Source organism: Enterococcus sp. NBRC 3427, assembly GCF_007996925.1.
Classification (GTDB): domain Bacteria; phylum Bacillota; class Bacilli; order Lactobacillales; family Enterococcaceae; genus Enterococcus_B; species Enterococcus_B lactis.
Genome location: NZ_BJLL01000014.1, coordinates 1 through 50,895 on the forward strand (window position 1 = coordinate 1; position 50,895 = coordinate 50,895).

General features: G+C 39.4%; 41 protein-coding genes and 1 pseudogene. 9 read left to right on the plus strand and 33 right to left on the minus strand.

What is annotated here, in order from left to right; translation table 11 throughout:
- Positions 1-32 precede the first annotated feature (32 nt).
- The 3 genes from ESP02_RS04975 to ESP02_RS04985 all read right to left on the minus strand — a co-directional run bounded on the left by ESP02_RS04975 (position 33) and on the right by ESP02_RS04985 (position 3,104).
- Positions 33-2,105, minus strand: coding sequence for a DNA topoisomerase III (locus ESP02_RS04975; RefSeq protein ID WP_073994822.1), 2,073 nt, complete (start codon positions 2,103-2,105; stop codon positions 33-35).
- Positions 2,038-2,415, minus strand: a complete 378-nt coding sequence (locus ESP02_RS04980; protein WP_002312065.1) for a DUF1033 family protein — start codon at positions 2,413-2,415, stop codon at positions 2,038-2,040. The genes ESP02_RS04975 and ESP02_RS04980 overlap by 68 nt, the downstream gene beginning before the upstream one ends.
- A 128-nt stretch (positions 2,416-2,543) precedes the next feature.
- Complete coding sequence (locus ESP02_RS04985) at positions 2,544-3,104, minus strand: TetR/AcrR family transcriptional regulator (protein WP_002325115.1); 561 nt, start codon at positions 3,102-3,104, stop codon at positions 2,544-2,546.
- A gap of 149 nt (positions 3,105-3,253) precedes the next feature.
- Between ESP02_RS04985 and ESP02_RS04990 the strand changes: the two genes are divergently transcribed.
- Positions 3,254-4,546 carry a multidrug efflux MFS transporter gene (locus ESP02_RS04990; protein ID WP_002329559.1) on the plus strand — a complete coding sequence of 431 codons (1,293 nt, stop codon included), beginning with the start codon at positions 3,254-3,256 and terminating at the stop codon, positions 4,544-4,546.
- Between the two features lie 59 nt (positions 4,547-4,605).
- Here ESP02_RS04990 and ESP02_RS04995 read toward each other — a convergent pair whose 3' ends face one another.
- The 4 genes from ESP02_RS04995 to ESP02_RS05010 form a co-directional block, all read right to left on the minus strand.
- Positions 4,606-5,724: an aminotransferase gene (locus ESP02_RS04995; protein ID WP_038398449.1), complete on the minus strand. Its 1,119-nt coding sequence runs from the start codon at positions 5,722-5,724 to the stop codon at positions 4,606-4,608.
- A gap of 13 nt (positions 5,725-5,737) precedes the next feature.
- Positions 5,738-7,159, minus strand: coding sequence for an arginine-ornithine antiporter (arcD, locus tag ESP02_RS05000; protein ID WP_025478547.1), 1,422 nt, complete (start codon positions 7,157-7,159; stop codon positions 5,738-5,740).
- Positions 7,160-7,403: 244 nt separating this feature from the next.
- On the minus strand, positions 7,404-8,525 hold the full coding sequence (mnmA, locus tag ESP02_RS05005) for a tRNA 2-thiouridine(34) synthase MnmA (RefSeq protein WP_002313365.1): 1,122 nt from the start codon (positions 8,523-8,525) through the stop codon (positions 7,404-7,406).
- A 206-nt stretch (positions 8,526-8,731) separates the two neighbouring features.
- Positions 8,732-9,349, minus strand: a complete 618-nt coding sequence (locus ESP02_RS05010; protein WP_002374996.1) for a hypothetical protein — start codon at positions 9,347-9,349, stop codon at positions 8,732-8,734.
- A gap of 1,867 nt (positions 9,350-11,216) precedes the next feature.
- Between ESP02_RS05010 and ESP02_RS13440 the strand changes: the two genes are divergently transcribed.
- Both ESP02_RS13440 and ESP02_RS13445 read left to right on the plus strand, forming a co-directional pair.
- A complete protein-coding gene (locus ESP02_RS13440; RefSeq protein ID WP_002374991.1) occupies positions 11,217-12,464 on the plus strand; it encodes a YiiX/YebB-like N1pC/P60 family cysteine hydrolase in 1,248 nt (415 codons plus the stop codon).
- 37 nt (positions 12,465-12,501) lie between these two features.
- Positions 12,502-12,927: a hypothetical protein gene (locus ESP02_RS13445; protein ID WP_002374989.1), complete on the plus strand. Its 426-nt coding sequence runs from the start codon at positions 12,502-12,504 to the stop codon at positions 12,925-12,927.
- A 269-nt stretch (positions 12,928-13,196) separates the two neighbouring features.
- Here ESP02_RS13445 and ESP02_RS05040 read toward each other — a convergent pair whose 3' ends face one another.
- Both ESP02_RS05040 and ESP02_RS05045 read right to left on the minus strand, forming a co-directional pair.
- The gene (locus ESP02_RS05040; protein ID WP_002329566.1) at positions 13,197-13,784 is read right to left on the minus strand and encodes a metallophosphoesterase family protein; all 588 of its coding nucleotides are present in this window, start codon (positions 13,782-13,784) and stop codon (positions 13,197-13,199) included.
- Between the two features lie 130 nt (positions 13,785-13,914).
- On the minus strand, positions 13,915-15,192 hold the full coding sequence (locus ESP02_RS05045; protein ID WP_038398448.1) for an MFS transporter: 1,278 nt from the start codon (positions 15,190-15,192) through the stop codon (positions 13,915-13,917).
- A 190-nt stretch (positions 15,193-15,382) separates the two neighbouring features.
- Between ESP02_RS05045 and ESP02_RS05050 the strand changes: the two genes are divergently transcribed.
- Positions 15,383-16,165 carry a hypothetical protein gene (locus ESP02_RS05050; protein WP_002374983.1) on the plus strand — a complete coding sequence of 261 codons (783 nt, stop codon included), beginning with the start codon at positions 15,383-15,385 and terminating at the stop codon, positions 16,163-16,165.
- 108 nt (positions 16,166-16,273) lie between these two features.
- Here the strand turns inward: ESP02_RS05050 and ESP02_RS05055 are convergent, their stop codons facing one another.
- The 4 genes from ESP02_RS05055 to ESP02_RS05070 form a co-directional block, all read right to left on the minus strand.
- The gene (locus ESP02_RS05055) at positions 16,274-16,618 is read right to left on the minus strand and encodes a DUF1831 domain-containing protein (protein WP_002286736.1); all 345 of its coding nucleotides are present in this window, start codon (positions 16,616-16,618) and stop codon (positions 16,274-16,276) included.
- 136 nt (positions 16,619-16,754) lie between these two features.
- Positions 16,755-17,900, minus strand: a complete 1,146-nt coding sequence (locus ESP02_RS05060) for a cysteine desulfurase family protein (protein ID WP_002344559.1) — start codon at positions 17,898-17,900, stop codon at positions 16,755-16,757.
- Between the two features lie 170 nt (positions 17,901-18,070).
- Positions 18,071-19,045 (minus strand): ribose-phosphate diphosphokinase, encoded by a 975-nt coding sequence (locus ESP02_RS05065; protein ID WP_002286741.1) that lies wholly within the window; start codon positions 19,043-19,045, stop codon positions 18,071-18,073.
- A gap of 79 nt (positions 19,046-19,124) precedes the next feature.
- Positions 19,125-20,000, minus strand: a complete 876-nt coding sequence (locus tag ESP02_RS05070; protein ID WP_038398446.1) for a dihydrolipoamide dehydrogenase — start codon at positions 19,998-20,000, stop codon at positions 19,125-19,127.
- A 131-nt stretch (positions 20,001-20,131) separates the two neighbouring features.
- Between ESP02_RS05070 and ESP02_RS05075 the strand changes: the two genes are divergently transcribed.
- The gene (locus ESP02_RS05075; protein ID WP_038398445.1) at positions 20,132-22,039 is read left to right on the plus strand and encodes a M13 family metallopeptidase; all 1,908 of its coding nucleotides are present in this window, start codon (positions 20,132-20,134) and stop codon (positions 22,037-22,039) included.
- A gap of 175 nt (positions 22,040-22,214) precedes the next feature.
- Here ESP02_RS05075 and ESP02_RS05080 read toward each other — a convergent pair whose 3' ends face one another.
- From ESP02_RS05080 to ESP02_RS05100, 5 genes are all read right to left on the minus strand, one after another.
- Positions 22,215-25,484: an LPXTG cell wall anchor domain-containing protein gene (locus ESP02_RS05080; RefSeq protein WP_080283892.1), complete on the minus strand. Its 3,270-nt coding sequence runs from the start codon at positions 25,482-25,484 to the stop codon at positions 22,215-22,217.
- Positions 25,485-25,749: 265 nt separating this feature from the next.
- Positions 25,750-26,295, minus strand: a complete 546-nt coding sequence (locus ESP02_RS05085) for a cysteine hydrolase family protein (RefSeq protein WP_002312047.1) — start codon at positions 26,293-26,295, stop codon at positions 25,750-25,752.
- 11 nt (positions 26,296-26,306) lie between these two features.
- Complete coding sequence (locus ESP02_RS05090; RefSeq protein ID WP_002374975.1) at positions 26,307-26,999, minus strand: 5'-methylthioadenosine/adenosylhomocysteine nucleosidase; 693 nt, start codon at positions 26,997-26,999, stop codon at positions 26,307-26,309.
- 18 nt (positions 27,000-27,017) lie between these two features.
- Positions 27,018-27,302 (minus strand): cell wall synthase accessory phosphoprotein MacP, encoded by a 285-nt coding sequence (macP, locus tag ESP02_RS05095; protein ID WP_002286760.1) that lies wholly within the window; start codon positions 27,300-27,302, stop codon positions 27,018-27,020.
- Positions 27,303-27,314: 12 nt separating this feature from the next.
- A complete protein-coding gene (locus ESP02_RS05100; RefSeq protein WP_025478541.1) occupies positions 27,315-27,878 on the minus strand; it encodes an NUDIX hydrolase in 564 nt (187 codons plus the stop codon).
- Between the two features lie 227 nt (positions 27,879-28,105).
- On the opposite strand from ESP02_RS05100, the gene ESP02_RS05105 reads away from it, so the two are divergent.
- Together ESP02_RS05105 and ESP02_RS05115 are read left to right on the plus strand one after the other, a co-directional pair.
- Positions 28,106-28,768, plus strand: coding sequence for a 5-bromo-4-chloroindolyl phosphate hydrolysis family protein (locus ESP02_RS05105; RefSeq protein ID WP_038398443.1), 663 nt, complete (start codon positions 28,106-28,108; stop codon positions 28,766-28,768).
- Positions 28,769-28,890: 122 nt separating this feature from the next.
- Entirely contained in the window at positions 28,891-30,087 is a 1,197-nt protein-coding gene (locus ESP02_RS05115) for a toxic anion resistance protein (RefSeq protein ID WP_002374970.1), read from the plus strand.
- Between the two features lie 99 nt (positions 30,088-30,186).
- On the opposite strand, the gene ESP02_RS05120 is transcribed toward ESP02_RS05115, so the two are convergent.
- The 13 genes and pseudogenes from ESP02_RS05120 to ESP02_RS05180 all read right to left on the minus strand — a co-directional run bounded on the left by ESP02_RS05120 (position 30,187) and on the right by ESP02_RS05180 (position 47,531).
- The gene (locus ESP02_RS05120; protein ID WP_002374969.1) at positions 30,187-31,563 is read right to left on the minus strand and encodes an amino acid permease; all 1,377 of its coding nucleotides are present in this window, start codon (positions 31,561-31,563) and stop codon (positions 30,187-30,189) included.
- 36 nt (positions 31,564-31,599) lie between these two features.
- Entirely contained in the window at positions 31,600-32,466 is an 867-nt protein-coding gene (locus ESP02_RS05125; protein WP_002291228.1) for a GRP family sugar transporter, read from the minus strand.
- An 88-nt stretch (positions 32,467-32,554) separates the two neighbouring features.
- Positions 32,555-33,580 carry a two-component system sensor histidine kinase SapS gene (sapS, locus tag ESP02_RS05130; RefSeq protein ID WP_002374966.1) on the minus strand — a complete coding sequence of 342 codons (1,026 nt, stop codon included), beginning with the start codon at positions 33,578-33,580 and terminating at the stop codon, positions 32,555-32,557.
- A 17-nt stretch (positions 33,581-33,597) separates the two neighbouring features.
- Complete coding sequence (gene sapR / locus ESP02_RS05135) at positions 33,598-34,272, minus strand: two-component system response regulator SapR (RefSeq protein WP_002291233.1); 675 nt, start codon at positions 34,270-34,272, stop codon at positions 33,598-33,600.
- Between the two features lie 183 nt (positions 34,273-34,455).
- The gene (locus tag ESP02_RS05140; protein ID WP_002374957.1) at positions 34,456-35,349 is read right to left on the minus strand and encodes a class C sortase; all 894 of its coding nucleotides are present in this window, start codon (positions 35,347-35,349) and stop codon (positions 34,456-34,458) included.
- Between the two features lie 74 nt (positions 35,350-35,423).
- Positions 35,424-37,142 (minus strand): SpaH/EbpB family LPXTG-anchored major pilin, encoded by a 1,719-nt coding sequence (locus tag ESP02_RS05145; RefSeq protein ID WP_002374955.1) that lies wholly within the window; start codon positions 37,140-37,142, stop codon positions 35,424-35,426.
- A pseudogene (locus tag ESP02_RS05150) lies at positions 37,135-38,451 on the minus strand (pilin N-terminal domain-containing protein). Before ESP02_RS05150 ends, ESP02_RS05145 begins: the two are co-directional and overlap by 8 nt.
- On the minus strand, positions 38,451-42,956 hold the full coding sequence (locus ESP02_RS05155; protein WP_025478540.1) for a SpaA isopeptide-forming pilin-related protein: 4,506 nt from the start codon (positions 42,954-42,956) through the stop codon (positions 38,451-38,453). The pseudogene ESP02_RS05150 and the gene ESP02_RS05155 overlap by 1 nt, the downstream one beginning before the upstream one ends.
- Positions 42,957-43,256: 300 nt before the next feature.
- Entirely contained in the window at positions 43,257-43,775 is a 519-nt protein-coding gene (locus ESP02_RS05160; RefSeq protein ID WP_002374947.1) for a phosphatase PAP2 family protein, read from the minus strand.
- A gap of 1 nt (position 43,776) precedes the next feature.
- A complete protein-coding gene (locus tag ESP02_RS05165) occupies positions 43,777-44,397 on the minus strand; it encodes a YesL family protein (RefSeq protein ID WP_002374945.1) in 621 nt (206 codons plus the stop codon).
- Entirely contained in the window at positions 44,394-45,248 is an 855-nt protein-coding gene (locus ESP02_RS05170; RefSeq protein WP_002308183.1) for a carbohydrate ABC transporter permease, read from the minus strand. The genes ESP02_RS05165 and ESP02_RS05170 overlap by 4 nt, the downstream gene beginning before the upstream one ends.
- On the minus strand, positions 45,245-46,156 hold the full coding sequence (locus ESP02_RS05175; protein WP_002291248.1) for a carbohydrate ABC transporter permease: 912 nt from the start codon (positions 46,154-46,156) through the stop codon (positions 45,245-45,247). The genes ESP02_RS05170 and ESP02_RS05175 overlap by 4 nt, the downstream gene beginning before the upstream one ends.
- A gap of 40 nt (positions 46,157-46,196) precedes the next feature.
- On the minus strand, positions 46,197-47,531 hold the full coding sequence (locus ESP02_RS05180) for an ABC transporter substrate-binding protein (protein ID WP_002374943.1): 1,335 nt from the start codon (positions 47,529-47,531) through the stop codon (positions 46,197-46,199).
- A gap of 207 nt (positions 47,532-47,738) precedes the next feature.
- Between ESP02_RS05180 and ESP02_RS05185 the strand changes: the two genes are divergently transcribed.
- Positions 47,739-48,569, plus strand: a complete 831-nt coding sequence (locus tag ESP02_RS05185; RefSeq protein WP_002286789.1) for a manganese catalase family protein — start codon at positions 47,739-47,741, stop codon at positions 48,567-48,569.
- A gap of 61 nt (positions 48,570-48,630) precedes the next feature.
- Here ESP02_RS05185 and ESP02_RS05190 read toward each other — a convergent pair whose 3' ends face one another.
- Positions 48,631-49,314 (minus strand): helix-turn-helix transcriptional regulator, encoded by a 684-nt coding sequence (locus ESP02_RS05190; RefSeq protein ID WP_025478539.1) that lies wholly within the window; start codon positions 49,312-49,314, stop codon positions 48,631-48,633.
- Between the two features lie 145 nt (positions 49,315-49,459).
- On the opposite strand from ESP02_RS05190, the gene ESP02_RS05195 reads away from it, so the two are divergent.
- Positions 49,460-49,990: a flavin reductase gene (locus ESP02_RS05195; protein WP_229216140.1), complete on the plus strand. Its 531-nt coding sequence runs from the start codon at positions 49,460-49,462 to the stop codon at positions 49,988-49,990.
- Between the two features lie 207 nt (positions 49,991-50,197).
- On the opposite strand, the gene ESP02_RS05200 is transcribed toward ESP02_RS05195, so the two are convergent.
- A complete protein-coding gene (locus ESP02_RS05200; RefSeq protein ID WP_010731963.1) occupies positions 50,198-50,773 on the minus strand; it encodes an SOS response-associated peptidase in 576 nt (191 codons plus the stop codon).
- Positions 50,774-50,895 lie beyond the last annotated feature (122 nt).

Consider the following 50,895-nt stretch of genomic DNA (forward strand, 5'->3'; position numbering starts at 1 on the left):
CCCACTTCTGTCACAACCTCTTCCACATCTTCTTACTTTTTCATTGCCGCTTTTAGTGCTGCTGCTAATGGGCTTTCTTCTGGTTCTTCTGCCTGTGCATATTTTTTCAGCAAGCGACGTTCTTCATGTTTGGTCATTTTCTTCTTCTGCTCTTTTTTATCAAGCATTTTTTCTGTCGTTCCGTCGTATTTACAACGGAAATAAGCACCATTTTTGCCTTCGATGATTTCCATTTTCCGGTGACATTGTGGGCAGCGATGGTTGGAGACTTTTGGATCTTTTCTTCTGCGGTAGCTGCAATCTGAATTGGTGCAGACATAAATTTTGCCGTCTCGTGTGTTTTTCTCACGCAGATTGGCCCCACATTCTGGACATTTCTTTTGGGTGATCGAGAAATCTTGATATTCTTGTTTGCTTGATTTGATTTCATTCACCAAGCGTTTTGTTTCTTTTTCGATCCCATTCAAGAAGGTTCCTGCTTGTTTCTTTCCTGCAGCAATAGCTTCAAGGTCTTTTTCCCAGCTTTCTGTCAGATCCGGTGTCACTAAAGATGGGTTGACTAATACTAATAATTGTTTACCTTTAGGGGATACTTGCAGTCCTTGAGGGGTACGTTCCATCAGCTCTGATTTGATCAGTTTCTCAATGATCTCTGCACGAGTAGCCGGGGTTCCCAGACTGTATTTTTCCATTTGTCCAAGCAAGCTTGCTTCTGTCAACGGTTTAGGCGGTGCAGACAATTCTTTTTTGATGGTGAAATCAGGATTGATCCGCATTCCTTTTTCCCATTTGACTGTTTCCGTTTCAGATTCCGTTTCGCCTTTCCACCCTGCTTGGACGACACGATTTTGTCGGAAAATGAATTGTTCTTTACCAAATTCAACCGTGACTTTTGTCTGACTGACTTTGTGTGGTTGAGCAAACAAGCCTAAGAAACGAGAGACGATCATCTGATAGATTTTTTGCTCTTCATTACTTAGTTTTTCATAACGTGCTCGGTTTTCAGTTGGCAAAAGCGCATGGTGATCGGTCACTTTATTGTCTTGGAATACTTTTGTCTGTTGGACGATGGCTCCGTTTTTCAAATACTGCTTGACCTCAGGAGCAAAGTCGCTGACTGCTTGCAGTCGTTCTTTCATCGTACTTTTCATGTCGTTTGTCAGATATTTGCTGTCTGTACGCGGATAAGTAACGATTTTATGGGTCTCATATAAACTTTGTACAAGACTTAATGTTTTCTTTGCAGAATAGCCATAGCGTTGATTGGCTTCTCTTTGGATCTCTGTTAAATCATAAGGTAGCGGCGCAGATTCCGTTTTTAATTTTTCTTGGATATCTGTGACAGTTCCTTTGCTTGTACTGATCAATTGAACAAGTTTTTGTGCTTCTTCTTGTGTTTTTAAAGCAAATTGATTTTTTTGAACCATTTTGGCTTGTTCTTTTCCAGCGTGCAACGTGATCGTAAAATACGTTTGTGGACGGAACTGTTCGATTTTCTTTTCTTGATCTCTCACTAATGCTAGTGTCGGTGTCTGCACACGGCCTGCTGATAAATTGTCCGCATACTTCACAGTTAAGGCTCTGGTCACATTCAATCCTACCAACCAGTCCGCTTTTGCCCGGGCAAGAGCAGATTCATACAATGCATCATATTCTTTTGCAGGTCTTAGTTGCTTGAATCCTGTTTTGATTGCTTTATCTGTTTGAGAAGAGATCCATAACCGCTTCACTGGTTTATTGAAATGCACATACTCTAAGATCCAGCGAGCAACAAGTTCTCCTTCCCTTCCGGCATCTGTCGCAATGACTGCTTCTGAGACATCTTTTCGTTGAGCCAGCTGCTTGATTGCTTTTAATTGATGTCCTGTTTTAGGAAGTGGTTTGATTCCTAGTTTTTTAGGGATCATCGGCAACGTGTCCATTTGCCAGCTCTGCCATTCCTTATTCAGATCTTCCGGCATTTTCAATCCTAATAAATGACCAAGGGCCCAAGTAACGATCACCTTGGGTCCTTCATAATAATTTTTGTGCTTTTGATTAGCACCAAGCACCTTGCTTAGGTCTTTCGCAACGCTTGGTTTTTCCGCTAGAATTAGTTGTTTCATAAAATTCCTTTCTGCTTTCTACTGTGATGGGCTGATGATTTTTCAACAACGCAAGTCCCTTGTATTGCTGTAAATCATCGTCACACTCTTCACACCAGCGCTCATCTCCGTCATTCCAAAAGGCGCTGAGAAAGTTGCTTTTTGCATTGATATATTCATAATTTTGATGGATCGCGATCCATTGTTTTTCGTACGCTTGTCGTGCTTCTTCAAAAGACTCGAATGTTTCTTCTGCTTCAATATCTTCTTCCCAGTCTTCAAAGAACCACCAAGGCTCATTGTCCCCGAACATGGTAATTACTTGATACATACTCGTGCTCCTTCTTTCAGCTTTTCTAGACTCATCTTAGTCACTTTTCAAGAAAGTTGCAAGAATTTTCTCTTATAAAAGGATCATTTAATGAACATCTTGAAAATGATATAAATGAATCTGATTGTTTAAGGCAAAGTAGCGATAAAGTCATTGATCATCCAAAAATAGCTGTCCTCTGGATCGATTGTCGGTTCTTTTGTAAAGTATCCTAAAAAACGCAAGGAAAGATAGCCGTGGATCATACTACGTAATTCTCTGCTTCGGTGGACTTTTTCTTCTTTCGTTAATTGAAAAGCCTCAAAGATCTGCAAAATGATCTGGTTCGTTTCATGGATTCCCTCTAATAAAACTGCTTCATTGGTGTGGGGCACACTGATCAGCAACTCATACACTGCTTGATTCGAAAAAGCAAAGGATCGATAAGTTTCTGCATAGATCTGCAGTGCTTCTTGTCCACTTTTTCCCACAAGAGCCCGACGCAGCTGGTCATTAAGTTCCTGCAGAAGTTTTGCTGTTAACGCTGTTTTGACATCACGAATATTTTTGAAATGGTTATACAGCGAGGGAGCCTTGATATCCAAGCGTTTTGCTAAATGCTGAAAGGTTATTTGCTGAACATCCATCTCTTCTGCTAGTTCTCGAAAGCAGTCGATGATTTTCTCTTGAGACAGATTTCTTTTTTTCATTTCCATGTTTCCTCTCATAAAATAAATCCTTCACTCTTTCAGTTTACCACGAAAAAGAAAGAGAAAAAAGAGACTTTCATTGATAAACTACATATTGTAGTTTATAATAAAGAACTGTAGATGAAAATTTTCAGAAAGAAGGAGTCTAATTGGCTGCAAGAATAAAGGAAAAATTATTTAGGAAAAGAGAAACTTGGGAACAAAACTTGTTTGTCTTATGGTTTGGAACATTTATGGCTGGTATCGGATTTAGTTTAGTCATGCCTTTTATGTCACTTTACATAGATACGTTAGGTAATTATAGTACGGCACAATTGAACTTTTGGAGCGGATTGACTTTTTCATCTACTTTCTTGGTGACTACGCTGATCTCTCCTTGGTGGGGGAAATTAGCCGACCAAAAAGGAAGAAAATTGATGCTGCTGCGTGCTTCATTAGGAATGGCAATCGTCATTTCTTTGATGGGTTGCGTGACTAGTGTGTATCAATTAGTCGCATTGCGTCTGCTTCAAGGGATTTTTTCTGGTTATATCAGTAATGCCACTGCCCTTGTCGCAACTGGGACGCCAAAAGAAAAAAGTGGTCAAGTTCTTGGGACCTTAGCAACTGGTTCTGTTACAGGAACATTACTTGGACCGCTTCTTGGTGGGATCTCTGCTTCAGCGTTTGGCTATCGCCCTACCTTTTTCATTACAGGGATCATCTTATTTTTCGTCTTCTTGCTGAGTCTGTTTTTCGTCCATGAAAAATTTGTCCCAGTGAAAAAAGAAAACATGGTTTCTGCCAAACAGATTTTCAAAGACTTGAAATATCCACACGTCGTCATCGGTATGTTCGTCACAACGATGATCATCCAAGCATCCAACAATTCTATCAGCCCAATCATCAGTCTGTACATTCGTCAATTGCTGCATGGACATGGGAATGTTACATTGATCAGCGGAATCATCGCTTCGATACCTGGAATTGCTACTTTGATAGCCGCTCCAAGATTTGGTCGCTTAGGTGACAAGATTGGGAGTGAAAGAATACTTGCGATTGGTTTGGGTTTTGCGATTTTGGTTTATATCCCAATGGCATTCGTCACGAATGTTTGGCAATTAGCTGCCTTACGTTTTTTGATTGGTATCTCTGATGCTTGTCTGCTCCCTGCTGTCCAAGCATTGATCACAAAATATTCGCCTCATCAAGCTGCTGGACGGATCTTCAGTTATAACCAATCTTTCCAAGCAACTGGTAACGTAGTAGGACCTATGATTGGCTCCAGTGTTTCCAGTGCATTTGGTTATCGTGGCGTTTTTCTTTCAACTTCTCTTCTTGTTTTGGTCAACTTCTTGCTTGTACGACACAATACACAAGAGATCCATCAGCAAGAAACTGCAGAAGAAAAAGCTTCAGGAGTCTCCATATCTTCAGAGCACTCTCCTTCTCATAGACAATAAGCGTAACTGAAAAACACTGCTTGAACAGTTGTCACAGACTGTCCTTGCAGTGTTTTTGTTTAGTCCTGTTTTTTCAAGAATTCAGATAAGAGGGATAATCCCTTTTCCAAGGTTTCTTTTTTACAACAGTAACCTAGTCGGGCATGCTTTGGTAAATCAAAGGCACTTCCTGGTACTAATAGTACTCCTGTTTCTTCTAATAAATTGATACAAAATGTCTGATCATCTTCTTCGATGGTTAATTTGATGAAAGAAGTAGAGACGTAATTGGGAGCGACAAGTTCAACTTTCGGTTCATTTGCTACCCATTGTTTTAAAATAGCAAGGTTCTCTGTAATGATCTTTTTGTTTCGCTCCAAGATTTTTTCTTTATTCTTCAATGCATGTACAGCAAGATCATCTGACAGGACTCCGCCGCAAATCATCGTGTAGTCTCGATATTTTCGAAAAACCTCTGCCAATTCAGGTCCAGTAGCTGTCCAGCCAATACGGATACCTGGAATGGAGTAGGTTTTGGATAGGGAATTGGTTGCTATACCTTTCTCATAGACATCTACGATCGACAAGAATTCACCATTATCCGTTAAAGGCGCATATACTTCATCTATCAATACATATGCATCTACTGTACGAGCAATTTCTGCGATTTTTTCTAAAGTTTTCCGATTTAGCAATGTGCCTGTAGGATTGTTTGCACTATTCAAACAGATGATTTTTGTTTCAGGTTTGACTAAAGCTTCCAGCTGTTCTAAATCAAACTGCCAATCTGCTTCTTCCTTCAAATGAACAAAGTCAACAGTGGCACCTAAAGATTTGGGGATGTCATATAATTGCTGATAAGTAGGAAGCATCGAAACAACATGGTCTCCTGCTTCCACTAACGCGTATAGAGCTAAAAGATTAGCACCAGTCGCTCCGTTCGTTTGTAAGATGTTTTCTGGATCGACGGTTTGATAAAGAGAAGCGACTTCTTGTTTGAACGCATCTGATCCTTCAATCCAGCCATAGTCCAATGGTTCATTTTTGCGTTTTTCGAAAAACTCACTTACGTTGGTCCCGTCTAAGCCAACGAGTTCGTCTAATGTCAATGCTTCGATCGAACTTTGTGCAATATCATATACCGCTTTCTTTTCCCATTTATTTAGCCATTCTTCTACACCGAAATTTGCGATTTCCATGTTTCTTTCCCCCTTATATCTTGATCCAGCCTACAGCAAGCAACCCGATTGAAAGCAGCGCGGCCACACAAATCAGCCCAATCATTACTTTTTCTTTTCCCGTAATTTGATGGTTGTTTTCCCGACAAGCAATCCAGTAGAAGCAAAAACCAGGAAGATAGGCAATACTACATAAAAGGACATAAGAAAATCCTGCTAAAGTGATTCCCATCAATTCAAAAACTACAGCAATCCCACCGATCATTACTTGTTTTTTGACTCCTTCTTTTAAAGAAAATTGGACTTGATAGATCCCGACAAGCAGATAACAAATCAAGATTGCTGCTGTACATAAAGAATAGGCAAATTGATAGGCATAATCAGTAACTAAGAAAGTCAATAAGAACAGATTAGTCAAGATGGCAGTAACAACTAACGAATAAGTTGGGGCATTTTTTTTATTCGTTTTTCCCCAAGCTTTCGGCAACAGACCGTCTCGAGCCATCAACATCGTTGTTTCTGCTGGGAGCATCGTCCAAGACAGCCAAGAACCGATGATCGAAATGATCAAGCCGATATTGATCAGTGCCGCTCCCCAATTTCCCACGATTCCTTTTAAAATATTTGCCATAGCAGGTTGTGAAATAGTTGCTAACTCTTCTTGAGATAAGACACCGTATGGCAAGATCGAAGCAAGGATATAGATAAACAATAAGCAAAGCAGCCCAATGATGGATGCTTGCTGGGCTTCTGAACGTTTCTTCGCGCGGTTAGCTAAAACACTTGCACCTTCGATCCCTACAAAGACCCACATCATGACCATCAAACAACCTTTGATCTGCAACCAGATCGTTCCTTGCTGTCCTGATCCATTCACTAGATTATCAGATACGTTGCCCCAAAAATCAGTAGTGAATATATTCACTTTAAATGCGATAAATACAAATATTAAAAATAGGAATAATGGCACTAATTTACAGATCGTCACGCTCGTATTGATCACGCTCGCTCCTTCGATCCCATTGTTTACTAATAAAGTCAGACCCCAAATAAAAAGACTTGCAAATAAAATAGAAGGAACATTTTGTCCCCCTTTGAATATCGGAAAAAATTCTCCCATGGCACTCATTAGCATCGTCGCAAAAGCAACATTTCCTAGCCACGCAGACAACCAATATCCCCAGCCACTAATGAAGCCACCTAACTTACCAAATGAAGCTTCTGCATACCCAAAAATCCCGCCATCCAGATCTGGGCGTTTTTCTCCTAAATGATTCAGCGATAATACCAAAGCTAAAATACCAATCCCGACGATTATCCATGAAAGGATTGCTGGCCCAGGGGCTGCAGAACTAGCCAAATCACTCGTGATTCCAAACACACCGCTTCCGATTGACGAACTGACAACGAGAGCAACCAGTCCCCACTTACTAATACCTGTCGATTTCTTTTCCATTTCCATCACCTTCACTTATAAAATTGAACAAACAACCTGCAAAATATTTCCTTTATTTTGCAACTGCTCTTGCTTACCAAAAAGCAACTTTATTCATATTATTGGATATTATGGACTGTTTTCACTGAAATTACAAGTATAAAATGAATAAAAATTAATTTTATTGCAAAAAAACAGCTATGCTGTCCAAAAGAAAAGGGGTTTCTTTTGTTAGCCATAGCTGTTTTGATTCATTTCATATCGCTTAAACGTATTGTAAAACTTTTGTTTCTTGGTATGCGTGGTCGATCAAACCGCCACCTAGACATTCCATTCCGTCATAAAATACAACTGCTTGTCCAGGAGTGATGGCACGTACAGGTTCGTCGAATACGACTTCTGCACGGTTATCATCCAATAAGCGAACTGTCACAGGAACATCTTGTTGACGGTAACGGAATTTCGCTGTGCACTTGAATTCTTTTGGCATTGGTTCATTCGTCGTAAAGTGGATTTCACTTGCATCCAAGCTTGTGGCGTACAGTGCAGGATGGTGGAACCCTTGACCCACGTATAATGTGTTCGTCGCTAAATCTTTCCCTACGACAAACCAAGGTTCTTGCGAATCTCCTCCGCCACCGATTCCTAGGCCTTGACGTTGACCGATCGTATAGTACATCAAGCCAGCATGTTGCCCTTTGACTTCACCGTCAAGAGTGACCATATTTCCTTTTTTCGCTGGTAGGTAGTTGCTCAAAAATTGTTTGAAGTTCTTTTCACCAATAAAGCAGATTCCTGTTGAATCTTTTTTCTTAGCAGTCGCAAGGCCTGCGCGTTCAGCAATTGCCCGCACTTCTGATTTTTCCATACCGCCTAGAGGGAACATCGTTTTTGAAAGCTGTTCTTGTGATAATTGACTAAGGAAGTAAGTTTGATCTTTATTGTTGTCTACTCCGCGAAGCATATGGACCACACCGTTTTCATCGCGAGTGACTTGCGCATAATGTCCAGTAGCTACATAATCAGCACCAAGATCCATTGCATAGTCCAAGAATGCTTTGAATTTGATTTCTTTGTTACACATCACGTCTGGGTTAGGTGTACGTCCTGCGCGGTATTCGGCTAGGAAATATTCAAATACACGGTCCCAATATTCTTTTTCGAAATTCACAGAATAATAAGGAATCCCGATTTGAGCAGCTACTTTCGCTACATCCTTATAATCTTCCGTGGCCGTACATACGCCGTTTTCGTCCGTATCATCCCAATTTTTCATGAAGATTCCGATCACGTCGTATCCTTGTTCCTTTAATAAAAGTGCTGTTACAGATGAGTCGACACCGCCGCTCATCCCTACGACAACGCGTGTTTGGCTGTTGTCTGTCATGATATCACCATCATTTCAATTAGATTCTGAAACATCTACGAGTTGAAGGTCGCAACTTTTCAGTATTTTACATTATACGTCATATTTCTGAAAATTTCATCCCTTAATTATCAGCGTTCGAATACATAACATATTATAGGGGAAAAACAGCGCTATCTTCATACTCCAGTGATTCTCATGATCAAAAGAGGAACGGCAGTTTCGATTCATAAGAAAAACAAAAGAACAATATTGTAATAAGTAGCAAATAGATAATTCATCCCTAACAGTAGCCACTTCATTCGATTATCTTCAAGTTTTGTAGAGAAATAGAGACCCATCAAGCCAGAAATCATCATGAAAAGCAACAAAGGGATAACAAGCCAAGATTTAATAGTATTTGAATGGAAAGCCAACAAGTAATGGATCCCAATAAGCGAACTGATCGATATCAGCATCGGTAGACCTAGACCGAACAGGTAGAATGTTTTTTTCTTTTTTTGATAGTCTAATGTTACGACTGCTCCAAAATACAACACACATACTAACAACAACTCCCACCTAGGTAAACTTATCCACCCGATGATCCACCCAATGATGTAAACAAGCCCTACTCCGCAAGTCAAAAGAAAATGGAGAGCAATCACTAGCCATTTTACTTTTATAGAATCCATTCTTCTTGTAAAAGCTAGACTGATACCACTTAAAATCCAACATGAATACTGGACGATCAGAAATCCTATCACTTCATGACGAATATACAAATGACTGCTGAGCAAAATCATACAGAAGAATAACAGAACCACCGATACCCGCTTACTTTTCTTACTTTCTATTGATAACATTCAACTCGCTCCTTTTTAATTGTTTGCTTCGTTGCTGACTTCAAAAAGTTTGAAACAAAATAAATAGAAATTGGAAAACATTAAAATATGTAGCAAATAGATAATTGATGACTAACAACAGCCATCTTAACTTCGCAGATTTGATCTTTGTCGAAAAATAAAGACCTGCTAAGCCAGGGAAGGATATGAAAATCATTAAAGCTGCACTTTGAAGACTATTTCCGTAATAGAAATGAACCATCCCTAGACACCAGCCAGACAGTAACATAGATATACATAACCCGACCAAATTGATATTTAGTTTCATTTTTTCTCCTTTTGATTTTAATCCTCTTTTTCTTACAACAGAAACGTTCCGCCATTTTTCTACCAACCAAAAATGATCCAGTTAAAGATACATATCAAATTCGATACTATAACAATCGCTTTTAAACATTTAGAATTGATTTTTGTTGAAAAAACCAGGCTTAACCCACCAAATAACCAAATACAAAACATTATTCGTATACGGGTCCCATCGTCGTTATAATTTATTGAAGGGAAAAAAATAGTCAAAGCTATACAAAGCACTAGCAGACTTATTGAAATGTTCGTACATGTCTTACTTTTTAGTGATAACATTCACACATCTCCTTTCCGATTGATACATGGCTATCTTAATAAATGACCATAAAATTGCATCATAGTAAGATGGGTAGCTATTAGATAATTTAGTATTATCAGGAACCATCTCATTCTTACAGACTTGACTTTTGTAGAAAAATATAGTCCTGTTAATCCTGGAAAAATCATTATAAGTAACATATATACTCATTGAGGGCTATTTCCGTAATAGAAATGAGCTATTCCGAGACACCAGCCAGACAGTAACATAGATCCACATAAACCGATCAAATTGACATTTAATTTCATTTATTTCCCCTCAGTTTCGTTTTTTATTGAAACAACAAACTAAAACAGAACAATTTACATAGCATAAATCACCCAACTATAAATACCAATCAAATCAAGTAGGATAACTAGCTTTTTTAACCTTTTAGAATTGATTTTTGTCGAAAAAACCAAACTCAAACCGCCAGTACTCCAACAACAAAATATTATGGACACTAAGAACTGAAGATTATTTTCTATAGAAGGATGAAAATAAAAACTAGCTGAAATGAAACAAATTGACAACAAAATTATTGAAATGATCGTACACGTCTTACTTTTTAGTGGTAACATTTACACATCTCCTTTCTAATTGATTGATACTTGTCTATCTTCAAAAAAACTCTAAACAAAAATCTCACAATTTGTTATTTAAAAATAAATAAATAAAAAATATAATAACACAGTAAAATAAATAGATATACAAATCAACACGTCTGTTCAATACTCATCCCTACCAAGAAATTGTATCTTCTGTAGACTATCTAACCCCAAATAAAATATAACACCTTTGATTTTATTCGTAAAAATCCTAAGTTAAACGATAATTATTCCATTAAAGATAACAGTTCTCAATTATCGATATAGCTGATTTTACTCTTTGGTGTTATGTGCAATATACGCCTATATTAAATAACTGATATATTTTATTTTTAAGCTATCATCACACTGATTCATATGTTATTATTCTAGCATAAAACAAGGAGGGATTACATTGAAATCAAAAATTAAATTGTTTCTGACTACCTGTTTACTCGCCGTCGCATTTGCCATCCCAATCACTACTGTACATGCTGATACAGATACCCAGCAGATATTGTAGGAGTATTATGAAGAATTCAAAAATGAATACGCTTCCTTTAATCAGACATTTGAAGAATTCACCTCGAATTATTACAACCAACCATTCAATTCCGCGGTTTCCGAAGAAGGCCAATTGCGTGACTACCTAAACACCGTCAATGAGCACTATATTCGTAAAGAAGCCGAACAATTATCCAAAGACCCGCCTCTCTGGTCATTCAATATCGGAAATGCTTTGGAGAATATCACTTTTGAAAAAGTATCGACTTATCATAAATATGATCTGATGAATATCGTTCAACCAGGAGATATCATTTTCGAACGGAAAAGGGCTGGAATCACTCCAGTATTTCTTCATCATGTGATGATCGTAGAAGGTATCTATGAAGAAACTCATCTCATCAACGGAAAACCAGAGACATTCAAATATATCCGAACTATCGAAGCAACTGATTATAGTCCTATACTTGAAACAAAAGCTGGAGGCGTTGTTTACGGTGTCTTGGATGATGAGCGTTTCGATTATACTGATTCAACTATTTTAAGAGTTCCAGAAGCGACACCAGCACAAAGAAAAGCAGCCATCTCATTTATGCATGGACAATTAGGTAAACAGTATGATATCTGGTTCGAGATAAGAGAAAGGGATCGCTCATCCACTAGAAATGAATGGTATTGCTCTTATCTAATTTGGGCTGCTTATATGAACGCAACACCTGATGGGAGAATCGATGAACTAACTAATAAAAATGATCCTAGTTTCCAAGGTATTGATTTAGAAAGAACAGACTTTATTAATGGAATGGGTGTAACTCCAAATGACATAAAAAAATCCGATAAAGTCGAAAAGATCAATCCTTTTTTCCTAAATTATAAAGATTACGCAGAAAACATACGCTGGTCGAGTACCGGCACTCCTATAGATGGCGAAGATTTCATTTTTAGCCGCAGTTCCAACTCATACACCTTAAGGAATGATTATCATTTCATCGCCACGGACAAAAATAACGGGAGACCTTATGCAAGTACACGTCTTACTTTCGGGCGCAATCATTCTGGAACGATCGTCGTAGAATTCGATATGTTCACCCGTTTTCTTTTAACAGACGAAGCAAGAGCCAAATTTTCTGACAGGAATATCCCGCTTATTCCAGAGACGATTGAAGATCATGATGTTCCGAACCATGTGATGAACTGGATCAATACCTATACCCAATGTTCGTTGGAGATCGTTTATTCTAACAATATCTCTACTGACAACAATCACTTAAGATATAATCCTTCTTTTACAAAAAATTACGAAGAAAAAACATCCAGTCAATCCTTATCAGATCAACCAAGTCGTCCATACACCGCCTGCCTTCACTCAGCAAAGATTTGACTATACAGAGAACCTCAGTATCTATGACAAATACGAAATGACGCGACCGAATCCTTTCAATGCAGATGTTTCTTATAATCGAGCTACACCAAACTGGTATTATTTTTACAATAATTATCATGCGTTGATAAAATTAGAGAATGGTACCTATCGCCACGCCTCTTATCTAAGGATCCATGGTTCATTCACAACTGCTGCTTCTGTCAGGAATGGTTATGGCTTCAATCATGATTTCACGATGACGGACGAAGCAAAAGCGATTTATGGGAATTATTTCTATCATATCGGTGTGAATCAGTCGGTAGATTATGCGATTGACTGGCTAAACCGATACACAAAAGAAAACACCCTGATCGTCTATTCCACTAATATAGATAATGATGTTAGGAAATTGAATGATGGTACTGCCACGGTCAGAAAAGCAGTTAATGATCAAGGGAAATTCGTGTACTGTATTTTGTAGTTCCTCCTTACAACATATGACTGTATTACTAAAAAATAGGATAAAAAGTCGCGCCAAAAAGGGACGACTTTTTATCCTATTTTTGAAAATCAGGTACTTCAATTCTTTTATAACATGCAGCGAACTGTTTTTCTATTTTGATCCTTATGGCACAGAATTGGGCAGCAGGCTCAAAAGCTTGTATTTGTGGGGACAAGTCCTGCCAAATCAAAAACACGAGAAGCTGTTTTTGGTTGCCTGTTCTTATCACTTGATGCAGGGCAGCTTTTTCACGACCTCTTTGCTTCATATATTTCTTTGATTTGCTGCTCGGATAATGGCGTACCGAATGGCAGTTTTTCTTTTAGAAGGTCTCTTTCTGGTGCGTCTACGCCTACATTGACGACGTTTTCGATGGGTACACTATAATGATGGATATGCCCGTGAAGGTTTCGAATGGTGTCGTTAGGTCCGAGTAACATTGGATAATGCGTCAAGTAATATTGCTGATGGTCGAACTTCACGATAGCACCTACGTCATAAAAATAAAATTTGGGACTGCCATCAGAAAGTCCAGGATCGTTTTTTTCTAAATAACGGAAGAACGCACGACTGTCATGATTCCCTTTGATCAAGTGGATCGTTCCTTGCAGTTGACTGACTAATTCTAAGATTTCTGCATTTGCTTTTTCATATTGCGGATGCATGGCAAGATCACCTAGATGATAGACGTGATCCGTTTCTTTTACTACTGCATTCCAGCTAGTGATCAACTGTTGGTTCATCTCATCTACATTTGCAAAGAGTCGCGGAGCAAAGTCATTTTCTCCTAGTAAACGCTCATGAAAAAAGTGCATATCACTCGTAAAATAATTCATGTTTCTCCTGCCTCCCTTTTCCTTAGAGTAAACAAAATTGCTGATCGGAGCAACTCATAACATCTAAAAAAGGCTGTGAAAAAACCACTTGATTTCAAGTAGGAAGAAAATTTTTATCACCGCTCCTTTTCTATTCGTTTTTTTGTTCACGGTGTTCTTTCACCAGTTTTTTCTGTAATTCTTTATCATAATTTCGAGCAACGGGTGTCAAAAATAAAACGATCCCACATAAAAGCGTACCAATTCCCGCAATCAGAAACATCTTTTCTACACCAATCTTATCTGTCAAGGGGCCCGCAAATATTAAGCCAATCGGCCCTGGCAAAGTCATTAATGAGTTGAATACACCTAAGACTCGTCCTAAAACGTTCGGTTCATAACTCTGTTGGATGATCGCCATCAGTAAGGTATTGAAATAAGGTGTGGCAAAACCTGCCCCGGCATTCAGTAAAAGAAAATAAAAGAATCCCTGTGTTGTCCCCGGCAACAATCCACTAGCACCAATCGTGGTACCTACGACTACATAAGCCATGAAAATCGGCTTCATCCGGTCTTTCCATTTACCAAAAAAGCCAATAACTGCTCCACCTGCAAGCATCCCTACTGAATAGACTACTTCGACAAGACCTGCCTGTCCTACATTTTGACCAAAATACCCCATCGTCATCAACGGATACAGACTGGCAGCCGGCATAAACAATAACGTGAACACAGCACCGTTGAGCATGATATGCCAGAGACCTTTATTCTCGTACAATTTTTTCACACCAAATTTTGTATCTGTCAACAAATGAATGGTTTCGCCTTGCGAAATAACCTTAGGGATCGTCACAAAAACAAGTAATCCTACACCGAATACCGCGCCTAGCACATCAAGCAAAATCAGCCAGTTGATAGGTATTACTGTAAATAAAAACGCACCTATTGCAGGCGCAATGATAAAATTCGCTGACTGGACCATGCCTAGCTGTCCATTGATACGTGTCAGCTCTTCTTCTGGGACCATCGTAGGAAGGATCGATTGGATCGTCGGCATCTGGAAAGTTTGAGCAATTGCACGAATGAACAACGATACAAACACTAGCCACAACGGAAATGTTTCAGAAATCGTACCGACTACTACCAAGACCATCGCAAACAATGCGACAATGATATCTGTCAAAATCAACAATCGCTTTTTGTCCCAACGATCCACCAACGGACCAGCAAACGGACTCAGCAAAACCATTGGGATCATACCTAATAACGTAGCAAAGCTCAAGATCGTTGCTGAACCTGTTTCTTTCGTCAGATACCAAATGATTGCATATTGCACGATCATACTCGTGATTCCAGATAAAAACTGACCTGTCAAAAACAAGTTGATATTTTTACGCCAATGTAACACCGGCTCCTTTTCTTCTCCCATATCCTTCCCCCACTTCCTCTAAGACTTATCGTCCTTACGTAGCTAGAATTATACTTGATTATTTCCTTGAAACCTAGCTGTTTGTTCAAATACCATCGTTATATATTTTCAGTTTTGTTAAAAAAGTAAAATTAGCAGAAAAAAATCAGCAATCATGCTAAACTAAGAAAAAACTAGGAGGGCATCAGTCATGAAAATCAACTTTCAGACCACTCTTACCCCTGAAGAAATCAAAATCGTACTTGAACAGGCACAAGGTACGATCTGGATCAGCCGCAAACTACCTAAGCTTCCAGAAAATGCTTTTTATCTCTTTTATAATCAAAAGGTGTGTACAGCAATTGGGAAAACGGTGCAACCAGAAACAATCGATACCGTCATCATGATCCAACTTCCTTGGGATATAGAAGCCGATTATATGATCTACATGCTCACCGAACAAGCAGAAAAAGCTGGTCTTACAATAGCCAAAGAACCATTTACTTCGATTCCTGAAACTGCTAGAAAGAAAATGACAGAACACCAAGAGAAGATTGCTGCTATACTAAGTACATTTGGTTATCCAATCGATTCTTCCATGCCATCTGCCGCTGAAGATACGAAGAAAAAACCAGCAAAAGCTCGTCATCGCTGGTCAAAAGAAGTCAGTGATATTCCTTTTACCGTCGATTTCAGGGGAAGTCAAGCAACGCTTTACTGGATCAAACGAAATGAATTGCTGATCAAAGCAGGCGCGACGCTCGTCAAAGATCCTCCTTTAAATAAAGACGGCTCATTAGGTTATGCTGCTAAATATGGGCAAAAGCTACGAGATGATTATAAAGACAAGATTTCAGGTATAACCACGATCGAAGATATCATTGTAAAAAGTGTGAATGAGGCAAGCTTGCTGTTGTACTTTGCCGGAACAAATAGTTGGTTGGAAATAGTGGATGAACATGGAAAATCAATTGATGAGTGGACGAGAGTCTGATTTACAGCAGAAAAAATAAAAAAGACAACTATTTTGTGTCGTCCTTTCAAAGTTAGAGATCTAACGATTAGGCCGTTTCAAAACTAGTTGTCTTTTTACATCCACAGATTATTCGACTTTTTCGAATAACCCTCGGCTGATCATCCCATCCATCAAAAAATAGAATTTATCTTGACTCATTTTCTGTTTCGGATCTTTGAAAATATTGACTGCTTTCAGTCCGTTTGCTGTAGTGATCGACATTTTCAATGTTTGGATATCTTTTGATACAGTGATTTTCAGTTTGAAGCCTTCTTTGCTTTGCGGCGTTGCATCTAATGGTCGGATCAATTGATAATTGCCTCCGTTTGTTTCTGTAAACCCATTATCACGCAATGTATATCTTTTTGCATCAGGATGCAAACGATAGCTGATCGGTGCGCCAAGTACAGTTGCTGTTGTTTCAAATGCCATGATTTTCACCTCGATAAAATTAGTTTCTCTTTATTATAAAAGTTTATCCTGATTTTTACTAGGTTTTTCAGTTAAGTTCCCTAAAAATTGAAGGCGTTCTCTCAGACATCCATCCACATCAGAATGACTTTATTAGTTATTTTTTGACAGCACGAACTAATTGATCAAGGAAATAATGGATGTCTTCTTCAGTATTTCCCAATCCAAAGCTGATACGAATGGATTCTTTTAGTATCGGCGTATCTTCTCCATACATCGCTTCTAATACGTGAGAAGGTTCGATGTTCCCTGCTGTACAAGCCGAACCAGTAGAAATAGCGATTCCGTTCAAATCAAGCTTCATCAGTAGCAAATCATTTGCTTCGCCAATCAAGCGAAGATTCAACACATGAGGGAGTTTATTCGTTAAATCACCATTTACTTGATAAGGGATGTCGTTTGCTTCTAATGTATCAAGAATCAATTGTTGGAATCCTTGATATTTGTTGTTACGTGCTTCACGTTCTTCAGGTGACAGCAGTTCAACTGCTTTTGCCATTCCCCAGATTCCTGCTAAGTTTTCTGTACCTGCACGTCGCTTTTCTTCCTGCTCGCCACCTAAAAGCAAGGCAGGGATATTTACTCCGTCTCGTTTATATAAGAAACCGACGCCTTTTGGTCCATTGATTTTATGAGCAGAGATACTTAATAAATCGATCCCTAATTCTTCTGGATGGATCGTTTGGTTTCCATAGGCTTGTACCGCATCTGTATGGAAATAAGCTGGATGATCCGCTAAAAGTTCACCGATTTCTTTGATTGGCATCAAATTTCCGATTTCATTGTTCCCATACATCACAGAGACCAAGATCGTATCTTCTCGTAACGCTTTTTTGACCTCTTCGATCGACAGATTCCCTTTTTCATCTACAGGCAGATATGTAACGTCAAACCCCTTTGTCTCTAAATATTTCATGGTATTAAGAACAGCAGGATGTTCGATAGCTGTAGTGATTAGATGTCTGCCTTCTTTTTGACGCGAGAACGCTGTTTCTAAGATAGCTGTATTATCCCCTTCTGTTCCACCACTATTAAAGATGATCTCATGAGGTTTTGCTTGCAGACTATCTGCAATGATTTGTCTTGCTGTTTCCAATTTTTCATGCGCGTGGCGGCCAAACCCATGTATGCTTGAAGGATTACCAAACGTTTCTTGCATGATCGCCGTCATCGCTTCAATTACTTGCGGATGCATGGGGGTAGTTGCCGCATGATCCAAATAAATAGTTTTCACTTCATTCATCCCTTCCAAATTATCGCTAGGCACATTCTAGCATAAAATAGCGAACATACCAAAGAAGAGATTACTTTTACCTAGAAGGCACTTAGTGTAGCGAAAAAAAGACTGCCCAAAATAAGGTGCAGTCTTTCTTCTCGTTGCTAATTGATCTTCTCGTTTTTCGTCTTTTTTTCTTATTCGAATTCTTTTTCTTCCAGACGGAATAACGGACTCATCGGTGTATTTTCATGGATGCGCTTGACCGCTTCACCCATTAATTCTGAGCATGTAACGATCGTTAAGTTTTCCGGATGACGATTTTCTTCTGTGAAAACAGAATCAGTGATACAAATATCTTTGATTGGTGCATTGTCTAAAATGCTTTTCGCATGATCGGACAATAATCCATGTGACGCACAGGCATATACTTCTTTTGCGCCGTTTTCTTTTAATACATTTGCTGCACGTGCAAGCGTTGCTCCGGTGTTCAAGATATCATCTACCATGATACATGTCTTTCCTTGAACATCACCAATCACATAACCACCCTCCGTTGAAGCATCATCTGCATGGTCTACGATGGCTAATGTACTGTTCAAATATTCTGAAAGACTACGTGCACGCTGAACGCCGCTGTTTTTTGGCGACACAACTACGATGTCATCTCCCGTCAGACCTAATTGACGGTAATAATGAGCAAACAATGGCATCGTAAATAAATTATCTACAGGAATATCAAAGAATCCTTGTACTTGAACCGTGTGCAGATCTAAAGTCAGTACTCGAGTTGCCCCTGCTTCTTCGATCAAGTTAGCAATCAATTTTGCAGTGATCGGTTCATGAGGTTTCGCCGTGCGGTCTTGTCTAGCATACCCATAGTAAGGCAATACGACATTGATCGTTTTCGCACTTGCTCGCTTCATTGCATCAATCATAATCAGCAGTTCCATGTAGTAGTCATTGACAGGTGCATTCGTTGATTGAACGATGTACACATGATCCCCACGGATACTTTCTTCAATATTGATGGAAATCTCCCCATCACTAAATTGCTTCACGACGCTTTTACCTAATTCTGTTCCAAACACTTTCGCGATTTTTTCAGCTAATGGACGATTCCCATTCAAACTAAAAATCTTCAACGTGTCATCCTGATACTTATTACTCATGTAGTCCTCCCCAAAACTTCTCTATTCTTCGATAGTTTAACATATTTTTCCAAGATTTTCTGTTAATTTCAGCAAATTCTTAAGGAAGTGAAACTGTTCCATTACTCCAACTGGCAGGAATAACTTTATGATAGTCCCCCCAATTGTCGTGTACTTTGTAATAACGTTCTCCTGTTTCAGTTTCAAAATAAGCATACGCCGTCACCCAATGATTGCCGTAAGTACTACCAAGTACTTTCAGGATTCCAATCATCACAGGCTTGCCTTCACGTATACGTTTTGTGGCTCGCTGCCATGAACCTAGAAGAGTTGCTCGTGCACGCTCGTGATTGCCATTCTTCTTTAAAAAATTAGAAATCCCTGTACTGACTTGAAAAGGAATCGTAGGAAGGCCTAGTGGTTGGATTTGGCTACGCAACGCCTTTGTCAATGCCATCGAGTTAGACGTGTTTTTCTTGCGGATCTCTAGGGGAAGCATCCACTCTTTACGATAGTCTTGATAGTAGGCAAGTAAAACCGCCGCCGCATAAGTCCCGCAAAGATAACCTGAAGGAGTAGCCCATTGCTTATACCTTAAAAAACGTTCTTCTGGCAATCCCACCCAACAATTTGCGAGTTCTTTTCCTGACCTTTTTTCTTCGATCAAAACAGGCACCTCTTCTTTTCTGTTGATCCATTGAGATAACTCGATTGATGGTTCATTGAGCAGTCTCCATTGGCTACGAGAAATGCCCTCTTGATAGGTATATTCTGCTGGAGAATATTCTATCGGATGTCCTGATTGATCGATGATCACATAACTTTGATCTTCAAAAATCAGTGCTAAAAAAAGCCGTTCGCTTTTTTTCGACTGTAGTTGCTGGGTGCTGGCTAATTTATTGATTTTTTTATCTACTTTAAAATAGAAAGGTTTGTCCACTACTTGTTTCAGTTGGGATCGCCTCCTTTTTTTCATTATAAGTGAACGATTGAAAAAAACAAATCAGTTTGATTGTCCGAATTTTCAAATTTTTTTATGTTCTATTTGTTAATTCCTTCATTTTGTAAGATAATGGGCACACGAAACAAAAAAGGAGCGATCGATGAATGAACAAAGAACGATTGAAACAAGATTTCTATGAAGCAGTCAATGAAGAATGGCAAAAAACAGCAAAAATTCCTGCAGATAAACCAGCTACAGGCGGTTTCCAAGACTTAGTTGACGGGATCGACCAACTTTTGATGGGAGAAACAGACGATCTGCTTGCCCATCCAGAAAAAGTATCTTCAGAAAAAATGAAACATTTCCTTGCTTATTATCAACTGGCAAACGATTATGACCGAAGAAATGAGTTGCATGCTCAGCCACTTCAGCCTGTAATCGAGAAAGTTGAATCATTGCAGTCTTTCGACGAATTGAATGAGCAATTCCCGGAATGGTTGTTGGATACACTACCATTGCCATTTAATCTAGATGTAGATGCTGATATGAAGAATGCACAGACGAATGCCTTCTTTGCTTATCCGCCTTCTTTATTTCTTCCAGATAAGACGTATTATGCACCAGAACATCCTAACGGTGCACAACTAATGGGTGTTTTCTTTGATATGGCGGTTCAATTATTGGAGCTTGCTGGCAAAGAAAAAAGTCAGGCAGAAGCAATCACAGAACAAGCAGTGCAATTTGATAAATTGATTGCTCCTCATGTAAAAAGTGCAGAAGAAAACGCAGATTACAGCAAAATGTATAATCCGCAATCTTTTGACACATTTATTCAATACACAGATAAACTTGACTTGAAAAAACTTGTCACTGGTTTGATTGGGACAACCCCAGATAAAGTGATCGTCACTGATCCAGTGTACTTTGATCATTTGAATGACATCCTGACAGAAGCTCATTTCCCATTATTCAAAAGCTGGATGATCATTAAAACAGTACGTTCTCTTAGTGGGTATCTATCAGAAGAATTCCGCCAAGTCAGCGGAATCTATTCTCGCGTATTGTCTGGAACAGACGAAGCAATGCCTCAGAAAAAAGCAGCGTATTACCTTGCCTCTGGTCAATTTGATCAAGTCGTTGGTGATTACTACGGGAAAAAATATTTCGGCGAAGCTGCTAAAAAAGATGTAGAGCAAATGGTGAAAAAAATGATTGCCGTTTATAAAAAACGGCTAGAAGAAAATGACTGGCTTGGGGATGCAACAAAAGAAAAAGCCGTCATAAAATTAAATAACTTAGGTATCCAAGTCGGTTACCCCGATAAGATCCCAGCACTATTCGACCAATTCAAAACAGTGCCTGCAGATCAAGGTGGTACTTTGCTTTCAAACACTCTTGCTTTCAGCAAACTCACATTAAAAGATCGTTTCAGCAAATGGAACAAACCAGTGGATCGTTCAGAATGGGAAATGAGCGCTGATACAGTCAATGCTTATTATCATCCATTCCGGAATGTGATCGTCTTTCCGGCAGCCATCCTTCAAGCGCCATTTTACAGTCTAGAACAATCAAGCTCTGCTAATTACGGGGGAATCGGAGCTGTTATCGCTCATGAGATTTCCCATGCATTTGATAATAACGGCGCTTTGTTTGATGAATATGGCAACTTGAACAATTGGTGGACAGAAGAAGATCTTGCACAATTCCAAAACAAAGCACAAGCAATGATCGAAGAATTCGATGGTCTGCCTTTTGCTGACGGAAAAGTGAACGGAAAATTAACTGTTTCGGAAAATATTGCTGATGCAGGCGGTCTAAGCTGTGCATTGGAAGCAGCAAAAACAGAATCAGATCTTTCTATCGAAGAATTCTTTGTCAATTGGGCAACGATTTGGCGTACAAAAGCAAAAAAAGAATACCAACAACTTTTACTGCAAATCGATGTTCATGCTCCTGCTAAACTACGAGCAAATGTGCAACCCAAAAACCTTGACGAATTCTATGAAACATTTGGTGTCACGGAACAAGATGCTATGTATCTAGCGCCAGAAAAAAGAGTGCGAATCTGGTAAGAGGTTGTGAAAAAGCTGTCCTACATCAAGAAATAAGAACAGCCAAACAAACATAGCAAGTGGGATCTCATCTATAAAAATGATAGAAGGAAGTGGAACGAATCGACGTCTCACTTCCTTCTTTTTTTACTTTCCTCAACTAATTGTTCTACCTTATCAAAAGGATATAGTGCGTTTATTTTTTTCGCTGTTTCATGACATAAGCAGCTACACCGATTAACAAAATTCCTCCAGCTACTGCTAACAACGGGCTATTAGACTCTCCCGTTTGTGGAAGTCCTTGAGCGCCATCTTTTTCCCTTTCTTTTGCTGTCCCATCTGGATCAGAAGGTTTTTCATTTGGCGATCCATTCCCTGGATTTTCCCCTTCTGGTTCATCAGTTCCTGGTGGCACACTGACAGCTTCTCGCACTGTGATCGCTTTTTGCTGGGTAACCGATTCTGTATGAGCAACCCATTTTTCGCCATCAAATATTTCCGAACGATAAGTGACTTCTAGCGTATATTCTCCTTTTGAGGGTGCTGAAAAAATAGCGGTATGATTAGAAAATTGAGCACTTGACTGTGTTTCAACGATTTGGATCTTTTCTGGTAAATAACGCATATCTTCAAAGACAGGCGTTCCTTGATTTGGTGTGAATGTTGACGCAGATACTGTAAAAGGCTTCAGTTCGATGATATTTCCTTCTGCATTCTCCGTCACACCATTTGCCTCTTGGATAATGATTGGATTATTTTGTTCGTTTGGTTTTGTCTGATTTGGTTCTTGTACGATTGCATATTCTGGATACTCCGAAGACGGTGAGGTTTCTCCGTCAAAAGTAGCACCTACAGATAGTGGAAGACCATCTACTCTTCCCTTTTCTGTTTGACGATTCTCCGGTTTGATTTGCATCAATCCATGGACATGGATGCTTCCATTCGCATAGCGCGTAACAGGCTGCTGCCCTTCTTGCGAATGTGTATTTAGAGATTCGATCCAATCTTTTGATACGGTATGTCCAAGAGTATTTTCTGATTGTTTTTCTCGTTCATTCCAATAGTAGTTCAACGAGTGATAGATTTGATCTTCGTTTTGATTCAATGGGCGGATCTGCTCTCTCATCTCAAGATTTTCTGTTCGGAAAGATAAGATACCAGAAGCATGGAAGTCTGTGTTTCCTGCCGAAGAGGTATAAAGAGCCACATTATAGGAACCATTGTTGAAGCTTGTACTGCTATTGACGATAATATCTGTTCCGCTATTGGAATCGATTCCTTTCGCAAGATTTTCGAAAGACAAACTATTGATCAATTCATGAGGGCCCGATAAAGAGGAACCGCCCATTTTGAATCCATTGCCGTTCCCTTCTCCTTCAACTCCCGGTACCCAACCGTTTCGATAAGCAACTGAATTTTTGATGACTACTTTCCCGATCGAACCTGTTTCATTTTTAGCAAAAAGATCCCAACCATCATCTGCATTATGATAAGCGATACAACCGTCAAATACATTTCCTTCTCCTATTGTCAGTTTGGCCGCAAATCCATCGGCATCTTCAAATCCCGGGTCGGCATTTTCAAAAGATGTACAGTTCTTGACTAAGTTATGCGCTGGCCATGCTTCGAAAGGATCATTTGAGCTACCACTGATTTGGATTCCTGTATTTCCATTCCGATAAGCATGGATCTCTTCAATCAAATTATGGTTTCCAGAAATCTGCAATCCTTTTTGCATAGCAGCACTATTTGTAACGTCAAACCCACGTAAAACCCAATAGTGACTGAACAGTGTCATCCCATTTCCAGTTCCTTTAAAATCAAGTACAGGTCGCTCGTTTTCTGGATTTTTCTCTGCAATCAATTGAATCGGGTTTTCTCTTGTCCCGTTAACTCCTTTTGGAATCGTCAATCCTCTTTCAAAGGAATAAGTTCCAGGAGCCAGGACGATTGTCTGCCCAGCATATGCGTATCTCAATGCTTGCGTCAGAGATAACGGATTTTGTCTGCTTCCGTTTCCTGTATCTGACCCTTCCGGTGTTACATAAACTGTCGAATAGTTAGGTTTACGGTAGTCAACTGTATGCAGGATCTCTTTTGTTTCATAACTAGCCATCTCTACGTATTCTTCTGGCGGATAGTTTTTATCTGGCGTAAAACTGAAAGTAAATTCATTCGTTCCTTCCATCAGTTTTGTCTGATAATCAAATTCCCGATTTGCAGTGATCGCTAAGTCTTTTGCGTTCTCAAGTACCTCTCCTGTTGCTTGATTTTTGATTGTTAATAATCCGTCAGCATTTGCTCTAAAGGACATAGTATGATCTTGGTTTCCTGAATGATTACTAGAGGTCACGGTGTAAATCGGATCAATCAAGCGAGTGGGCCTTTCTTGTCCAGGAGGATCTGTCGCAGGATCTGAGTAAGCCACTTCGATTCCTTCTACCTTGATCGTCATATTCCTTGCTGCAGCAAATCCTGCATAGATAACCGATTCATCGGAAGCATATAGCTTTTCCCAGTCATACATGATATCAGAAGCTAGTTCTTCTCCTGTTTCAGGATCGTAATAATATGCCTCTAAACCAGTATTCGTTTTTTTCATCTCTACATCCAGTTTAGTAATCGAGTCCGTAGCCGGAAACAGATTCCCATGACCGTTTCCGAATATATTATAAGAACCTGCTTCTTTTTCTAAGAGCCCTGCTGAAGTCTCTAAAGGTGTTGTTTCCACTGAGACACTCCCAGGAGCAGGTGCGGCTTGAGGATCTTCAGATGATATTCCTGTGATTGCCCGTGTCCCCAATCCAAGTCGCATCGTATATTTGCTGCCGTTCGTGTTGACCACTTCTTGTCTATCCGAGTCCCAGACATATTCGATCCGACTGCCCAGTATGGCAAATGAATTCGAATAAAAGGCTTGCCCAAACAAATGATCTTTTGGCACTGTGTCTCTCACCATCAAAGCAAATCCTTCTTGAGCATTCGTATAGGTCCAAGATTCTATTTCAATCGTCGCCCGCATCCTAAAATTGGTATCTTTCGGAATGGCTTGATAATAATAGGTCATTCCATCTGATCCGCTTGACTGGAATTTCCCACCGTTATTCGTGGAAGAGAGCCGCACGCCGTCTTCTAATGGTTCAATCGCATATCTGCTGGCACTTGTGCTTTCTCCGAAAACTACCCCTTTCCACTCTTCAGGAACTTCATCAGATTGCTTTTCTGTCTTTTCATTTTCTGATTCTTTTATCATAGGATCATTTCCTTCTTCCACATCCTTCTCTTCACTAGCCGTTGATTCTTCCTCCAATATTGACATTTCTTCGCTGTTCACGTGTGCATTTTCTTCGTTCACAGTCTGTTCGTTAGCAGCAACTTCAACGACAGAAGTCAAAACCGGGGTACTAAGCATGAGGAGATTCATCATTAGCGCACTGTATTTTATTCGTTTTTTTATCAAGTCCATCCCTCCTGAAATAAATTAGAAAGCGTTTACCTAAAGTATTACCTAATTTATTTTTGCTGTCAATAAAAAACAAAATTATAATAAGTGATATTTTATAAAAAGAAAAATATAACTTTAGTTGTTAATAATAAAGGGATTTATTACAGTGAAAATGATATGTTTTATAAAAAATAACAAATAAAAGAAGAGCAAAAAACAATGTGATTCGTTTTACGCTCTTCTTTTATTATTTTTTGATTTTTATTTTAAAAAAAGTTTTGTTTTTTTATAGGATCTCTGCACCCAACGCGGATTCAAAATGTCTCAATGCCCATTCGTGTCCGACAGGATCAAAACTTGCCACGGCATCTTTGAAAATATGGAGTTTGTATCCTAGATTATACGCATCGACTGCTGTATGCAACACACAAATATCTGTACACACGCCGGACAAATAAACATCTGTGATTTGACGTTCTCGCAAACGAATGTCTAGATCTGTTCCACTAAAAGCGGAATAATGCCGTTTGTCTATCCAATAAACATTTTCCTGCTGCTCATGCTCTTGGTACAGATTTTTTAAAGAGCCGTACAATTCCCGTCCACTCGTTCCTATCACATTATGCGGAGGAAATAAGCGGTTCTCTGGATGGAAGGAATCTTTTGGATCATGTGCATCAATGGCAAAAACGACAAAATCCTTTTGCTCCATAAACTTTTTTGTGTGGGCAGTCAGCTTTTTTTCAATTGCTTGTCCTGCTGCACCAGTCGTCAGCTTTCCATCCTCTGCAACAAAATCATAGGTATAGTCAATCGAAATCAATGCGTTCATCTTAGTCCTCCTTATACGAGATGTTTGACAAATTCGATCACCATTTCTGCTGATCGCTTGCCTGCGTCTTCGATAAATTCGTCAAAGCTTTGTGTCGCCGAGTGATCCGCTGTGTCACTCATTGCACGTACGATCAAAAATGGGATATTGAACTGACGGGCCGTTTGTCCAACAGCGGCTCCTTCCATTTCACAAGCTAAAGCTTCTGGGAAATTCGTTAAGATTTCTTTGATTTTATCTGGAGAATCGACAAATGTATCGCCTGTAACGATCAATCCTTCTTTTGCATTCAAATCCGTTGCTTTTGCTGCTTTAGCCATTTCACTGCGCAAATATGAGCTTGCTTCATAATATAGAGGCATTCCTGGTAATTGGCCTGGCTTGTAGCCAAATCCTGTTGCATCTGCATCAAAATAAGCTACTTTGTCTGATATAACAATGTCGCCTACTTGTAAGCCTTCACCGATCCCGCCAGCTGAACCTGTATTGATCACCATATTCACGCCGTATTGTTGGATCAACAGACTTGTGGTAATAGATGCTAAGACTTTTCCTATACCGGAACGTACGACGATCACTTCGTGGTTACCTAATGAACCTGAAATAAATAAAGCGCCTGCGCGTTCCCATGATAATGGTTCGCTTAGGTTCTCTCTCAAAATTTTTACTTCTTCTTCCATTGCGCCGATAATACCGATTTTCATCTTTTTAATTCCTTCTTTCTATATAAATGCGATTGCTAAAAAAACCACACATAACATTAGGATAACAATAATAAGAGATTTCATCAAAAAAGAGTTCCATTTGGTGGTCTTTTCTCGTTCACTGATCCTTGTTTTCGTGATTGGTTTATTCTTTTTGCTTTCTTTACGATAAAAGCTGGCAATCTTTTTTTCTTCTTGCTGATAAGCTGTTTCTGCTTTTCGCTGTTTTTTTAATGACTCGCTTGCTTGTGCTTGTTGTCGCTTGCGAAGTTCGCTTCGCGTAATAAGCGGTCCTTTGGCCATAAGCCGATCCCTCTACTTTCCTTTGGTCAATAATTCCCAGTATTGAATCGCATAAATCGTCTTTGCATCACAAATCAACTGATCTTTCATCGCTTGTTGTGCCTCTTCAAGAGTTAGATGATACAGCTCCAGTACTTCGTCTTCATCTTGAGCTAAAGGATTCTCGACCTTCTCTACTCCTTGTGCATGATAAATATGAAGGACTTCATTTGTAAAACCTGGTGAAAGATACATCGAAGTAAGATGGCTCAGCGACTTCGCACGATAGCCGGTTTCTTCTTCTAATTCTCTGGCTGCAGTCATTTCAGGATTTTTTCCTTCTCCTGGATCGATTTTTCCAGCTGGGATCTCCAAGATCACTTTTTCTAAAGGCTTTCGAAACTGTTTGACAAGGAGCAGGCGGTCAAGTTCATCAAAAGCAATGATCCCAACACCGCCAGGATGAAATACCAGTTCCCTCTTCGAAGTTCCTCCGTCTGGTAAACGAACTTCATCTACAGCAACATCGATAATTTTTCCGCTATAGATTTCTTTGCGACTGATTGTTTTTTCTTCAAATTGCTCATTGTTCAGCATATCTTCTCCTGCTTTCTTTGTAATCATAACTGCTTTTTTTTCATTTTTCAATTTTTCTCGAAAACTCCCTATTAGTTTACCATAGATAAACCTTAGATTTTCTCTAAATATAGAAAATCCTTCTTTAGTCCGATACTCTTTCTAGTAGTCAGTATGCTAAAATAAGAATGTAATCGAATAACGGAAAGAATTCAATACTCAATGATAAATGACTTGGAGGGCTTATTATGATAAAACGAAATTGGCCGTGGCTTCTAGCACTGGTCTTGCTGTTTCTCTTTGTCCGAAACAATGGTTTTTCTTTTGTTCTAGGACTTTTATTGATAGGCGTAGTTCTAGTTTTGTGGGGGCTCTTCGGTTCGCGCAGGAAAAAAGGAAAACAAGAAGAAATCCCTGCACTGACTGACGAACTTGAGACTCACTATGAAAAAAGCGGTATGACAGCGAATGAAATCTCATTTTTCCGACAAACGATGAATCAAACAAAAAATGAGATCAATCAGTTGCAAGCGAATATGCAGCAGACAGCCAAACTTAAAGCAATCGATCTCCGTCATGACCCAGTCAAAGCGGCAAAAGCTTTATTCAAAAAATTAGTGAAGGAACCAAATCGACTACATGAAGCAAGTCAATTTCTTTATACGCATCTGCCGAATCTAGTTGATTTGACAAATAAGTATAATGAGATCAATGACCATGAGATCAAAAACAAGCAAACCTATGAAAAACTAGAAGAAAGCGCGCAGATCATCGATCAGCTATCCGCTTTGATCGCACAAGATTATCAAAAATTCGTCGCTGATGACCTAGACGACATCGACGTAGAGATATCTGTTGCGAAACAAAGCTTAAAGCGTGATAATAAACATGAACCAGAACAAAAAGAGTAACTCTTTTGTTCATAAAAAAGACTCGGAACATTCAGATGATGTCTGGCTGTTTCGAGTACTTTTTCTAAAGTAGAGACATTCATGTAAGAATCGAGAACAGATTCGACAAGGAGGAATTTTTTATGGATCATAAACCGACTGAAACAAAAGATGTCACACCAGTTAACGATACACTTGAAGACTTATTGAACAACCCATTTTCAACCCCCACAGACACGCTGACCACTTCACAACAAGCGGAGATTGATCAGCTCCAAGAACAACAGACAGCTGCTCGCTTAATTGACAAACTACCGGCGGAACGCCAAGAACAAGCAAAACAGCTGGCAGCAAAAATCGATGCCAATGATGCACAGTCTGTCATCAGCTATGGCTCAGCTGCTCAAGCGAAATTAAGTGAGTTCTCACAATCAATGCTGAATCACGTACAAGCTCAAGATATTGGCCCAGTCGGAGATTCGTTGACTGAACTGATGTATCGTCTCCAAGAAGCCAACCCTGATGAACTGCGTGCCGGAGAAGGAAATATCTTCCAACGTGTCTTCGGTAAGGTCAAACAATCGATTTATGAAGTGACAGCAAAATATCAAAAAATTGGTGCACAAATCGACAAGATCTCAGTGAAATTAGATAAAGAAAAAGACGGTCTGTTAAAAGATAATCTGATGTTAGAACAGCTTTACCAAAAAAACAAAGACTACTTTGATGCATTGAATATTTATATTGCTGCTGGAGAATTGAAAATGGAAGAACTTCAAACAACGATCATTCCAGAAGCAATGAAAAAAGCAGAAGAAACTGGTGACCAGATGGATGTCCAGATTGCCAACGATTACACGCAATTCTTAGATCGTCTGGATAAACGTACGCATGACCTTCGCTTAGCTAGACAGATTACGATTCAGCAAGCCCCACAAATCCGCTTGATTCAAAACACGAATCAGGCCTTAGCTGAAAAGATCCAAGCATCTATCGCTACAGCCATTCCGCTGTGGAAAAACCAAGTCGTGATCGCATTGACCTTGCTTCGTCAAAAAGACGCAGTGACCGCTCAACGCCAAGTCTCTGAAACAACAAACGACTTATTGAAGAAAAATTCAGAAATGCTGAAAATCTCAGCCATCGAAACAGCGAAAGAAAACGAACGCGGAATCGTGGATATTGAGACCCTGCAAACTACACAAAACGATTTGATTGAAACAATCCAAGAAACTTTGCGTATCCAAAAAGAAGGAAAAGAAAAACGTCGTCATGCAGAAGTAGAACTTGGACACATGGAAGAAGATCTGAAACAAAAACTTTTGGATTTAACCCAATAGATCATCTTTCGCTTGTTACTAAAACAAACGCCCATCAACAGTGTAATAAACTGTTGATGGGCGTTTTTCTTATCTTTCTTCTAACTTCTCCATTGGAGTCTATTTCTCGTTCATCTTGCTGTGTCCATAGCCATAGCCAAAATAAATGATTAGTCCAATAACCATTACGATACCGAACACGATCCAAGTCACCGTTTGCAGACGAAGCATCAATACGATACAAGTCAAGATCGATACGATTGGCAAGACCGGAACGAATGGAACTTTGAATTCTCCTGCTTTGGGTTTGCCAAACATTTTTCTTAACTTCAGTAAGCCTAGACTAACTAGCATCAAATAGGCGAGAGCCATAATATTCGTTAGTTCCGCTAATACATTCAATGGGAAAAATCCGGCAAAGAATACAGCTGCCACACCAGCGGCATAAGTCGCTTTTTTCGGTGTACGATGCTTTTGATCGATTTCTGTCATAAATTTAGGTAACAAACCATCCTTGCTGACAGCAAATAGTAAACGAGCGAGTGAATACATCATCGAGATCGTCACCGTCAACAATGTCAAGATTGCCCCTACAGCGATCACTGCGCCAACTGTCCCATGTCCTACATACCTCATGGCAAAGGCCACTGGATCATTAACGCCTAGTTCAGTATAGGGAACGATTCCTGTCAAAATCAATGTCACGATAATATAAAGGACCGTAGCGATCAGTATCGAACCAATGATCCCTCTTGGTACGTCTTTTTGTGGATTTTTGACTTCCTCAGCTGCCATTGCAACAGCATCAAATCCCAAGAAAGCAAAAAACACAAGAGCTGCACCATCTAGCACACCGGAAAAACCAAAAGGCATGAATGGCTGCCAATTATCAGGCTTAACGAAAAATATCCCAACAATGATAAACAACGCGATGATACCAAATTTGACATATACCATAACATTATTCAAACGTAATGCTTTCTTGGCTTCAAGCGACACGATGTAAGTGACGAATATCACTACTAGCACCGCAATCAAGTCAATGTATGTACCATTTTCCGGATTGTACCCGCCAGTTAATGCTTGTGGAAGTTCGGCCCCTAAGCTTTTCAAGAAACCTTGCATATAGCCAGACCAGCCGGAAGCCACAGAGGAAACCGCTAGCAAAAATTCCCCAATCAACAACCACCCTGTCAACCAAGCAGCAAATTCACCAAAGACAACATACAGATAGGCATATGGCCCACCGATCACTGGCACTCGCGAAGCAAACTCTGCGAAACTCAGTCCAGACAAAATGACAACGATTGCAGCTAAGACAAATGAAAGTGACAGTGCTGGACCAGCATTTTGATTGGCCGCAACCCCTGTCACCACAAATATTCCCGTACCGATGATCGCGCCAATTCCAAGCATGATCAAATCAGACGTTTTTAGTTCTTTTTTCATCTCACTCGTATGATTGAGATTGATCTCTTTCTTACGAAACAAATCCATTGAAGTTCCTCCCCATTTTAGGTTGGAAAACAGTGATTAAACTGTTTTCATGTACCCTAAAAGGATACCACCTAAAATGACTAAAAGGCAACCAACAATAACATAAATGAGCTCTTTTTTCGTTTTTCTTTCGCCAAGGATGAAAATCCCACCTAAAGTAGAGATAATGATCCCCATTTGTGAAAGTGAGAATCCAACAGCTAAACCAAGGGATTTGACTGTTAGAAGCATACAGATATTACCTAAGCCCCATAATAATCCACAGATCATGTTTTTCCATACAAATTGATCTACTTTAACTTTACGGAAAGCAAAGAAGCTTGCGCCTAAGATCATTCCGATACTTTGAGGTAAGATAATTGACATCGCATCCAAATTCGCCCAGTTGACAATGATCGTATATACGCCATAACCAATCGTAGAGAAGATCAATGCTCTAAAGCCCTTACCAAAATCAAGCATTTTATTATCTGTATCTATTTTTCCTTCGTCATCTTGTCGTGCCGTCAAATACGCACCGCTTACAAGAAGAGCTAAAGCAATAATACCGTATACATAATCTTTCGTTTGTGTCCATTCTTGGAAGAAAACGGCTCCCGCAATCGTATTCAAAATTAATTGAAAACCAGTAGACAATGGTAACCCTACAGAAACACCCATGTACTTCATTCCATGGAATTGTCCATTTTGTCCAACACTCCAAGCTAAGCCAGATAAAAATCCGATCAAGAAAATCCAAGGGGTGATTACAGGACTAACAACGAAAAAGACAACTAAAGAAAACAGAAATGCACCGATCGTCATTCCTAGTGTTTGTTGATTGGCATCGCCACCAATTTTACCACTTACTAAACCAATACTACCCCATGCCAACATAGGGACTAATGCTATTAAAATTTCCATAACCAATCTCCTTTTATTTCACATGATAAGAAACTTATCAGCGAAAACGTTAACAACACAAGCATTTTTTTTCGTTTCTAACGATTTTCTAACGTTTTTCATTATAAAAATTTAAGATTGGGAAAAATAAAGTCATTGTCGTCCCTTTTCCTTCAGTTGATTCAGCGGTTAATCGGATACCTAATTTTTCTGCCAGATTTTTTGCCAAGTACAGGCCTAACCCTGTTGAATGCGTTTTACTAAGTCGTCCATTTCTTCCAGTAAATCCCTTATCAAAGATTCGTTTCAAATCTTCCTCCGGGATACCAATTCCTGAATCTTTAACAGAAAGGCTGACTCCTTGCGCTTCCTTTTTTATGCTCACCATGATATTTCCGTGGTCTGGCGTATATTTGATGGCATTGCTAAGCAGCTGGTTGAAGATAAAAGCGACCCATTTAGCATCAGTCAAAACAGTATGATCCTCACCAATGATTTCATAGCGAAGATTTTTTTGGATAAAATAATTGGCCTGACTGCGTATCACAGGCTGGATGATTCCTTTCAATCCATACTCTTGGATGAGATAGTCCCGCGAGAAACTGTCGAGTCTTGCATAATACAAGACTTGCTCTACGTATTCGTCGATTTTTGATAATTCATTTTCGAGTAAGGTATACTTTTGATCGTCAATATCGAACTCGATCGAACGAACCAGTAACTTGGAAGCGGAAAGTGGTACTTTGATCTCATGGACCCATGAGTCAATATAATCTTTTTGGTCTTGTTGATTGCTGATTGCTGATTGCATCACTTCTTGATGTTCGCGGATCAGCTGATTGATATATTCTTCTACCAGTTTTTCTTCTTCTGTCCGCCCGCCACTCAAATAATTTTGCAAAGGAGATGTTTTTTGTATGTCAGCTAACTTCCCCCACCATCTTCTTTTGCTCAAGTAGCCACCTAGCAGATAAAAAATCAGAAAGACGCCCTCGATCAAAGCTAAATAAGCAATCGTGCTCAAATCCACTTTGATATTTGGGGCTAACCACATCACAAAGATCGTTAAAGCAATAAAAAACAGCCATCCCAAGATCAATGTCCACTGATCTTTCAAATATTTAAAGAAATTGATCTTAACCGCTCATCCTTTCAGGGAACGATATATCCCTGTCCTACTTTTGTTTCGATATATCCTTGGATACCTGCCTGTTCGATTTTCCGGCGTAACCGATTGATGTTCACTGTCAATGTATTGTCATCTACAAACCGCTCGTCATCCCAAAGTGCTCGCAGCAATTTTTCACGACTTAAGATCTTTCCATTGTGTTTCATCAAAATAAATAGCAGGCGGTATTCATTTTTGCTCAAATCAATGATCTCTCCATTAATCTCCATACTTCCGTTGTCGACATTCAACGTAATACCATTATGGCTCATCATCTCACTGGATAATTCTGTGTAATTATAAGAACGGCGAAGCAACGCATTGATTTTGGCAATCAGTACATCGATTTGGAAAGGCTTTGTCACAAAATCATCTGCTCCCATGTTCATGGCCATGATCATATCCATATTCGTATTCCTGCTGGAGATAAAAATAATTGGTACTTTCGATACTTCACGTATTTTTTGACACCAATAATACCCATCCAAAACAGGAAGATTGATGTCTAGCAATACAAGCTGTGGTTCTTCTCTTTCAAAGTCTGAAAATACTTGGTTAAAATCGGTCGTTCCAAAGGTTTCGAATTGCCATTTCTCAAGTTCTTCCATAATCAATTGTCGAATGATTTCTTCATCCTCGACTACCATGATTTTTGCCATAAAAAATCCCTCCATCTTTCTTCTTGCTTCTACAATATCAAAGAAGCCTTTGTGAAACAAGTTGGCTTACCTGTAAAATGTCATTTTAGAAAACGTTAAAAAAAACTGGAAATAGGCGATTTAATCGCGTTTGTCTCTTCCAAGCAGCTTAAATTTATTATGTTATTCTTAATAATTGGTCTATTATCTGTTATTTTTCTTTCGTTGTTTTTGTCTTTTAAATTTTCGATAACCCCAATAACCGAAAAGAGTTAGTATTAGCAATACCCCTAGTAAGAGCGCAAGTAATCGATAAAGATGGTATCTTTTTGTCTGTTCCATCTTTGAAGAAGCTTCTTCTGTAAAGGGGACTCGCTTTCCTGTCACTAATAACCTGTGGGTGTTCACAGCATAAGGTGTACAAGTGATAAGTGTGACCAGATCCTGTTTTTCTCTGATTGCTAATGTATCTGTTTTTGTTGGAAGGACAACGATTTTCTCAACGACTTCATAAGCGAGCATCTGACCATATACTTCAAGATAGAAACGGTCTTTTTTCTCCATTTTTTCAAGATCTGTAAACAATTTTTTCTCAGCAACACCGCTATGGGCGGTAATTACGGAATGTGTATTTTCTCCTCCAATTGGAAAAGAGGTACCTTGTAGAACTGTCGCTCCTCTATCTAATAAAAGATCATTTGTTTCATCGAATAAAGGCAAGCTAACATTGATTTTCGGAATATAGATTGCTCCGATCATATGTTGTTCGTAGTATTCTTTTCCTGGGTTTCGGACATCTCTAACCGCTTGTTCAAAAGGATCTTTGACTTGACCCATTCCTGGGATGGATGCCGTACGAGCAAGCGCCTGATTTTTCTTTTCTTGTACCGCTAATCGTTGCTCTTGTTTTTCTTCTTTCTCTCGTGCAAGCTGTTTTTGATAATTCTCAATCCTTCTTTGGTCCAAATAATTGCTGAGAGCATCAGCTAAAAATGGATATGTAAAAACTGCAGCTCCTGTAAGAAACATCACTGCCATGAATAATTGTAATAAAATACTGATTTTTGTTTGAGGTCTTTTCTCTGTTTTCTTTTTCATTTTCTTCACCTTCTTATTTAAAAAAACTGCAGCAACCTTTATAAAAACCGATTGCTGCAGCTTATTTTTGTTGCTTATACTTCAGACTTCATTTTAGATTTACGGTACCAGCTGTAGGCCCCAATCATCAAACTTAGACCGATCAGCAAGAATGCTAAGATCCCGTTTCCTCCAGTAGAAGGAAGAAATCCTTGTCTTACGTTTGGTACGCGCGCTGCTCCTGGATACTCATAGTCCACAATCACAAGTTCATCATCATAGCTACCATATTCTACATTGAACTCTGTGAAAGTTGCTTCACCTGTTGGTAAAACATATCCTTCTGGTGCTACTGTTTCTTTCATAAAGTATGTTCCGTAATCTAATCCAACAACTTCGAAGTATCCTTGGTCGCGTGAGACAAATTCTGTTGCCTCTACACTATTATCACTTACCCAATCGATTGTGATTTCTTCTGCATCAGCACCTGACTCATAAACAGGTAAACGTACGCCATCTTTATAGAAAACAGCATAAGCAGTTTTCTCTTCGTTCCACAATTCAAATCTTGCACCGTCTAGTAAAGCATTGCTTGAAGCATCAAACTTTTCAAATCTTCTCCCGCCAGTCGTTACTTCTTCTGGTGGCACGCGACGTTCGTTGTAGTCATACTCGTCACCTCTACCGATTTCGATCAACGCTGTATTGTTATGGAATTCGTCTGCATTGATGACTGCGTTGACTTGCAAGTCATAGGTAACAGTCAATTCCCCGCCACGATGATTCCCTAATTTTTCCAGTGTTGCTGTGTTCGGTATACCTCCTGTTTCAAGAATGATCTCCACGACAAAACCGTTTCCTACTTTCGTTACTGTATAATCAGTACCTTCTACCAGTGTTGTATCTCCTGCTTGCACAAGGAGTTCCTGATCAAAATAACTCAAACCTTCTGTTGGCGTATCTGTGATCGTGAAATGCGTGATGACTGTTGTATTGTCCTCATTAAGTTCATCAATAAAGTAAGGAATCGGTGAAGTTATTGTATAAGAAACTGTTTTTCCTTTTTCCAAGTCAACATATCGGATCGTTTCTTCTTCACCATTTTCATTTCGAATCGTCACTGTTCTAACGTCTGCTTCATCTACATTCATTTCTTTGGAAGAATCTTGGATTTCATTTTTAGGATACAAGTGTACATCGGTGTTGTACGTATCTTTCCAAGAGGTTCCATCCCATACACCGCCAATAATATCTGGCATCATAACTGGCATCATGACAACCATTGGAGACGCGATTCTTGAAATATGAGCTGGTGAATATGTTTCTAAGAAGAGATAGACTTTATCTCTTAATTCTCCCGTTGTTTCAGTTACTTGTACCTTTTCAAAAACAGCTTCACCATTTTCGCCAGTCGTCTGCTTATCTATACTTTCGATACCATAAGATACAAACCATGCTGCTGTGTGATCTGATTGGATCAAAGCAATCGCAGCGGCAGGTTCTAACCCATCATCATCTATGTCAGTTGTTCTAGGGTCATCTTTCAGCAAATTATAATAGACATCTGTAACATCAAACATTTCAAAATCGACGCCTGGAAGATTCTCATTGCCAAAATCATCTGATACCAACCCGCTGTTCGGTCGTTCTTCAGGCACAGTCGTGAATGCTTTTTTGTGTAATGTGATCGTCACTTCACTTGGTTTTTCCGTGACTTCTTCAGCGTGAACTAATTTTCCATTTCCAAAACTTCCTAATCCTACAGTTGCGAGCAACAGTGCACTCATCCCCATGGTCATCATTTTTTTATTCATTTTTTTCTCCCCGTTCTTTTTTTATTAATAAAACAGCACCTAACAACAAAAGGATTCCTAACAAAGAAATCAGTGTTCTTGCTTCATTGGTTTGTGGAAATACGGACCCTTTCACAGGTTGATTTGGATTGCTTGGTCCACTTGGTTCTTTCGGTTTGTCCGTCGTTTCTTTTATGGTCTCGTTATACACGCGTGGTGTTGCTGATTCATAGGCAGAGGCTGGAACTTTTCCGGATTCCAATTCAGCCATCTTCTGCCCATTGACCATTACATATTATTGCGGCTGTCCTTCTGCATCCACCCAAGATTCAGGGACAATGACCTCGATTCGCTTACTTGCTTCGTCCATTTCGTACCCTTCTACACTTTTCAATTCCTCAAAATAATAGGTACCAGAGGGCAAGAATCGTTGACCTGTCGTGACTAGACCGTCTTTATCTGAAATGAATTTGCTTACATTTTTATCATTCAAAGGATCGTTGTTTGCTGGTTTGATCCATTGATTTTTCAAGTCATTCGCAGGAGCCATGTCTAAATAATATTTTTCTCCTTCTATCATCTGATACAGAGCAAAAACAGCACCTTCTAATGGGCGTCCTTTTTCAGTTGTTCCTCTTTGTCGTCCATACTTGAAAAAGTATGGATCTCTTAAATAACCGACATTTTTAGGATAGATATGGATCTCTTGCAGTTCCTCGGTTGGTTCTGTTGGATGATAGATCGGCAAAACAGCAGCAATCGGGATTGCTGTTTGATCGATATCCACATTCAACCCGATTTCCGGATCAATTGATTCTTCAAAAATCAAATAAATTGCATCTCGATCTTGGTTTTTCTTAGGTACTTGGATGCGTGCAATCCCATCTCCTAATCCACCAACCGTATCTTTTCCAGTCGTTACCGACTCCCCAACCTGAGCAAGTCTTTCTTCTGTGATCAACTGACGGATATTGTTTCTGCTCATTTCAGCGATTTGCTGGACGAATTCTCTAGAGGTCATGTTCTCAGCAGCTTTTTTTTCATGATAATAATCGGTCATATCGTAAACGGCGAATGTCGCTCCATTTAACGGGACCGTCTGCGAAATGATATCTGCTGTTATTCCCGCTTCCTCAGAGATAGCCAGACCGTCATTTTCATGGAATTCAAATTGGTCGTTATAATCGATATCTCGAATCATCCGTTTATGCAATACGAATTCCACAACGTCTTCCCCTAATTCTTCTGCCGACATCGTTTGAGGAAGAAGGACTGCTACAAATGGCAGTAAAACAAGTAATTGAAGCATCAAACACAACAGCTTTTTCATTACCTTGCCCCCTCCTTTTTAGATTGTCTGACATACAAACCATAGGCTGCACCGGCAAGTGCCACGAAGAATGCAGCAAGCAGGATATAGAATAATCGTCCGGATCCCCCTGTAGCAGGCAATGGATTTTCAGGATCATTCCCGACACTAAGCTGTAGCCTGATTCGGTTCGTATCCAAAAGTTCATATTCTAACTCTTGCTGCAGATCAGGAGTCTCTGCTTCTTCGTTTGGATAATAAGAGACCTCAACTTTTAGTGTCCCGGCTTCTTTTCCTGGAATGACCCGATCATTTTCCACTTCTGGTTCTTCTCGATAACTAATTGCTAAAATAAAGTAGCCTGGAAGTTTCCTGTAGCCGTCCGGCGACTTCACTTCCTTGATCCGATAGAATCCTTCCGTCAAATCCAAAGCATTGAATAGGGAAGAATCGTTTGGATCTGGTGCCAAGCCTCCGTCGATGAGTTCATAGTCTCCTGCATTATTTTGTTTTTCAATTGAAAATTCTGCGCCTTCAAGACGTCGACTACTCATACTGTCAACTTTCAAAAGTTCCAGATCGATTGGTGCTAGTTCATCTTCTAAGGTTACTTGTAATACACCATCGATGATGTCATAACCCTCCGGTAATGGAGCAGTTTCGTCTTCGATGACTGTCTCTCCAATGACAAATTTCCCTTCTTCGTTCAGGGCAAACTGGAATACTTGATCAGACAATTGATACCCATTTGGTGCCACAGATTCTGAGACCTCATATTCGCCGATAGATAAACGCAGCGGCTGGCTGTATTCTAAATCGACATATTTCTCTACACCGACTGTATAAAGATAGAAGTAACCGATTCCAGACAAACGTCTTGATTCTTCGGGTTCTAACGGGTTGCCTGTGTATGCTCGATACAGTGGGAAGGAAGAATCCCCCACTTTACTGATATCAAAACCTGCACCATCTAAAGGATTGCCTTCATGATCTAATTTTCTAACTCGGATCTCCCGGTAATCAAACGTATTGTAAGCAGTGAATACCACCCATAATCGTCCCTCTTCGTCTGTTGAATAAGTGAGATATTGCCAGTTTGCTTCACCTGTTTGTCTAAGCTGGATGGTACCTGTCTCATTATCGTACAGTCGCAAGATCCATGTGTCGTTTTCGTCAGGTTCTTTGAAACCTTCTGGGCTTTTGTTTTCAACGATTTTGTATTCTGCATAGTTGGCATTTTCTTCACTGTCCGTATAAATAAACGAATCTGGTTCTCCGATGGGATGAATGACTTTCTCACCATCCACGAGCAAATATTCACCATTTTCATCTACTGAATAGAACGTAAGCATCCCTTTCTCTTCGTCTGCTTCATTCGCACCAGAGATTCCTTTAGCTACTGGCGTTCCAATTTCGAGTCCGTTTCCATCAGTTTTATACAGTTCAAACTCTGCCCCATTGATTGGCATAGTGCTTCCTTCAATCAGTTTATTGATGTTCATGTGGACAGGCTTGAATTCATTCCGCATTTCCAATTTGACATACAGCTCATCATAATCTGTTCCGTCTATGTTGGGCACTTGTACAACAGAAAGCTTGTGATACTCTCCTTCATAATAGGAATCTTGGTCTGTTCCTTCTGGTCCGCCAAACCTCGTTCCAGTTGTATTTTCGTCCACAAGCTCATAGTGCCCTAGCATCTCATCTTCGGAGGCTGCATATTTTTTGATCTGGAATTGATATGTCTCATCTACCAACTGATAACGTGGCGGTCCAGCGATCTCTCTGATCCAGAAAATATCACTGACAGCACCTGTTTCATCCCCCAGCACAGGGATCTTCGTTTCAAAGATTGCGAGTCCATCGTTGGTAGTTGTTCTCGTTTCAATCGGTTCCACATCCCCGCTATCCGGGTCCTGGTCATATAGAGCAAATTCGACTCCTGCTAAAGGTTCCCCATTTTGCCCTGTTTTGCTAACTTGGAAATTACGGTCTTTGTGTTCATAACGAATAGAGGACGTTGGGAAATACATTCGACCAGATGTGATATCGTTATCATAATCTTCCAGATTTTGGATATAGGCCATATTGTTCACTGCATAGAAGTTCCCGTCTTGTGCTCCTGCATCCAATTTTACTTGATAATTGATTCTGACCATTTCCCCTTCACCTAAAGAAATCGGAGAAAATTTATAGGCCTGATTGTCACGGCCGACATACGTTGTCGGTGTCGCCACTACTTCTGGTGGTGCTTGTCCATGACGCGCTTCATCCCATATTTCTGGCTCTTGGTACTTCATGCCATTTTCTCCTGGATCTAGATGGTAAAACTGAATATCCGCCGATCTGCCAGCCCCAAACGGTGAAACATTAAATCCAGTTTCATCATAAAGTGTGGCTTGCTGGATCGTTTTCTTGAAGGTAGAGGAGATATCCTCCAAGGCTGTAATGATGTCATTCTTGTTATTCGCATCGTAATAACGCGGTGTTGTGCCATCATCATTTAAATCAGCAATGTTTTTTAATACATTTCGTCCGATTGCATCGAGCCGCTGTCTGCCGGCAATACTTCCGTCGATTCCTAACCCAATGGAGAAAATACTTGGCGGGTTCTCTTGGTACTTGTTTTTCAGCCAATGATGATATGCAACAGTATTGATGGCTGACGACTTTTCTTGTGAAGTTGGACTACCGTTAGTATCATTGCTTGCGCTTCCTGTACCAACCCAGTGAATCGCTTTATTATCACCTTCTTTTACTTCTCCGTAACGATATTGCACGTTTGTTCCATTAACAGGACGGTCAAAGTCAGATGCATAGGTAACTGGACGAGTGAATCCTGCATTAGTAGTGTTATCGTCATCATCAAAATCTTCAAAGTTTCTGAACAGATCGCCATCGTCTACAGCAATTTTATCCTCCATGACACTCCAGGGCGCCCACCAAGCTATTGGAGATTGACTTTCTACTGGTGCATAACTGAAGGTTGGTGTTCCGTCTCCTACGACGATCAGGATCTTTTCAGGATTTCTATTTTCTCCGCCATTATCCGCGTACAATGTTTCATAGCCATTTTTAAGTCCTAGTGTAAGCGGCGTTCCTCCGATGGGTGTACGATTTAGTGCTGTATTCTCACTTCCCGTTAAACGATTGATGTCATTTGTCAACGGAAAGATGTCCGAACTGATTTGTTCCTGGTTATTGATGACTGTACTATTATGATAAAAATTCACCATACCGATCCGAATATCCATATTTGGGTCGGATAGCAGATTTTCACTAATTTCATTTACCGCTTCTATCAGTGCCGCATTTTTACTTTGTCCTCCGCCTTCCAGTGTCCCTTCATTCATACTAGCTGATTTATCTAGAACAAAAACGATATCGATTGGACTGATTTCTTGTTTCTCACTTCCAATCACATCTAGATAAACGTTATAAAGTGTCGTTGCATCTTCAGGATGTAAGTCAGCCGTTGGATTGTTAGAGGGAACTGGTTCTACCCATTTTTTGATATATGCCCCGTTATAATCCAAGTAACTGTTTTCAAAATTCCGTTCATCTCCCCAAAGCTGAACAGTTTGCGCTGGAACATTTACATCTTCTTCGCTTGCAGTTGATCCATTATCAGCCGCATAGTCGTAATTTCGCCAGTTCGCTCCCCCGATTGTGTAATCACTATCATCGATTAAGTTCTCTCCATCATATGGTGAGCCTTTTTCTCCCTGATAGCGTTCATTGCTTTGTGACCAATCTCCTAATATTTTCGTATAGTCATTCGTTGTAAATCGTGGATAGCGGTGCTGATCGTTTTCATCTATTCCGCTAGGATAGATATATTCATACGGATCTTGCGTAGCTGTTGGTCCAAGACGCTCTAAAATACCGTTGAATAACCGGCGTTGAATGCGTTGGAGTGCTTGACCGCTGGGCACGATTGGTGCGTCCAGCTCTTCCGTTTCATTTTCTTCGCTACGTTGATTTTCAGCGGAATCCTCTGTATCTGTTTCATTTTCTTGTAATTCTTGATTAGCTATTCTTTCATCGACCACCACTTGAAGAGGTAGTTCCCCTTCATTTACATCTGGAATCTTTTCTGTTTCAAAAACCAATGTGCCGGTCTCAGCTTCTTTTGAATAAAATTTTCCGACATACCATTCTTGACCATCGATTGTCTCGACTTTTAAGTCTTCTCCATCTTCATCGTAAGAGGAGAGACCTGTTCCCCGAGCGTTTTTTACAGTACCAATTCCGGCAGCAGCTGTATCGATTGCTAAACGTATCCTACCTTCGTTCGCACTCTCTTTCTTTTCAAAAGCCAGATGCCATTCAAACGTTTCTTCTTTTTCGATATACCTCCCTTCGATTTTTGCATAGTCCTCATCTAGAAATACCTCATCCTCCTTCACTTCTGTTGACTCAGCAGCTACATCCAATGCTGTCATATGATAGACAGACTGGAAATACGGTCCAAATAGCAGGCTGACAGCTGCTAACTGCAAAAGCTTCAATTTTACCCCTTTCACATTCTTATACTCCTTTCTAAACCATGTGCCTTCGTTCACAACAAACACCAAAAACAGCATCTATCTAATTATAATCTAATTTAATTTTAACTTTAAATCAAACGATATCCATTTTAGTTAAAAAACACCAATTATACAACACTTATTATTAAAATTAGATTATAAAGTTTTATAACGTTCTCATTTAGCAAAACTTAAGTTATTAAGACAGGTAAATAATCCCCGACTGTTTCCCTGAAAAACAAAAAAACAAAGCACGAATGCGTATTTACGCATTCATGCTTTATTCATGCAATTGATTCAGATAACGGCAGCACACAAGATGCCGATAACACTACCTAAAATAGCTCCTCCTAAAACATCAGTAGGATAATGTAAAAGTAAAAAAATTCTTGAATAAGCGATCAAACAAGCAAATAGAAAAGCTAGTATTCCTGCAATACGACTTAACTCGAACAACGCTGCTACAGATAAAAAAGCAAGTGCCGTATGCCCTGAAGGAAAAGAAGAAGTCTTCGGTTTACTTGTGTAAAGGACAAGCCGACGATTTTTTTCATAGGGTCGTTTCCGCCTTGTCGTTTTTTTAATGAGAAGTAGACCAACAAAAAAATAGATTAGACTGCCTATAAGAATAGCTAGACCATATTCTCTTGTATCAGGTACCAAAACTAAAACTGTAGCAAGGAGCAGCCAAATAAAACCGCCATTAGAGATATTACTGATAAACTTCAAAAAATTGATTTTCCGATTGTCCGTTTCTCGTTGTTTAGCAAACTTATTGATAATACTATCATCAATTTTAGCAATCAAACGTAGCATGTTATTCCTCCTTTTTAAGACCCTTTTCTTGCGTACGATGGATAAAAAGCAGGACTTGAAAATAAAACAAGAAGCTGAAACCTAATAAAGCAAGGTAGATTGGTCCTGCAAACCATAATGCAACCAGAAGTATCGACGTACCTGCTAAATAGAAAAGTGCACTTTTAAAATCATTAAAAAACAAGAAAAATGCTGCAATCCAAGAGACTTCTTTTTGATTTTCCAGTTGAAGCAAGATTTTGTAACTAAAAAGAACAGCACTTAATAGAAGCAAAAACAACGTAGTATACATCAATGTATAGCCAATTCCCCCACCCAAATAATGGAAAATCCGATAATCGATGAATAAAAGAAGAAAATAACTACTTGCTAAACTATCTTGCTTTCCATAAAGAGAAATATTCTCACGAAACTTCTTCCAGAATAATGAACTGAGCTTTTTCTCTTCATTTTTTTTGTGATAATAAATCATATACAGAACTGTTCGACTTGCTGTTCCTAATGTGAAAACAGGCAAGACGCACAGGAACCACAGTAGCTGTAACTGGATAAGACGTGGAATCCATTCAATGATTTCTAAGAAATAATCATTGGCTCTTTTACCAATCGACCGATTCATCATCCTTTTGAACCTCCTGTCAAATCCATTCCTTCAATGAAATAACGTTGTGCAAAAAAGAACAGCAAGATCGTCGGGATCAAGACAAGTGTTGCTCCTGCCATCAGATAATTCCATTGTGTCGTCGCTTGGTTCTGAAAAACTTGCAAGCCAATCTGCAACGTGTATTTTTCTTGATCTTGGATATATAACAGAGGACCTAAGAAATCATTCCAAGCCGCGTTGAAGGAATTGATTGCAATCGTGATCAAAGCAGGTTTCGTCAATGGAAGCATCAAATGACTCCAAATATACAAATGATTCGCTCCGTCGATTTCAGCAGCTTCGATCAATTCATTATTGATCGATAAGTAAAATTGACGCATCAGAAATATATTGAACGCATTGCCGAAGAACGATGGAACGATCAGGGGCAAATAAGTACCTACCCAGCCGATCTTGGAGAATAATACATATTGAGGAATCATCGTTACAAACCCTGGAATCATCATCGTAGAAAGAACCAAAGCAAACATCAGCTTTTTCCCAGGAAAATCAAGCTTCGCAAATCCATAAGCAATAAAAGAATTCGAAAGGACATTACCGATCACTACTAGCACAGTGATGAATAATGTATTTCTTGCATAGCGCCAAAAAGGAAATGCGGCAATCGTATCCAGATAGTTTTCCCATACGATTTTTTCTGGGAAAAAGGTCGGAGGATAACGAACGATTTCTTCCATTGGTTTCAATGAAGTAAATACCATCCAAAGCAATGGAATGAGCAAAATAATTCCTATTACCGTCATAAGCACATAGCTCAGCATCTTTTTTGATTGCCGATTCACACTGGTCTTTTTAAAATAATCCATCATTTGCCGTCACCTCCAGAATAATAGACCCATTTAGGTGCAAGCTTCAGATTGACGAAGGTCAGAACCAAAACGATCAGAAATAGGATCATCGACATAGCCATCGCATACCCCATATCAAAAGCGACGAACGCCTTGTTCCACATATGCAGATTATAAAAAAGCAAGGAATTTGCAGGTCCACCTGTTCCATTTTTCGTCATGACATAAGCTTCTTGAAAAATTTGGAAAGAACCGATCGTAGAGGTGATCACATCGTAAAAAATAATAGGAGTAATTAATGGCAAAGTAATACTTTTGAACTTTCCCCAAACGCCTGCTCCATCGATTTCTGCTGATTCATATAAAGATCTAGGAACATTTTGTAATGTAGCTAAGTAAAGTAGCATTGCTCCTCCAGAGCTCCATATTTTCATCAAAATCAACGCAGGTTTCGTCCATTGTGGATCAAACAACCAAGCTGGTCCAGGGATATGGAACCAGCCCAGAAATGTGTTGATCAATCCTGCAGATGGAGAAAGCAGCTGCATCCATAAGATGTAGACTGCTACTCCTGATAAGACTGCCGGTAAATAGAAAACTGTACGGAATACACTGATTCCTTTGATTTTTTGATTGAGTACTGTGGCTAAAAACACACTGAAAATCGTCGTCAGCGGTACATTGAAGATGACGAAATAAACGGTGTTGTATAACGACTTCCAAAATAAATCATCATGAACGAACATTCTTTTGAAATTTGCTAGACCAATGAAATTCATCTTGGATGTCAAATTATAATCGGTGAAACTACCAATAACTGAAAAAAGCATAGGCCCTAGCATAAAGATTAAAAAACCGATAATAAAAGGCGAGATAAATAAATAGGCCCATCTTGCTTCTTTTTTCTTTCGGATAGATAAACGCTTCAAATTTTCTTGCCCCCTCTGTACCTAGACAGTCAAAAACGGATTATTGATTTTGCTTGACTAAGTTCTCTACTGCTTTTTGTGCATCTGCCAATCCTTCTTTTGCTGATTTTGTTCCTAAAAGAATCTGGTCGATCTGTTCATTCACTAATGTCGTATAATCCGGTGCATCTAAAGGAACTGGTGTGATCACCGTATTTTCAAAATTTTCGTCCGCCATTTGATAGATCATTTTCCCTTTGTCCGTTAGGTTATCATTATTCACTAAATTCTCATTGGCTGTCTTGCTTGCCATGATATCAAAACTTTTTTCGCCGAATTTTTCTTGTACTTCTGGAGAAGAAAGATATTTGATGAATTCATAAGAGGCTTCAGGATCTTTTGCTCCGTATGGTACTTCCAAGACGAATCCGCCACCCCATGACCAATGACCTGAACCTTCCTCTTTTTCTGGAAGCTGCATCACGCCAAAATCAAAATCATCCGGTGCGTTTTCCATCAAGCTAGAGTAATAATTGATGTTTTGGGCGCGCATGGCTACTAATCCAGAAATAAATGGATCAGACACACCAGAACCAAATTCTGCTTCTAATTTGTTGATTGTATTTTTTCCATAATAATCTTGCCAGTCTTGGATCCATTCCAAGGCTTCCACTTTGTTTTTAGTATCAATCTTGACCTTTTCGTCCTTATCAAACCAACTAGTCCCGTTGTCTGCGTTTAATGCCCATACATCAGCACCTAAATTCCATAATGGATAAAAACCGATACGCGTAAACTCTTTTCCTTCTTTTTTATCTAGTTTACGTGCTGTTTCTTCTAATTCATCCCAAGTTGTCGGTAGATTTTGTTCGCTGATCCCAGCTTCTTTAAATAACTTTTTATTATAAAAAATGACTTGTGTATCTGTATTGAATGGGATGGCGTAAGGATCACCTTTATATTCTACTGTGTCCCAAAGCTGGGGATAAAAATCCTTAGAAGTGTCTTTATCTACATACTCGGAGAGATTAGTTGCTTGCTGTGCTTCTGCTCTTTGGGCAACGGAATTTATATCCTGTACAATAACATCAGGTGCATTTCCAGCCGTTATTGCAGATAAAGATTTGGTCCAAATATCCCCCCATGGCTGATACTTATAATTTACATGGATCTCGTCTTGTGATTGGTTGAAATCCTCAATGATTTCTTCGATGGCTTCTTTTCGTGCGCCCGACCCCCAAAAGGACCAGAAATCAATATTTTTTCTTCCATCACTTGTTTTTTCAGAAGAATTTGCTGCACTTGAGCTGGCATCGCTTGTATTACTTGATCCGCATCCTCCTAATAAAAACAATGCTGAACTTGCCAGCAATCCTGTAAACAATAATTTTTTCATATTTTACCTCCAAATTTTAATGTAACCGATGTCGGTTTTAATATAACGATATCATTTTGTTCTGAAAATAACAATTTATAAGGTATGATTCTCGAAAAATTATTAATGATACCAACACTTCATATAATTCGCGAGCGTTTTCTTTGAATTTTTTAATCTTTCGTAGCAGAATGAGAATGTATTAAAAATAGATTAGGAGGAATTTTGATGTTTAGACACCAGAAAGAATTGCAGTTTGAAGCAAAACCAGATCGTCCGAATCCATTAATCGCGAAATATCTGCAGGAGCTGATCGGCGGCCAATATGGCGAGATGAGTGTAGCTATGCAGTACCTGTTCCAAGGTTGGAGCTGCCGAGGAGAAGAAAAATATAAAGATATGCTGATGGACATTGCAACAGAAGAAATCGGCCACGTGGAAATGTTGGCGACAATGGTTGCTCGTTTATTAGAGGGTGCGCCTGTTGAAGATCAAGAAGCAGCGATGCAAAAAGATCCAACAATCGGTGCCATTATCTCTGGAATGAATCCACAGCACGCGATCGTAGCTGGCTTAGGACCTCGTCCTGCTGACAGCGTGGGCAATCCATGGAGCGGTGCCTATATCATTGCGAGTGGCAACTTGTTAGCAGATTTCAGAGCTAATTTAAATGCCGAATCACAAGGAAGACTTCAAGTAGCACGTATTTACGAAATGATCGATGATCGTGGCGTAAAAGATATGCTGTCTGTTCTCCTTGCAAGAGATAGTTATCATCAAAACCTATGGGAATGTGCAGTGAAAGAATTAGAAGAAAAAGAAGGTTCGATCTTAGTCCCAAGTACTTTCCCGCGTGACAAAGAACGAAAAGACATTGCTTATGACTTCTATAACTTCTCAGAGGGAGACCAAAGTAGTGAAGGTTCTTGGGCTAGTGGCAAAGCACTGGATGGCGAAGGCGAATATCAATGGTTGAAAGAACCTAAGATCGAAGGCGCTGCACCAAAATTAGAACCAGTAACACCAAAAATGTATGGGACACCTCCATTCAAGAAATAAGAAAAAAAGGTTGTGACAAGATTTTTGTCACAACCTTTTTATTGTATTAGAAACGACTTTCCTATTTGCTCGATTCAAATTTCTTGAAAAATAAATTCCCTTCAGCAGTTAAGCGAACACCTCTGTTTTCTGGATTCAATGTGATATATTCTTTCTCTTTACACCATCGGAAAAACGCGTTCCCGAGATTTCCTCCTAAATGAAATGTTCGTTCTGTCCAATCTAAGCAAGGCTTCACAAGTGCGCCAGATTGTTTTTTCAGTGCGTCAATATCTATTCCTAAGTCTTTGAAATAACAAATGCCTTCTTCTGTAAGTTCCACATGATGTTTTTCCATCACAAGATAGTTGTTTCGAAAGAGAAAGTTGAAAAAAACTACACCTATCACACCGGCTAAATGCCGATAACAAGATCTTCCTGCTTTTAATTCACTATATTCTTTGTTTTCATTAAATGATTTGATCGGTTTAACCGGACTAACTACCATAAGATTTTCTAACAAATCAGCGATTTCCAGAGATGATAATCGATAATAGACATTTCTTCCCTGTTTATAAGACATCACCCAATCAAGAGAATGAAGTTTTTTTATATGATAAGATGCCGTGTGATCTTTTATTTTTGCTTTCTTTGCTAGTTCATGCACGGTATGGAACCTTCCATCCATCAATAAAGTAAGGATCTCAAGTCGCGAATGATCTGCTAAGAGTTTAGTCGTTTGCTGAAGATCAGGAAATCCAGCCATTTTTTTCTCTCCTTTCACACATCGATGAGCATCGAGGAATAAGCTTAGTATACTATATTCAGAGGTGAGGATTATGTTTAAAAAAATGGAAAAAGAAAGTTTCTATTACGGATTTCCCGTCGTGCTGATGACGACTAAGGATGAAATGACTGGTAATGACAACCTTACGCCAATCAGCTCCACTTGGACACTTGGCAAAACGATTGTCATTGGAATCAGTATGCACAGTAAAGGGTATACAAATTTAAAAGTGGGACATGCCGCTACCTTCAATCTTGCAGATAAAACGCTTTGGGAAAAAATCGAGAAAATCGCAAAGACGACAGGCCATCCTATCATGCCCGATTATAAACAAAAAGCTGGCTATTCCTTTTGCTCTGACAAATTTCAATTGGGAAAGTTCACAAAACTAGCAGGTGAAGAAGTTGCAACTGTTCGGATCAAAGAATGCCCGATTCAAATAGAAACGTTGGTTCAACGAATTTCAACTAGAGAAGACTTTGCTATTGTAGAATGTGAGATCGTAGCTATTTTTGTAGAAGAAGGGATTTTACATGATCCAACTCATATCAATGTGGATAAATGGCAACCTCTTATCTATAAATTCAGAGAATATACAACTGCCAACCAGTCGTTAAGTTTGAATTTTAGATTCCAAGAATTCAAAGAGTCATAATGATAAACATCGTTAGGTATAAACAAAAAAAGACTCGCAGCACGAGTAAAAAACAAATAGAAGCTATACACCTTAGAAAGGTCGATTTTGACTCTATAGATGCAGTATATGCAGCTTATGAGCATTTCTTCTGTTCTCTTTGTTTTTGGGATCTGTGCTGAAGTCTTTTTTGTTTTTTGCCGCTCTTTCTTTGAAAAATCGATTATGTTATACCTTCTCCATTACTAATTCAGGTATCTGCTGAGTAATGATTTTTCGCGCAAAAGAAATATCTGTTATCCAAGGTTCGATTTGTTCTTCAGTCAAGACAAGCGGCATTCGGTCATGGATTGGTGCAACTGTGCGATTAGGTTCAGTAGTCATTATGATCGATTCTGCCGTTTTTTCATCGTGATGGCTACGATAAAAGCCGCCAATATACACTATTTTTTCCTTATTTGAAAACATAAATTTGTCTTTTTCTTCATTCCACTCATAAAAGCCGCTCATTGGGAAAACACAACGATTTTGCAAAAATGGTTGATGAAAGGTCTTTTTTTCTTCTACTGTCTCTGCTCGGGCATTGATCATCAATTGTCCTTTTTTAAATCCGGTAAATCCCCACTTCATGATTTCCGGAGTGAGATTGTTTTCTTCCTCTTTTCTTAATGTCACAACAAGATTTGACGGAAAAATTTCTCCAGCTGCTAATTTTGCTGCCTGTTCCGGTTGTTTCTTCTGGGCTTCTCGATAATAGTTCTGAAGGAGCTCCGACTCTAGATCAAAAAAATAACGACCACACATCCTAATACCTCCCCCCTCTTTTTTTCTATCATACACTGCAACAAGAAGTTCACACCAACAAAACGCTTTCAATGAATGGAGAATTAAAAAAGTTGTGACAAACTCTCCAGTAAACGTTTTCT

What these genes read in the sequence shown, in the direction of transcription:
- ESP02_RS05085 (WP_002312047.1), bottom strand. Translation starts at nt 26,295, where the DNA reads ATGAACGCATTGATTTCGATTGACTATACCTATGATTTTGTTGCAGAG.
- ESP02_RS05105 (WP_038398443.1), top strand. Translation starts at nt 28,106, where the DNA reads ATGATAAAACGAAATTGGCCGTGGCTTCTAGCACTGGTCTTGCTGTTT.
- ESP02_RS05145 (WP_002374955.1), bottom strand. Translation starts at nt 37,142, where the DNA reads ATGAATAAAAAAATGATGACCATGGGGATGAGTGCACTGTTGCTCGCA.
- ESP02_RS05120 (WP_002374969.1), bottom strand. Translation starts at nt 31,563, where the DNA reads ATGGATTTGTTTCGTAAGAAAGAGATCAATCTCAATCATACGAGTGAG.
- ESP02_RS13445 (WP_002374989.1), top strand. Translation starts at nt 12,502, where the DNA reads ATGACGCGACCGAATCCTTTCAATGCAGATGTTTCTTATAATCGAGCT.
- ESP02_RS05160 (WP_002374947.1), bottom strand. Translation starts at nt 43,775, where the DNA reads ATGCTACGTTTGATTGCTAAAATTGATGATAGTATTATCAATAAGTTT.
- arcD (WP_025478547.1), bottom strand. Translation starts at nt 7,159, where the DNA reads ATGGAAAAGAAATCGACAGGTATTAGTAAGTGGGGACTGGTTGCTCTC.
- sapR (WP_002291233.1), bottom strand. Translation starts at nt 34,272, where the DNA reads ATGGCAAAAATCATGGTAGTCGAGGATGAAGAAATCATTCGACAATTG.
- mnmA (WP_002313365.1), bottom strand. Translation starts at nt 8,525, where the DNA reads ATGACAGACAACAGCCAAACACGCGTTGTCGTAGGGATGAGCGGCGGT.
- ESP02_RS05190 (WP_025478539.1), bottom strand. Translation starts at nt 49,314, where the DNA reads ATGGCTGGATTTCCTGATCTTCAGCAAACGACTAAACTCTTAGCAGAT.
- ESP02_RS05140 (WP_002374957.1), bottom strand. Translation starts at nt 35,349, where the DNA reads ATGAAAAAGAAAACAGAGAAAAGACCTCAAACAAAAATCAGTATTTTA.
- ESP02_RS05195 (WP_229216140.1), top strand. Translation starts at nt 49,460, where the DNA reads ATGACTGGTAATGACAACCTTACGCCAATCAGCTCCACTTGGACACTT.
- ESP02_RS05115 (WP_002374970.1), top strand. Translation starts at nt 28,891, where the DNA reads ATGGATCATAAACCGACTGAAACAAAAGATGTCACACCAGTTAACGAT.
- ESP02_RS05090 (WP_002374975.1), bottom strand. Translation starts at nt 26,999, where the DNA reads ATGAAAATCGGTATTATCGGCGCAATGGAAGAAGAAGTAAAAATTTTG.
- ESP02_RS04975 (WP_073994822.1), bottom strand. Translation starts at nt 2,105, where the DNA reads ATGAAACAACTAATTCTAGCGGAAAAACCAAGCGTTGCGAAAGACCTA.
- ESP02_RS05100 (WP_025478541.1), bottom strand. Translation starts at nt 27,878, where the DNA reads ATGCTGAACAATGAGCAATTTGAAGAAAAAACAATCAGTCGCAAAGAA.
- ESP02_RS05075 (WP_038398445.1), top strand. Translation starts at nt 20,132, where the DNA reads ATGAACAAAGAACGATTGAAACAAGATTTCTATGAAGCAGTCAATGAA.
- ESP02_RS05050 (WP_002374983.1), top strand. Translation starts at nt 15,383, where the DNA reads ATGAAAATCAACTTTCAGACCACTCTTACCCCTGAAGAAATCAAAATC.
- ESP02_RS05060 (WP_002344559.1), bottom strand. Translation starts at nt 17,900, where the DNA reads ATGAATGAAGTGAAAACTATTTATTTGGATCATGCGGCAACTACCCCC.
- ESP02_RS05055 (WP_002286736.1), bottom strand. Translation starts at nt 16,618, where the DNA reads ATGGCATTTGAAACAACAGCAACTGTACTTGGCGCACCGATCAGCTAT.
- ESP02_RS05200 (WP_010731963.1), bottom strand. Translation starts at nt 50,773, where the DNA reads ATGTGTGGTCGTTATTTTTTTGATCTAGAGTCGGAGCTCCTTCAGAAC.
- ESP02_RS05165 (WP_002374945.1), bottom strand. Translation starts at nt 44,397, where the DNA reads ATGATGAATCGGTCGATTGGTAAAAGAGCCAATGATTATTTCTTAGAA.
- ESP02_RS04985 (WP_002325115.1), bottom strand. Translation starts at nt 3,104, where the DNA reads ATGAAAAAAAGAAATCTGTCTCAAGAGAAAATCATCGACTGCTTTCGA.
- ESP02_RS05045 (WP_038398448.1), bottom strand. Translation starts at nt 15,192, where the DNA reads ATGGGAGAAGAAAAGGAGCCGGTGTTACATTGGCGTAAAAATATCAAC.
- ESP02_RS05010 (WP_002374996.1), bottom strand. Translation starts at nt 9,349, where the DNA reads ATGTTATCAATAGAAAGTAAGAAAAGTAAGCGGGTATCGGTGGTTCTG.
- ESP02_RS05180 (WP_002374943.1), bottom strand. Translation starts at nt 47,531, where the DNA reads ATGAAAAAATTATTGTTTACAGGATTGCTGGCAAGTTCAGCATTGTTT.
- ESP02_RS05070 (WP_038398446.1), bottom strand. Translation starts at nt 20,000, where the DNA reads ATGAAAAAAAGGAGGCGATCCCAACTGAAACAAGTAGTGGACAAACCT.
- ESP02_RS04980 (WP_002312065.1), bottom strand. Translation starts at nt 2,415, where the DNA reads ATGTATCAAGTAATTACCATGTTCGGGGACAATGAGCCTTGGTGGTTC.
- ESP02_RS04995 (WP_038398449.1), bottom strand. Translation starts at nt 5,724, where the DNA reads ATGGAAATCGCAAATTTCGGTGTAGAAGAATGGCTAAATAAATGGGAA.
- ESP02_RS05125 (WP_002291228.1), bottom strand. Translation starts at nt 32,466, where the DNA reads ATGGAAATTTTAATAGCATTAGTCCCTATGTTGGCATGGGGTAGTATT.
- ESP02_RS05170 (WP_002308183.1), bottom strand. Translation starts at nt 45,248, where the DNA reads ATGATGGATTATTTTAAAAAGACCAGTGTGAATCGGCAATCAAAAAAG.
- ESP02_RS05080 (WP_080283892.1), bottom strand. Translation starts at nt 25,484, where the DNA reads ATGGACTTGATAAAAAAACGAATAAAATACAGTGCGCTAATGATGAAT.
- macP (WP_002286760.1), bottom strand. Translation starts at nt 27,302, where the DNA reads ATGGCCAAAGGACCGCTTATTACGCGAAGCGAACTTCGCAAGCGACAA.
- ESP02_RS05185 (WP_002286789.1), top strand. Translation starts at nt 47,739, where the DNA reads ATGTTTAGACACCAGAAAGAATTGCAGTTTGAAGCAAAACCAGATCGT.
- ESP02_RS05065 (WP_002286741.1), bottom strand. Translation starts at nt 19,045, where the DNA reads ATGAGTAATAAGTATCAGGATGACACGTTGAAGATTTTTAGTTTGAAT.
- ESP02_RS05040 (WP_002329566.1), bottom strand. Translation starts at nt 13,784, where the DNA reads ATGAATTATTTTACGAGTGATATGCACTTTTTTCATGAGCGTTTACTA.